We start from the raw sequence: 57,671 nt of genomic DNA on the forward strand, positions 1-57,671 counted from the left end.
CCTGATCAACCTGATCAGTGCCCTCTCTGCTTATTGCTTCTTCCCTAAAAAACCTTCTCTTAATATACAATTTGAAAAAAAACATGGACAATTATACCTGGTCGCTTAAACGATATTCACGTTACTTAATAAGATGCCAACTATTTTGCTAGTGAACCCAATTGGAAAGGTAGCTAAGGGACAGCTCATCTTATCAATTATAATTTTAATAATCGATGTTACAGTTCCGTTACTAAAAAATGAACTATGATGTCTTTTGAAAGTTTTCTAATATCGGATGAATCTCTACCTCAAATTTTGTTAAAAAGTACAGTTAAAGACATTTAATAATATACAGTATATTTAATCGACCCTGAGTTGTTTTGTCTGCTGGTACAAGGCCAGGCCTGAACATCACCTAATGCCAGGAAAAGAGGTTGTCCGATACTGGTAGCAATAGCATCTACCTGGGCCTGAATGTCATCTTCATATTGATCTAATCTGAGATTAGCATTTGAATCAACATAGTAGTTAAAGTTGAAATAATAATTTACCACACTACCTCCAAAATCAGGCGTAAAAGGATAGCGGGCACAGAGTCTGATAAAGTCATCTATGACGTCGTCAGCCATTACACTGCCACAATCTTGCAGGCTGTTTAGGGTACAGGAAATTCTTGCAAAACGGTTCGCTTTTCCGGTTAAACTGTCCAATGTGCCATTGAAAGCCAGCTCCTCCACATTAAAAGGTTTTACTGAGTTTTCAATCGCTAATTCCGGAGCAGAGATGTCAACAGACTCTTCCCAGCAGCTGAATAGGAACAAAAAGGCCAACGACAAGACTGAGCATAATAATGCAGCCTTTTTCATGCTAACTAATTACTTGGGTTTTAAAACTTCAAATTAGTGATTTTATATGCGGTTGATATTTTCCGATAATAGATTTAACACAAGTTTAAAATTGAAATTCGTAAACATCACTTAATGATAACGCTATTTTAATATTTAATTGTTTAAATAATTTATTGTCCTGTGTTTGTCAGGCATCGATTTTATTGTGACGCGCTACATCTGATAATAATTGATTTCATATTTATTATTACTAAAATTTAGTGTTATCTATTCAATGCCGAATAAAGAACCGCTGTCGGAATATTAAAGATTGAAACTGTAAGATTCAACATACGTTGTAATTCATCAACCAAACGGCGATCTTTGTGTTTTACAGAAAACACCACCATCCTATTGATGACAAAAGTTGAAGAGGCACGATTAAATGGTGCCGCAGACCTCACAGGTCATGAGTATATAGAGATACTGGGGGCCAGAGAACATAACCTGAAAAATGTAAACATTACCTTTCCGCGTAATAAGCTTGTGGTAATAACCGGTATCAGCGGGAGCGGTAAGTCTTCACTGGCATTTGACACGATTTACGCCGAGGGACAACGACGTTACATGGAGAGCTTTTCAGCCTATGCCAGGTCCTTTTTAGGGAACCTGGAGCGGCCGGATGTGGACAAGATCAATGGGTTGAGTCCGGTAATCTCCATTGAGCAAAAGACTACCTCTCGTAATCCGCGTTCCACAGTAGGTACGGTAACAGAGGTTTATGACTTCATGAGGTTGCTTTATGCCAGAGCTGGAGAAGCATATTCATATCTGTCCGGGGAGAAGATGATCCGACAGTCAGAAGATCAGATCTTAGATCATATACTTACCAACTTTGATCAACACAAATTAACGCTCCTGGCACCTGTAGTCAAAGGGCGTAAGGGACATTATCGCGAGCTGTTTCAGCAGATCAGAAAGACCGGCTATGCCAAAGTAAGGGTAAACGGCGAATTAATGGATCTCGTTCCTAAAATGCAGGTCGATCGTTACAAGACCCATGACATCGAGATCGTGGTAGACCGTATTGTGGTTAATCAAAAAGACCGGTATCGAATTAGCCAGTCCATAGGTGTTGCGCTAAAAGAAGGTAAAGGACTTATCATGTTGTTGGATGATACGGGTCAGGTACACCACTTTTCAAAGTATCTTATGGACCCTAAAACGGGCCTTTCTTATGATGAGCCTGCCCCAAATACGTTTTCTTTTAACTCGCCTTACGGAGCATGTCCAAAATGCAATGGCCTTGGACAGATCGAAGAGATCACCGAAGAGTCCATTATACCGGACCCGTCGCTAAGTATAAGTCGTGGTGGTATACTTCCATTGGGAGAATTTCGGGATATCTGGATATTCAAGAAGATAGAAGCAATCCTCAAGAAATATAAGGTAAATTTAACCACGCCCATTAAGAATATACCCCGGGAAGTACTCGATGTATTATTGAACGGTGATGCTGTGCCTGTAGCCGTTAAGTCTGTAAAATACCCCGGAACGGATTGGCAGACAAAATTTGAAGGGATCATCAAATTTCTTCAAAAGCAAAAAGAAGGTGGCTCTGAGAAAATTCAGAAGTGGGTAAATGATTTCACCGTTACCAAATCATGCCCTGAATGTGAGGGTACCAGGCTTAAGAAGGAGTCCCGACATTTTTTGATTGACAATAAAAACATTGCCGAACTGGCCACGCTGGATATTGTGTCTTTAGGGCAATGGTTTGAAGGACTGGAATCGAGACTTAATGAGAAACAGCAGCGTATTGGTGCTGAAATCCTTAAAGAGATACGTAAGAGAATTGGGTTTTTACTTGATGTTGGCCTTACCTATTTGCAACTGAACAGGCCATTAAGAACACTGTCAGGTGGAGAAGCACAACGTATACGATTAGCCACCCAGATCGGAACACAGCTTGTCGGGGTACTTTATATTTTGGATGAGCCTAGCATTGGTTTGCATCAAAGAGATAATGTTAAACTCATCAAAGCGCTGAAAGACCTTCGTGATTTAGGTAACTCAGTGATAGTAGTGGAACATGACAAGGACATGATGTTGGAATCCGATCATATCATAGACATCGGTCCGGGTGCGGGTAGGCATGGGGGACACATAGTAGCGGAAGGTGATCCTAAGGCGTTTCTGAAATTAGACAGTACTACCGCACAGTACCTGAAAGACACCAGGCAGATAGCTATACCTGCTAAACGACGAAAGGGTAAGGGCGAAAAATTAGCATTAAAAGGTGCTTCCGGCCATAACTTGAAAAAAGTGGATCTGGAAATACCATTGGGTACAATGACGTTGATAACAGGTGTGTCTGGTAGCGGTAAGTCCACACTTATACATGATACCTTGTTTCCTATTCTGAATCAACATTTTTATCGGTCCAGGAGAGAACCTATGTCTCATAAGAAATTACTCGGACTGGAATACCTGGATAAGGTTATAGAAGTGGATCAATCTCCTATAGGGCGTACACCGCGGTCAAACCCTGCTACGTATACAGGTGTATTTTCAGACATTCGTTCATTGTTTTCGGAGTTACCCGAAGCCAAGATCAGGGGCTATAAACCCGGACGCTTTTCATTCAATGTAAAAGGGGGGAGATGTGAAACCTGCGAAGGTGCGGGACTCCGGTTAATAGAAATGGATTTTCTTCCGGATGTGTATGTGCCTTGTGAAACCTGTAAGGGCAAACGTTACAACCGGGAAACGTTAGAAGTAAGGTTCAAGGGTAAATCCATTAGTGATGTGTTAGAAATGACAGTGGAAGAGGCTGTGACGTTTTTTGAGCACCAACCTAAGGTCGTTAGAAAAATCAAGACATTGCATGATGTAGGGCTGGATTACATCTCATTGGGCCAACATGCTACTACACTCTCGGGAGGTGAGGCACAACGGGTAAAACTAGCGACAGAACTCTCCAAAAAAGATACCGGAAAAACGATGTATATCCTGGATGAACCTACCACGGGGCTGCATTTCCAGGATATTCAACATTTACTGGATGTACTGAATCGTCTGGTAGATAAGGGGAACACAGTATTAGTAATAGAACATAACATGGACGTGATCAAAGTAGCAGATTATATCGTGGACCTGGGCCCAGAAGGAGGCGATGGTGGAGGCCAGATCATTGCAAAAGGAACTCCCGAAGAAGTTGCTAAAAATAAAAACAGTTATACAGCTGCGTTTTTAAAGGCAGAACTATCATAGGCGACTGGGTAGGCTATTCACACTTCATGATGTTAGTTTTAGTAAGCATGTTACCTTGGGAAAATATGTTTTGTCGTTTGATTTGTTTGCGAAAGATCTCCGGTCAATCGAAGAATGTAAAAATGCCGCTGTACAGCGGCATTTTTATCATCAACCAAAACCTTGAATTTATCAACTATGAATAAATTATTACAATAAGAATCGAAATCTTGCACAAAGAGTTCCCATCGGAGGATAAAAAGCGTGTATGTCATTTAAATGCTATCGCGGATATATATGAAATTTGGGCACTAACTTTCATGAAGCTAAAACGTTAGACCTATTAGAAATACGTAAAGTATATGATACCTATTCCTGAATCAAAACATCCAAGGATCATCATCATTGGAGGAGGATTTGCCGGTGTGAAACTGGTGAAAAAACTAAAAAACTTACCTGTACAGATCGTTCTGTTTGATAGAAATAATTACCACACCTTCCAGCCTCTGTTGTACCAGGTGGCTACTGCCGGTTTGGAGCCAGATTCTATCGCTGATCCTTTAAGAAAGCAACTTGAGCCCGTGAAAAACTTTTTTTTCCGGATGGCGGAAGTGTATTCAGTGGATGGAGCAAGTAACATGATCCATACGGAGATAGGCGTTTTGGACTACGATTATCTTGTAATAGCCACGGGATCAAGGACTAACTTCTTTGGCAATGAATCTATTATGCAGCACGCCTTTGCCTTAAAACAGATCCCACAGGCACTGGACCTTAGAAGTCATATTTTACAAAATTTTGAGGCAGCCACTATCACTGAAGATCCGTTAGAGAAAAAGTCACGGATGAATATTGTAATTGTAGGAGGTGGGCCTACCGGTGTTGAGGTAGCCGGAGCTTTGGGTGAATTGAAAAGGAGTATACTTCCTAAAGATTACCCTGAACTGGATTTTAGTAAAATGTCCATTATTCTTTTAGAGGGATCTTCGAGTTTGTTAGGAGGGATGTCTGATTTTGCCTCAGAAAAGGCGTTGAAATATCTTAAGAAGTTTCATGTAGATGTTTATTTGGATACGTTAGTGAAATCTTATGACGGTCATTCGGCTTTATTGAGTAATGGTGAGGAAATTAACACGCATACAGTGGTCTGGGCAGCCGGGGTAAAGGGAAATTACCCGGATGGTTTAAAGGAAAGTTCCCTGGAAAGGGACCGCATTGTGGTGGATCATTATAACCGGGTAGCAGAATATGACAATATCTTTGCTATAGGGGATATAGCTATGATGAAAAGTGAAGGGTATGAAAATGGTCATCCAATGCTGGCGCCAGTGGCTATACAGCAGGGGAATCATATGGCGATGAATTTAAAAAGACTATTAAAAGGTGAAGAACTAAAGCCTTTTAAATACTTTGATAAAGGATCCATGGCTACAGTGGGCAGAAACAAAGCCGTAGTGGATTTACCTGGCAAATCCAGCCTGGGAGGTTTCCCTGCCTGGGTCATCTGGATGTTCGTTCATCTTATTTCTATTATAGGCTTTAGAAACAAACTTATTGTATTTTTAAACTGGGTATGGAACTACTTTACCTATGATAAGGGTACGCGACTAATCATTCGAAAATTTATTCCTAAAAAACTCAGAAAAACCGAACCGGAACTTACCTAAATGAAAGGAGCTTTTTCACAATATTTAATAGGTGTTTTGTTAATTGCGTTTTCATTATACCAGGTTTTTCTGGATGAATACGTGGAATTTGCTATGTATCTATCGGCAGGCCTGGGTTTTGTAATGGCAGGGTTGATCAAAGACAATGTATTTGAAAAGCAACGTCGGCTTTTAACTATTCTCTCCTGGGGATGCATCTTTATTGCAGGCTTTCTATTGCTCTTTTTATTTCGGACAGATCAATGAAATAAACTGTTGGCAACTTCCATTGGTGTAATTGATCTTAGGTAGATTCAATTATTGTGTAATTTTAGTCCTTTGGAGGATAATCAGGTGAATAAAACGAAACTTTATTGGACACTGCAATTTGGAGGATGGCTAACATTTGCTCTGGGGCAGATCATTGTGTTTCAAACTACTAGCCGAACCCAAATTATTTTTTGGCTTCTGGAAGCAGCTGTTTTTCTGGTTTTCACACATCTTTTTAGAAATTTCATCATAAGAAGAAGGTGGCTGGATCTCAAGATGAACAAACTAATCCCGCAAATAATGCTTGCGGTGTTTATTTTAAGCTTTGTGGTATATGGGGCACGGCTACTGATTTCTATTCCATTGCGTATCTATGATCCTACCGTAGCCTGGAGTCCGGAAACAGTGTTTGGCCTGGCAGCTGTTTACGGCCTGATCTTCTTTATGTGGTCGGTGCTCTATTTTATCTATCACTATTTTGAGCGTTATAACCTCTCTTTACAACATGAAGCTGCTACCAACGAGATTGTTCTTAATAATCTTAAATCGCAGCTAAATCCGCATTTTATCTTTAATGCTCTGAATAGTATCAGGGCATTAGTGGATGAAAATCCTAAAAAATCAAAAAACGCTATTACACAGCTATCTAATATCCTTCGTAATTCATTAGCTTCTAACCGCGCCCGGCTGACTAAGTTTGAAGATGAACTGCAAACGGTAAAAGATTACCTGGGACTGGAAAGTATTCGCTATGAAGAGCGGTTGAAAACAGAATTTGATATTCATACAGATTCCTATAACTTTTTGGTACCTCCACTTATGCTTCAGACACTTGTGGAAAACGGTATCAAACATGGTATATCTAAATTGAAAGAAGGTGGCGCCATTGATATGAAGACATTTGTATATGATAACAGGCTCAAAATACAAATTAGAAACACAGGTGAGTTGGAAACCAATGGTGTGTTGAAAAAAGAAAAAGAAGGCCTGGGCCTCAGAAACACAGCTCAACGACTTAGCCTGCTATATGGTGAAGAGGCGACTTTTAAAATATTCAATGAATCTGAAAATGTAGTTTTAACTGAACTAGTAATTCCTAAACATAACTAAACTATGCGAACAATTATTGTAGACGATGAACGGCTGGCCAGAAAAGAACTCAATTCTCTGCTTGAAGAACATCCTGATATAGAGATTGTAGGAGAAGCGGCTAATGCAGATGAAGCATATGAATTAATCAATGACTTGCACCCTGATCTATTGTTTATGGACATTCAAATGCCCGGGAAGACAGGCTTTGAACTTCTTGAAATGCTCGATAACGTGCCTAAAGTGATTTTTACAACTGCCTATGATGAGTTCGCACTAAAGGCGTTTGAAGTAAATGCACTGGATTACTTGCTTAAACCTATCCAGCCGGAGCGACTGCGTGATAGCATTAGCAAGTTGCCCAAAGGTCAGAAAACTACAGAAAACATGACCGATAAACGGTTGACATTGGAAGACCAGGTTTTTGTTAAAGATGGTGATAAGTGTTGGTTCGTAAGTCTTTCTAATATTCGTCTGTTTGAATCGGATGGTAATTATATCAAAGTGTATTTTGATAGTAACCGTCCTATGATCCATAAATCTCTCAACGCCCTGGATGAAAAACTGGACGCGCGTCATTTTTTTCGCGCCAGCAGAAAGCATATTGTTAATTTAAGCTGGGTAGAAGGCATCGAACCATGGTTTAACGGAGGTTTGATGGTACGCCTGAAAGGAGGTGATAAAGTGGAGGTGAGCAGAAGACAAGCAGCCAAGTTTAAAGAAATGATGAGCTTATGATCCTTTTGATCTGCTTTTAAGAATTTCTATTAATTCTTCCTCTACGTTCCAATCACGTGCGAGTTTTAACATGGCCGTAGCTTCCAATTCTGTGACGTAACCTTTCAAACTATTAGCGTCCCATACCATTTCAATATGCATTACGCGCTTATCTTTAGGATAATCGCCGATCACATTGTTGAGGTATTCACGTGCACGTTCAAAAGAATTGAAATAGTCTTCGGCAATAAACGCCGCTGCCCATTCGAGTTCTTCTTGCCCGTTTAGTTCATCTGCCGTGGCTTTGAGGTCTTCACGTTCATTATCATCCAGCCCATGATAATGGTATATGACAGACTTCAATAGGAGGTAAGCCTTTTTTTCGTCGCTGGTCATATAGGTCAATATATCGTACAAAAGAATGAAATTTTATGTCAAATACTACATTTTACCAAGTTAAAAAGAACCGGTTTACTAGGACTGACATCAATTTCAAAACTCGCTATTTGTAAATTTAATAAATAATATCCGTCCTTAACCGAATTTTGAACATAGATCAGTTCCGTGATTGTAGATGCTTTATGCAGTAGATTTGGTAACCCCCAAAAGTTACGATGTGCCTTTAATGCACCACCATCCACTTCTTTATCTATTGAAGGCAGGTCTACCAATAAATGTTTGACACCATTTTTACTGATAATCTGCAATATTTCAGGGTCTAAATACGGTGGATTAGTGCCAGAATAATTTTTTGCAAGCTTGTCTTCTGCATTGGGGAGGGTGCGGATTATGACAGCCTCCGTTTTCTTCTGCCAGAGACTTAAGAAATCATCTACATGTATCACAAAATCTCCGTTGGACGTTTTTTGGGGTGCAATAGTTATCAATTGGGTCATAAAGTGGAACTGCCGGAGGCTTTTATTGATAGTTCCTTCCGGAGCATCAAAAATATGTCCGAAGCATTCAGTATGTGTTCCGTTACCGTGTGGTGCTATATGTACTCTTTTATGATTAACAACCCCTCCCTGAGCAATAGCTCCAACAAAATCACCTGAACGGATCACTTCAAAATGTACATCATCAGCAAAGTAGCAATTGGGATTTTGGTCTCCGTTATGAATAGGGATAGATATGTCTATAGGTTGTGACAGGTCTGCTTTAAACAATTCCTGATTAAATGTGAGCTGGATTTCCATTAAAAATCATTCAATAAACAGGTCGGAAGATATTTTATCAGCCAGTAATTTACCATTATTTGTTAAAACAAGATGACCATCAGTTACCAGTGCTTTTTTATGCTGTATGAGCATTTGGATATATTTTTTGTGTTTTTTTAGAAGATCGAATTGATAGTCCGATTGTAATTTGACCAGATCAGCCCCCCATGAGGTTCTTAGTGTAGTTAGCAGGTATTCATTGATTTTATCGGCACGTTCAAGGACTTCTATTTCAAAAGGCACCTGACCTTGATTTATGGCTTTCAGGTAACGGCCATTGCTTGCTATATTGAATTGCCTGCTTTCTCCATTATATGAATGAGCGCTAGGTCCTACACCAAGGTATTTTTCCTGTTTCCAATAGGCCGAATTGTGCCTGGAGCGATGGCCGGGTTTGCAAAAATTAGATATTTCATATTGCTCATACCCCTCTTTTTCCAGCATTTCTAACATCAGTTCAAATTGTCGTGCTCCTAGATCTTCATCTGGTGTTGGAAAGTTATTTTTTGCGAGCCTTCGGCCAAATACAGTTTTAGGTTCTATAGTAAGACTGTAAGCAGAAATGTGTTCAGGCATGTGAAAAAGTGCTTTCTCCAGGTCTTTTTTCCATTGTGCGTCACTTCTGCCAGGGATGCCATAGATAAGATCTATGCTCACATTGAAATTCATCTGCCTGGCAGCACTTATGCACGTTTCGGCTTGCTGAGCATTATGAGCACGGTTTAGCATAGTAAGTATCTCTTGATCAAAAGATTGAATGCCTATGCTCAGTCTGTTAATACCCTGTTTTTTGAATACCTGCAAATTCTTTTCCGGCAAGTCATCGGGATTGGCCTCTAATGTGATCTCTGCCTGTTCTGACACGGTATGAAGCTTAAAAATTTGAGTTGTCAGGCCTTTTAACTGAGTGCTCGTGAGCAGTGACGGTGTTCCTCCACCAAAATAGATCGTATTAATGATTTCTGAACCCAGGTAGTGTTGCTGGATGTTCAACTCTTTTTCAATAGCTTTTGTCATTTCTGTTTTTAACGATTGATTCACACTGAAATGAAAATCACAATAAAAACAGGCCTGTTTACAAAAAGGGATGTGAAGGTATATGCCGGCCAAGTGTTTATATTTAGAACGTAGTTTAAAATTAGGCCATTCTTTGAAAACACTCATTAGTATTATGATACAGATAGTGTTATGTGCGAATGTACATAGTCAGGATTGCTATATCCGTTTTTTGGGAGAGCCAACCGATGTAACTGCTTTCAAGAAGATGTTTTCAAAAGACCTGACATGTGATACCACCAGTAATCAACGTTTTCTATCGGGAGCAATGACCAGATTACATCAAAAAGGATATTTACTGGCATCTTATTCTATGACCGGCCGAAAAGATACGGTAGAGACTTATGTATACCTTGGCGAACGTTTTTCATGGGCATACCTGAATACTACTGATGTACCCGATCAAATACTTCGTAGGGCAGGATTTAAGTCAAAAGATTTTCAAAGTAGATCATTTGATCAGCAGCGGATCAAACGATTATTTAGAGGTTTGATCACAGAGAGTGAAAATGGTGGATTACCATTCTCGTCAACCTACCTTGACTCTATCCATTTTAGTGACGAGGGTATAGCTGCCAAATTGATTTATGATCCTGGACCGAGAATCACATTTGACAGCCTTAAATTTCAGCAAAATCTTAAAATCAAGAAAAAATGGTTAGCCTCTTATTTGCATATAGAAGAAGGCGCTGCTTTTTCTCAGAAAAAAGTAGCTGCGATTGAATCAAAGATCAACCAACTGGGCTTTATTGTCCTGAACGCTGCCCCTGGAATAACTTTTCAAAATAAGCAAGCTATAGTAGAACTGGATTTAATAACCCGTAAAACCAGTCGTGTAGACGGCATTCTTGGATTTCTTCCTAATGAGGAAGAGGAGGGTAAACTTCTGGTCACAGGTCAGTTCGACCTTTCGTTACGTAATTTGTTTAGCAGTGGTAAGGGGCTGGATATTGAGTGGCAGAGTTTAAAGGCCCGGTCTCAATTATTAGACATTATTTATTCACATCCAAACCTCTTTAGCTCGGCACTAAACTTTGATGGGTCCTTTAACTTGCTGAAAGAAGATACCATTTTTACCACCCGGCAGGGAGAATTGAACTTTACCTTTAAACCTTCTAAACATAGTTTTACGGTCTTTTCACAATTCCGATCATCTAATCTTTTAAGTACAACAGATTTTCAAGATATCAACAACTTGCCTGACTTATCTGATTTTAGCGTCGACTATTACGGATTAAAATATCAGTTCAATACCTTAAATGATGCGTTCTTACCGACTTCAGGTGTATCCGGGTTCCTTAATGCAGGAGTAGGTTCCAAGCGAATACGGATAAATGCTGACTTGCCGGAAGAGTTATACAGTAATGTTGATTTGAACTCCGTACAATACCTGGTGGAAACAGGCTTTAAAAGTTATTGGAGGTGGAGCAATCATCTTGTGTTTCATTATAATCTGAGTGCTGCAAAGGTGATCAATGACAGACTTTTTTTAAATGACCTGTTTCGGGTTGGCGGACTTACCTCATTGAGAGGATTCAATGAAAACTTTTTCTTTGCCTCTGACTATGTGTTATCCACTGCAGAATTTCAGTTTTATTTTCAATCCGACTCTTACTTTTTTGCATTTTATGATCAGTCATATCTCTATTACAATATTGAAAATAGTTTGTTTGAAGATTATCCGATGGGTATTGGTTTAGGCTTGAATTTAGCGACTTCCTCGGGTTTAGTTAGTCTTGCTTATGGTCTTGGAAAGGCAGAAAATCAGCCACTTAGTTTAAGTCTTTCTAAATTTCACTTCGGTTATATTGCTAAATTCTGATAAATTGCGGCCAAACGTTTGTTTAGTGATAAAAACGCTTTCTTTCATTCTATCATTTTTTGTGCTTCAGTCCCTTGCCATAGGTGCTATTGATACCGTTCAGGTAAAGGACTTATCGGATGAATGGGTATATTATGATTCCTGGGAAGGGGTATATATGCCCTTGGTGGAAAATGGAATTTTTCAGGGAAATACGATCCATTTTGAATGTGAGAAGAAAGAATTTTTAGACTATTATTTACGCGTCATTAGCCCCGGAGAAGTTACAGTTTTTATTAATAACCGGTTGATTTATGGAATAAGCAATGATACCTTATTCATGTCTGTAAACGAAATCAAGCGGAAAGTGGGATATCCGGCTACTATAACTTTATATGCACCTAACATAGTGCCTTCTACCATTTCTACAGACATTGTACGGCTTTCAAATGAATCTCTGGATCAACTGGCAGACGTTCCGCTTACTTTTAAGAGGGAAGTGTCTTCATTTCCTGATTTTTTTACAACGGCAATCATATTGCTTTTGGCCTGTGCAGCAGTTTTATACAATTATTTTCCAAGAGTATTTGCAGAGTTTTTCAAAGCCAGCAAAGCTTTTTCCTTTAGGGAAACCGATGAAAACCTATTGAAAAGTAAGCCGGTTTCTCAGATCAATCTTTTCTTTTATTTATTCTTTAGCCTGCTGGCTGCACTTGTCATTTTATCATTGACCCATCTAGGTCAGTTTACCTCTTCAAGCTCCGGTTTATTTTTTTTTGAAAGCTATAGTAATGGTATTTGGGAATGGTTCAAGCTAATGCTTATCATTTTTGTTTGGTTGGTGGTAAAATTTATTTTAGTTAGTAACACCAGCTGGCTTTTTCAACTTGGCGGTTTTGTTAACAATCACTTTTACAACTACATACGAATAAATTTTATCATGTTAATTGGCGTTCTATTAGCCATTGTTATATTTTATTTCACATATGAAACTCCCAACACAAGCCATTATCGCAGCGTTTTTTTCTTTGGGTATGCATTGATGGGATTACAGGTAGTAATGGTCAGTCTTAAATTATTGACGGTAAGTAGCTTTAAAAAAGTTCATTTATTTTCCTACCTTTGCACCACTGAATTGGTGCCGTTCGGGATACTCCTGAGTTTAGGTCTCAATCAGCCATACTGAGGGAAACAAATAGTTGAGCCAAGTAATGACAGATCAAGTGAAAGACAGGATGCGTTCAGTAAAAAGTATCCTGGTTTCTCAGCCAAAACCGAGTAATGAAAACTCACCTTATTTCAAGCTGGAAGAGAAGTACAGTCTTAAAGTCGATTTCAGGCCCTTTATACAGGTCGATCCTGTATCTATAAAGGAGTTTAGAAAACAAAAGATAGACATATTAAAGCATACAGCCATTATTTTTACAAGTAGAAACGCTGTAGATCATTTCTTTAATATATGTACAGAACTGAAGATAGAAATGCCGGCTGATATGAAGTACTTCTGTATTTCGGAGCAAACATCAAATTATCTTCAGAAGTATATTATTATCAGGAAGCGTAAGATATTTACCGGCCATAGAACGGCCACTGATTTGCTTGAGATATTGAAGAAGCATAAGAATGAAAAGTATCTTTTTCCATGTTCTGATATACGGAAAGATGATATTCCTAATTTTCTTCAGACAAATGATTTCAATTATTCCGAAGCAATAATATATAGAACAGTAGCCAGTGATCTGTCTGATCTGGAAAATGTGTATTATGATATTCTTGCCTTTTTCAGTCCGTCAGGTATTAATTCCCTGTTAAGGAATTTTCCTGATTTTAAGCAAAACAATACGCGCATAGCAGCTTTTGGACCAACTACCGCCAAAGCAGTTCGGGAAGCTGGGTTGTTTTTAGATATTGAAGCGCCGCTACCTAATGCCCCTTCTATGACAGGAGCAATTGAATTATATATCAAAAAAGCGAACGGTTTAAAGTAGTTTTTTTAAAAATCTTACGTGTAAGTTTACCTTTTTCGTAATTTAGGTTTGAATCTATTGTCAAAAAAGCATTATCTTTAAGACTGCTTTCGACCGTAGCTTATGCATAAGTCATTTTTTTACACATGTATCGGGGTCTTATTTTTTTGTTTTTCAGCCCGAGCTCAGCAAGATGCGCCTTTTACGTATCATATGAAGAATATGCTGTTCTATCACCCTGGTTTTTCAGGTACTGAAGGAATTACGCAAATTACGGCGCTATATCGTAATCAGTGGGCAGGATATCAACCTACATTTGATGATGGGGGAGCGCCCACTACTCAGCTAATAAGTGTAACAACACCTGTTTACAGATTGAGAAGTGGTTTTGGTGCATTTATAGTCAACGATACTCAAGGGCCACAAAGTAATCTTCAGGTACAGGCTTCTTACGCTTATCACTTAGGTATAAAAAATTCTAAATTAAGTTTTGGGATCCGCGCGGGTGTTTTCTCTCAGTCATTTGATTTTGATCTGTACCGGGCCATTAATCCTGAAGACCCTGTAATTCAAACAGGCAAAGACTCACAGATAAGACCGGATATGGCATTGGGTCTTTTTTTTAGATCAGAAAAATATTATGTTGGAGCCAGTTTCAATCATATTTTAAAGTCTGAGTTTGACTTTGGAATAGATGAAGTTAGAAACGCCCTGGAAAATCATGCCTATTTGACAATAGGTTATGTTCACACCGTTAATTTTGATGTTAAATTGGAACCCTCAATTTTAATCCAATCTGACTTTAATGAATATAGTTTTGCTGTTGGAGGGTTGGCCTATTATAAAGATCAGATGTGGGGAGGGCTCACTTTCAGGCAGTCGGATGATGTCAATGTATTGTTGGGATACAATTTTTTGAAAGATAAGTCGTTGAGTTTTGGCTACTCATTCGGTTATGTAGTTCAAGATCAGGATGCTAAACAGCCTACAACTCACGAAGTATTAGTGAGTTATCAGCTGCCGGTTAACCCTGGAAGTGGTAAAAAAGTAGTAAGAAGTCCTAGATTTAGACATTAAAAAGAAATTGTTTTGCATTTAACTATAAAATAGCCAATTTGAGCGCAATTAATCTGGTTGTACGTTGGCTTACAGCTTTTAAACAGATTTTAAATAGATTTTTTATATATTTCCATTTTTAAAATTCAAAAACTCTAGTTGGCTTTAGCTTATCCTGTAGGTTAAAGATTAAAGAAAAAGTGTTATGCGTAAAGTTATTCGAAGATTCTCCTACCTATTGTTGATGTTATCTTCAGCGATATTAGGGGGTTGTGGACTCCTAGGCCTTGGAGCTGCTGGAGGAGGTGACCAGGGAGAATTGATTGGTGTTCCCGGAAGAGAGGGTTGGACTATGGTGCAGCCTTACGGTATGGTACCCATTCCTGCCGGTACTTTTCATATGGGGCAAGCTGATGAAGATCCTGCTTCGACTCAGATAAATTTCAATAAACAGGTGACAATCGGCCAGTTCTACATGGACGAAACTGAAATAACTAATAATGAATATCGTCAATTCATTGATCATTTATTGGAAGATTCAATAAGTGTCCTCGGTGAGGATAAAATAATGACCGAGTTTTACCCTGACACAACCGTATGGGTAAAAGATTTTGCCCACCACATGGGAGACCCGGTTATGGACTATTACTACTGGCATCCAGGTTATGATGATTATCCTGTAGTGGGCATCAATTGGGAGGCTGCTGTTTATTTCAGTGAATGGAGGACTTCTTATTGGGCTGATTTCAGGAGAAGCGTTGGAGAAGTTCCTATGCCTTCATTCCGCTTGCCAAATGAAGCGGAATGGGAGTATGCAGCCAGAGGAGGAAGAGATATGGCCAAGTATCCATGGGGTAATCCATATGTGCGTAACTCAAAAGGATGTATGCTGGCTAATTTCAAACCTGGACGAGGTAATTTTTATGATGACGGATTTGCATACACCTCTCCGGTAGCATCTTATTTTGCCAATGATTATGGATTGTACGATATGGCTGGGAATGTATCCGAATGGTGTTTGGATGATTTTAGCCCGGTTTCTGTTCCAACAGTTTGGGATTTAAACCCACAATTCATTGATCCTCGTACTGACCCTAATAGTAAAAGTTATGATCCAAATATCTTCCCTAAAAAAGTTATTAGAGGAGGAAGTTGGAAAGATGTGGCTTATTTTCTTGAAACGGGAACGCGAACCTATGAGTATAAAGACTCCACAAGAGCTTACATCGGTTTTCGGAATGCTATGACCCACTTGGGAAGATCTTCAGGCACAGAATTTTAAATTTGATTTATAACTTTAAATAAATTAGAATTACAAACATTAAACTAAATCCTTAAGACAATGAGTAGAAAAAAAGGCGGATTTGCAGAACTTCTGTTTAGAACCATAATGCCAAAGGTTTATGGTATTGGAGCTGCAGTAGTAATTATAGGTGCTATGTTCAAAATTCTTCATTTGGAAGGTGCCAATCAAATGCTTATGATCGGACTGACCGTTGAAGCTATTATTTTCTTTTTAAGTGCCTTTGAACCTGCTCACTCAGAGCCAGATTGGTCAAAAGTTTATCCTGAATTATCAGATGATTTTGATGGTGCAAGCGCACCAAGGATCTCTAATAAGCCGGGAGGTGCTTCACCTATCCAGCAGATGGATAAAATGATGGAAAAAGCTAAGATAGGCCCTGAACTAATTGATAGTCTTGGTAAAGGAATGAGAAATATGGCTGAATCAGCATCAAAAATGTCAAACCTGGCAGATGCTGCAGTAGCCACAAATGATTACGCCAACAATGTAAAGACCGCCTCAAAATCATTGTCGGATATGAATAAGTCTTACGCTACAACCGCCGAAGCGATGGGCTCTATGGCCGATGCCACTAAAGATTCTAAAGAATATCATTCTCAGGTGCAGAATGTTACTAAGAATTTAAGTGCATTGAACGCCGTCTATGAAATGGAGCTAAAAGATGCAGACAGTCATGTAAAAGCGATGAACAAATTTTACACGAATATGGCTGGTGCATTAGAAGGGATGACTAAGGCAGGTGAGAAAACTAAAACGTTTGCTGACGAATTAGATAAGCTCACAGGTAATCTGACTTCTCTTAACAGGGTATACGGAAGTATGCTGACTGCTATGAGAGGTGGAGGTAGCAATCCTGGTCAAGGTGGACAAGGATAAGAATTTAATATGATTTATTCGTAAATGAAAATATTCTAATATGGCTGGAGGAAAAGAAACCCCACGGCAGAAGATGATCGGGATGATGTATCTCGTACTAACAGCGCTACTTGCGCTACAGGTTAGTAACGCGGTACTCGAGAAGTTCGTCTTCATCGATAAAGCCCTGAATACGCAAGCCAGAGTGGTTGAGAAGCAAAATAGTAAACTTATTGCCGGGATAGAGGCGGAAGTTTCTAAAAAGGGTAAAAGAGACGCAGATATGAAGGCCTTAAATAAGGCCAAAGATGTCCGGAATTCGACGATTGAATTAATGGATTACCTGGGTAAGACACGCGAAACTATGGCGGAAATTACCGGAGGGTATGACGAAAATGAGCAGTTAGTAGGAGCCAAAGACTATGATATAGTGGGTAACTATATGGTTCAAAAGCCTAATGGTAAGGAACTACAGGACAAGTTAAATGCTTATGCACAAAAGCTATCAAAATTAACTGGTGGTGACTTTGAGCCATTAGCGAAAGATGCTGATCAGTTGGATATAGCAAAGAATGATCCTAATCAAAAGAATAAGTCTTTTGCGGAATATTACTTTGGCAATACGCCTACAGCTGCTGGTATGGCTACCATTAGCCACCTGGAAACGGAGGTATTAAATTATGAAGCTCGTGCATTGGGCAATCTGGCCAGTGAGGTGGGAGCTAAGGACGTTGAATTCGACAAAGTGGTTCCTTTGGTAAGACCAGCATCTAACACAGTTGCTTCAGGAGGTAAATTTGAAGCCCAGTTATTTATAACTGCCGCTGCTTCCGGTACCAACCCGGTGTTTATGTATAACAATAAGACAATACCAACCGAAACGACAGAGAATGGTATTAAATATGGTAAGATAGAATTTACAGCGTCGGCGTCCAAGTATGATCCTAAAACTCTGACTGCACCGGCAAGTTTTGAAGCGGAAATTGAGCTAAATGATTCTACATACAAGATCAAACATGATTATTTCGTAGTTAAACCTGTTATACAGGTTCGCTCTGCTGCATTGTCCGCACTTTACATGAATTGCGGTAATGAATTGGATATTCAGGTTCCGGCTTTAGGTACTGCTTATAATCCTTCATTTTCTTCTAAAGAAGCTTCCGTAGTGAAAGGCAATAGAACCGGACTGGTAACCGTTATACCAAAAGGCAGAAGTAAAGTTAAGTTAAGAGTTAGCAATGCAGGTAGCGCATTAGGTACTGAAACATTCGATGTGAAAAAGGTGCCTGCCCCTTTAATCGAGATAACAGCCAGAGGTAAGAAGGTTGATTACGAAAAGGGGGTTGCTTCAGCATCACTCACAACTTTGAAAGTAAGTGCAAAAGCGGAAGAGAACTTTCAAAGAGAAGTGCCTAATGATGCGCGATACAGAGTAAGAAAAATAAGTGTAAAACTGGCCAGATCAGGTCGGCAGATCAAAGCACAGGACTTCAGTTCAGAAAACGTCGATCTAAGGTCATGGAGAAGTTTGTATCGAAAAGGTGATAACTTAATTGTTAAGATAGAAAGAGTAACGAGAAGGACGTATCAGGGAGAGAGCGAAAGATCGGTTCCTGCCACGACCATCTACAGTATTCCAATTAATTAAGGAAGTGAGTAATGGCTAATGTAAGGAAATTTGTTTTAGTTGTCTTAGTAGTGATAATCGCTGCACCGGCATTTGCTCAGTTGAGTGAGCTGGATCAGTATAACCCTAATTCTATTGAACCCATTGCTCGGTATGAGCACCTTTTCAAAAGAAGGGTGTGGCGTACAATAGATCTTAAGGAGAAGCAAAATAAGGGCTTCTTTGCAAGAGGCGGTGAGATCACGCTATTTATGTTGAATGCGATTAATTCAGGAGAATTATCGGATATCTATGTAAATGATTCTTTAACAACCAAAATGTCCAAGGATGAATTCCTGAAAAGATTGGTTTATCAGGAAGGATTGGAAATTGAAGCTTGGGAAGCTGGTATCGAATATTATGAAGGAGACCAGGTTTCTTACAACGGGACTGTTTACTCGGCTATATTTGACGAAGTAACTTCCATTCCTTCTGAGACACCTGATGATTGGGAAGAAACACCTGGTGTGGGTTCAGCAGTGTTGTTTTTGCCTCGACAGATCAGTAAGTTGAGGATTATGGAGGATGTGATTTTTGACAAAAGAAGATCCAGACTTTATCATAAGATCCAATCTATTCAACTGTTGATCCCTGGATCAGAAACGCTTGATCAGGTTGAGTTACCATTGGCTGTTTTCAAATACAAAGATTTACATAAGCTATTCAAGGAAAATCCTGCTACTGCCATTTGGATAAATCGTTATAACATAGCAGAGAATAAGAACTTTGCAGATGCTTTCCAATTAAGACTCTTTAGGGCTTCTTTGTTCAAGTTTAATAACCCTGAAGATAACCCTATCATCGATATGTATAAGAACCGAATAGAGGCGGTAATGGCTTCTGAGTGGTGGGAAATGGAGTTAATGGAAAAAGAGCATAACCTGTGGGAATTCTAGTGTAAAAGAAAAAATATTAGACGAACTACAACAGTTTATAATACTTAAAAGGGGGATTTTATCCTCCTTTTTTATTTTTCAGATGATCAAAGATCAATTGTGCTTTAGTTTGACCCACAGTATTGATCAGTTCCTCAATGCTGGCCTGTTTTACTTTGGCAATGGATTTGAACTTTTGTAGGAGTTGGTCGGCTGTTGTAACGCCTATCCCCTGGATCTCTTCCAGTTCCGTTTTGAATGTGTTACTACTGCGTTTCGTTCTATGAAATGTAATGGCAAAACGATGTGCTTCATCCCTGATCCTTTGGAGCAGCATAAGAGAAGAGGATTTTTTATGAATGTGTAACGGGTAGGTATCTTCGGGGTAATATATTTCCTCGAGTCTTTTTGCAATACCTATTATAGGTATTCTGCCATAAAGAGATAACTCTTTTAATGCCTCACAGGCGCTACTTAGCTGACCTTTGCCTCCATCAATGACGATCAGTTTGGGAAGCGCCAGATTTTCCTCTAGTAGTCGCTTATACCTTCTTCCAACAATTTCTTTCATAGAAGCAAAATCATCGGGTCCGACGACGGTTTTAATATTATAATGTCGGTATTCTTTTTTGGCAGCTTTACCATCCTTGAAACAGACCATTGAAGCAACAGGGTTAGTTCCTTGCAGGTTACTGTTGTCAAAGCACTCGATGTGATCTGGTATTTGCGTTAGCTTTAGATCAGATTGAAGTTGAATGAGTATTTCATTCTTTTGTTTTTTTGGTGCGGCATGTGATATCCTGTCTTTCTTATATTCTAAGGCATTTTTCAAAGATAATGCCACTAGCTTTTTCTTGTCACCAATCTTAGGAACCATTACTTCCAATTCTTCGTCAAGGTCGAACTTTATGTTGGAGAAGATAATAGCATTGTCACTATCATGTCTGTTCCTAAGCTCAAAAGCTACGTAGCTTAATACGTCCTGATCGGACTCATCACCCTGCTTTTTTACTTCTACTGTTCGGGCCAGTATAATGGCCCCATTTTTAATTCTCAGATAGTTGATAATAACTAATCTGGAATCGTCTGCAGCAATGGTAAACACATCGACATCCGTGAGTTTTGGATTAACAATGGTTGATTTGATTTGGAATTTAGTAAGCAGATCGAGTTTTTCTTTATAGCGCTGTGCTAATTCAAACTCCATGTTGGTAGCCGCTGATTTCATATGATCAGTGAAATGACGTGATACAACAGAGAGATTTCCTTTAAGGATATCCCTGGCTTGCTCTATTTCACCTAAATAGTCTGCTTCTTGTTGCAGGTTTTCACAAGGTCCCAGGCAATTGCCAATATGATATTCCAGGCAGATCTTGAATTTTCCGTTGAGTATATTTTTTTCAGAAAGATTGAGCTTGCATGTCCGGATAGTGTATAACTTTCTAATAAGATCCAACACACTTTTCATGGCAACTACGCTGGTATAAGGTCCAAAATATTCTCCATTGGAGGGGTCATATTTACGTGTTGATATTATCCTTGGAAAGCGCTCTTTAAGGATACATATGTAAGGGAAGGTTTTATCATCTTTTAAGAGAATGTTATACTTGGGTTGATTCGCTTTTATTAAGTTATTTTCTAACAGTAACGCGTCAAATTCGCTGTTAGCGATGGCAAATTCTATTTGTTCGATTTCCTCGACTAATTTGCGTGTCTTGCGATTAACATTATAGGTTTTAGTAAAATAGCTCGCTACTCTCTTTTTGATATTTTTTGCCTTGCCGACATATATGAGTGTGTCCGTTTTATCAAAAAACTTGTATATGCCAGGGTCAGAGGGTAGATGACTTCTCTGATCGATAGCAAAACGCGAACCTTTCATGTGAGCGTTTTCTATTGATGATCGTTCGGGTCCCAGGCTGGCTGTGTTACTACAGTGCTGTCAGACAGATCTTCTGTTTTGTATTTACTGCAATCAAGCACTACATCTATACCTTTAATCGGGGTTTGAAATCTGCCTTTCTCATAACCAAGTGCTTCATCTGCATATATATTGGTCATGTATTTGCTCCAGATCGGTCTTGCAGTACGTCCACCTTGTCCGTCATACCATCGTTCAAAATGTATACTTCGTTCATCACCTCCTACCCAGATGCCTGTTACCAGATCCTTTGTTACTCCCATATACCAGCCATCGCTGGCATTATTAGTGGTTCCCGTTTTACCTCCTATGTCATTATCCAACTTTAGGTCGATAGGGAGGCCTCTTGAAGTGCCGCCTTCTTCTTCTACTCCACCTTTTAACATATATAACATTTTATAGGCTGTTTGTTCACTGATAGCTTGCCGGGTTTCCGGTACCCAGGTAGCGATGACATTACCATTCTTATCTTCTATTCTACTGATGAAATAAGGGCGTGTGTATATCCCAAGGTTGGCAAACGTGCCATAAGCACCAACGAGTTCAAAAACGGATACATCGTTTACCCCTAAGGCTAGCGAAGGGACAGCTTCCAGGTTACTTTCAATCCCGACTCGCTTTGCGAAGTTGACAACGTTTTCGGGTTTTACTTCTTTCATCAGGTGCGCCGTGATCGTATTAACCGACCTGGCCATGCCCTGGCGTATCGTCATCTTTTCGCCTGTTCCATAGGTGCCGTCTGAATTGGGTGGTGACCACGTGCCCCCTGGCACAGGTATGGTCACCATACCATCTACCACTTCGTAACATGGAGGATAACCTTGCTCAATAGCCGTTCCATAAACGAAGGATTTGAAGGTTGAGCCTGGTTGCCTCTTCCCTTGTCTTACATGATCATATTTGAAATACTTGTGATTAATACCTCCTACCCATGCTTTGATGTGGCCGGTACGTGGATCCATAGACATCATACCAGTGTGAAGAAAATGCTTGTAGTATTTTATTGAATCCAGCGGACTCATTACAGTATCTTTCTCTCCTTCCCAACTGAAAATCTTCATAGGTTTTGCGAGGTTCATTATAATTTTAATAGAATCTGATTCCCTGCCATATTTCTCTACCAGTTTTCGATAGTGCGGTGTTCTTTTAAAGCTTGTATACAGGAAGTTATTGATAACCTGCCCTTCTTCGTTGCGCCATGGTTCCCTGCCTTTCCAGCTTTCATTAAATCTTTTTTGCAACTCTGACATATGGTCTACCACAGCTTTTTCTGCATATTCCTGCATTCGACTGTCGATAGTGGTATAAATCTTTAAACCATCCTCCCATAAATCATAGTCGTTCTCTTTGCACCATGACATGAGCGTACCTTTGATCACACTTCTAAAATAAGTGGCTAACCCTGTGTTTTGATTTGTTACTTCATAATTTGAAAGGTCGATCGGGAGCTCCTTCAATGAATCAACGTCAATAATATCAACATTACCAAAGCGATGGAGTTTGTTCAGGACCTCATTCCTTTTTGTTAAAGACCGATCATAGTTTATGATCGGATTAAAAGCTGTATTTCCCTGGAGCAGGCCAATCAGGACCGCGGACTCCTGGTAATTTAAGCTATCAGTGGCCTTTCCAAAGTAAGTCTCTGCGGCAGATTTTATGCCAAAAGCGTTGTTGCCAAAGGGTACTGTATTCAGGTACATGGCTATGATTTCCTTCTTAGTAAAATTACTTTCCAGTTGTACTGAAATTATCCATTCTTTGGTTTTAATGATCAGTTGCCGGAGGCCTGGTACACTGAGTAGCTTACCATCAGTCTCAGTCATTCCTTTGAAAAGGTTTTCCGCCAGTTGCATAGTTATGGTACTCCCCCCTCCGGCGTAATTGAAAGTTAATACACCTTTGGCAGCTCTAAGTAATCCAATAAAATCAATTCCGGAATGCTGATAAAACCTATGATCCTCTGAAGACAGCAATGTGGTAACGAGTTCATCTGAAAGCTCTTCATAGCTGGCTTGTAGCCTGTTATAACGATAATATCGGCCGAGAGAAACCCCATCCGCAGAGATCAATTCAGAAGATAAGTCATTTTCTGGATTTTCCAGCGCTTTAAGGCTTGGCATCCCGCCGTAAAGTCCAAATACATTATTGCTTACAGTATACACGTATACAGGTACCAGGATGAGGGCGCAAAAAATAAAAGCCCACAAAACCTTCGTACCAATTTTAAACCATTTACTGCGTTGGTTCAATTTATCTTTAAGACCCATTGGTATAGTTCTTTTCAAAAAATTTCAGGTAGGATTCGGGATCCTTACTATCGTAAAAAATATTGAAGTTACTCTTCGTTAATACAAATTTAAAGAATTTTGAATTTAAACCGTTTTCAGTTATCGGGTCTGCATCCATATATTTCTTGTAGTAACCAAATGCTGAAGCTTTATCTTCAAAATCCTGCACCATTACCATTACATACTTATCATTTAGGATTAATGAACTTGTACGTAAGTTCTGTTCTTTAAAGTTCTCGTTATTGTAACCTTCAATTTTTCGACTTATATCATCGATCAATTTTTTATCCGCTTCAAAAATGAGTACGAAATAGTGATTTTCTTCGAAGTACTTAATGTATTCCGTGCCAATAATTCTACGCTGCCTTTCCTGGTAAGATCGTGAGGATTCCAGCAATTCGCTGGCATATGGCGTAATGTCTGCATCAGGGTTTTTTTCAACAAATTCAGTGAGTTGATATTGATAAAGGTTGATATCATCTGTTTTTCCAGTGATCAATATCTGTAATAACCTTAGCCTGGGCGAGAACACAGTTTCCGGATAATCTTTTAATCCGGAGTCTAAAATCAGCAATGCGGAATCATATTGCTCTTCTTCAAAAGCTTTGTATGCCTTTTTGTAAAGCTTTTTAAGTAATTCATTTGATGCTGTACTTTCTTCCGTATAATTCGGGTTTATCACAAGTTTAGCATATGTGCTGTTAGGATACTTTTCAACCAATAGACTTTCATAGGCATGGTATTTTTCATCGTTCAGGTCTTTATATATCAGATAAAGTTGATAGAGAACCTCGGGTTCGTATTCTGTGTCCGGAAAGCGATTTAACAAAGACTCAAAGGCTTCAATAGCATTTTCATTTTCTTCCAGGTTATACTTATAAATATTTCCGATCTTGTAAAGCGCATTTTCTATCAGGTTCAATGCAGCTTGTTGCGCTTCCTCTGTAAAGGGGATCTGACTGAACATAACATCGGCAGCTGAAGTAGCATTTTCTGCAGGAGCGCCGTTTTCACCAGAGGCGACGGGACCAGATCCAGGTGTGGCAGTAGACTCAGTTTGTTGTTCTTCTTTTTGTATGGATTCTTTGTCAGAGCGACGCCAATTGTCTTCTAACGGGCGGTCTCCCCAAATTCTTTTGAATTCTGATTGACCTAAGGCGACTGCTGAAGCATTTCCAAAGTACCATCCCACACTGCTGATTCCTGTGGCGTCATTGAATGCGCTGGCCCTGGCTCTTCGTTCCTGCTTCCGGATCTTTTGTTCTGCTAACCTTTTTTGTAGTGCTTCTTCTTCCAGTATGCGATCAATCGTTTCCCTTATTTCCACACTATCCAACTGGGCCAGCGCTAACAGACTATCTTGTTCCTGGATAGTATTTAATTGCTCAACAAAATCCGCAAGAATTTCCTGTCGGGCTTTAATTTTATCATAATTCTCGTAATCTTCCGGAAGTGATGTGACCGTGCTATCATAATAAGCCTTAGCGAGTTCATATTTGCTCAGACTGTCATAATAAATGATGCCAAGTTTCAAATAAGATTGTCCCTTTTGCCTCGGTTTGGAGCCAGGCTCAAGTAAGGAGGCTTTATAATGCTCTATCGCCTTATCAAGGTTGTTTTGCTTCATTTCGAATTCACCCATTTCATAATAAATGCGATCCTTAAATTCCCGGTTCTTTTTATCACTAAGAAGTTTTTCGAAAAGTCTTCGTGTAGCGCGAACATCTTTCGTTTTTCCTATTTCTGCTACCTGGGCCATATTCAGCCTCGCATAGAAATCAAGTTCATAGGCAGGATTACTTGCAATACATTTTTTGTAGTAATTAAATGCTTCCGCTCCAAAACCCAACTTCTGATATATCTGTCCTATAATAAAATAAATGCGTCCCTTGCCATCCTTTTTCTTTAAAAGTGGAGCAGCCTTCACCAGGTTCTCTAACTCTTTATCCAGATTGCCAATTTGCTCGTAATAATAAGCACGGTTAAGGTGTAGGTATTTTTCATTGGACCTGTTCAGATCTTCTTTTTTCAAAAAATCAGAAACGTTGACGGCATTATTGTACTCTTCGTACTCTGTAAAAGTCCGCAGCAGATGAATAAGCGCACGATGTCGTTCATCGTCACTTTCTCCTTTTATATTAACGTATTTAAAGGTTTCGATAGCATTAACGAAATCCAGACTATAGTAGCGGGCGAGGCCCACTAATATATAGCTGTCATCTACCCATCTGCTGTTTTTATGCCTTTCTATGGCAATTGAAGCCTTCTTTATGACTTCTTCAGTCTGCTCTTTGTAAGATTCGGCGAGTGCCGAATCCACTTTTGGGTAGATCTTTAAAATACGGTCATAATCATTATCCCTGTTGTCCTCCAGGATCTTTTCTATTTCACGTATGCTTTCCTTAGCATAGAAGTAAGCATTATATCGGGCAGTAGTGTTATGGTAGGTTTTACTGATAACATTTTTACGTTCGGCCGAACAGGCTGATAAAAAAAGACCGGCAATGAAAAAGATGAAAAGTTCGGAAAAGCGCATATCAGGGCCTTTTCGGCGTGATTTATTGATAATATCTACCAAACGTAAAAAACAATGTAATTAATACAATAATAGTTTATTATATCTATTTTTGGGCATGTAATGAATAATTCTATCACGCATTGAGGGCAAGAAAAACACTTTCCAGTTGGTTGGTCAACAGATACCTTCTTATCATTCGAAATGAAGAAAATTTTGCAGAAAAGTCTACCCTCAGCTTCACGTATGCGAAGGTAATACTTTTAGCGGTTACAGTATTCATAATTCTCATGTTACTATGTCTTCTCCTGGTGAAGACCTTACTGGCTCAATGGTTTGATCCCAGGCATGCACAAATTGAGGCAAACAAGCGATTTTATGAATTGACCGTCAGGGTGGATTCTCTTGCCGATGAGATAGAGAAGAAAGACCGTTTTATCAGAAATTTTCAACGGGTCTTAAGTGGTGATACAACCGATGCCTATGAAGCATACGAAGGTGGTACAATGAATAATGGGAGTGTCCTAAACAGTGATATTGATGTAACACGGTTATCTCCGGTGGACTCTCAGTTCAGACAGGAATTTGAGCAGACAGACCTGTCCTTACTGCGTTTTGCCTCTAAGGGCTATGACGACTTACAGGATATATTCTTTTTTTCCCCGATCAACGGATTTGTATCCGCTCCATATCATGTTCAGGAAGGCCATTTTGGGGTGGATATTGTTGCCAAAAAGAATGAGCCTGTGAAATCAGTGGCAGATGGCACAGTGGTGATGGCCTCATGGACCCAGGACTCAGGGTATGTTATTGCTATTCAGCATCGTGGTAATGTGATCTCCGTTTATAAACACAATGCTGAATTGTTAAAAGAAGTTGGTAACTTTGTGAATGCTGGGGAGATAATTTCTATTATCGGCAACACCGGTGATCTCACCGATGGCCCTCATTTACATTTTGAGCTGTGGTATAACGGCAATTCGGTTAACCCCGAAGAATTTGTAACTTTTTAAACTGAAAACCTTAAGAACATGTTTGCATCTAAAGAAGATCACAAAGTAGCCGAAGAAATAAGCAATTCAAGCAATATTATTGGTAAAGGTACCGTGCTTGACGGCAATATTGAGACCTACGGCAATATTCGTATAGAAGGTCGTGTGTTAGGTGACATTAAAACCAAATCAAAAATTGTATTAGGGCAATCTTCTAAAGTTGAGGGCAACGTATTGGCTCAAAATGCTGAGGTTGAAGGTGAATTAAAAGGTAATATCAGAATTACGGATGTATTGATCTTAAAGCCTACCGCTGTCATCCATGGGGATATAGTTACGAACAAACTAATCGTTGAATCCGGAGCAGCCTTTAATGGTGGTTGTAAAATGGGAGTGACCGATAAAGAGATTAAAATTGGAGGTAATCCTCAATCTAACGGAGCAAGTGTTAAAAGAGAAGTCAAAGCAGTATAACTCTTTTCTAAAATATTCAGGGCTAGGTATACAACTTACTTTAACCCTGGGTGCATTTGGAGCATTCGGATATTGGCTCGATACAAAACTAGAACTACGCTTCCCCATTTTTTTATTGTCTTTTGTGATACTTGCATTGATAGGGTCTATCTACTTACTTTATCGCAGCCTTCCTAAATAATCGATTATCATCAAGCGTTCAGCCATAAAATTCCTCCTGTTATCTTTGCTTTTAATAATAGTTTATATGGGGGTGTATTACCTGATTAATTTAATTTACCCACTGTCCACCTTAACCTATGTAGTGCTGATCTTACTGGTGCTATTATTGGTAACTTTCTTAGCCTATATACTGCAATTAGTAATTCTGGATAAGTTCCCTGATTATTTTGTCCATGTGATTATCAGTGCCATTGTAATCCGCCTGATTGTTTTTGGGATATTTAACTTTATTCTTATTTACCTGGATAGGGAATTAGCCGTTGACAATGTGATCATTTTTTTTGCTGCTTACCTGGGTTTTACCCTTCTCGAGCTGGTAGTTTTATTTCGTAAAATAATCCTAGTCAAACCACCTCAGAACTGATCCAAATTAAGTTTTAAAATATTTTTTTTAGAAGCTTTAATAACTACTTTTGCACTCAATTTGAAAATCCCTTATATAAGCTAAGATAAATGATTGCAAGTCAGTTCAAACGTGCCATTCTGGCCAGTTTCTTTATCATTCTATTTTTTGTAACGGCTTTTTCAAATGCCCGGGCTTCTTCCGGAGAAGGGGAGGCATTTAATGCAAGTGAAGTGATTTTGCACCACGTCGTGGACGATCATGTCTGGCACTTCTTTGACGGTCATTACGGTACGCTTTATTTACCGGTTATTGTCTATTCTGAACAACATGGGTTGGAAGTATTTTCTTCCGGTAATTTTTATAATGACGATCATAAGGTGGTTCCCTATGGTAATTACACTCTCGTAGATGGTCATATTCACCTTGCTGCGGACCCTGAGGCTTTTGTTCTGGATATTTCTATATCGAAAACAGTGCTTATGCTTTTTATTAATGCGGCATTATTGATCATTATTTTTATGGCAGTAGGAAAAGCTTATAAAAAGGATGCGAAAAAAGCCCCGAAAGGAATGCAGTCACTTTTTGAACCCATCATTCTGTTTATTCGGGATGAGGTGGCTAAGCCGAATATTGGTTCCAATTACGAGAAATTTCTCCCTTTTCTGCTAACAATGTTTTTCTTTATTCTGTTTGGGAATTTGCTAGGCCTTTTACCTGGGGCAGCGAACCTTACCGGAAACATAGCAGTGACGTTGGTACTTGCTGTATTTACATTTATAGTAACTAACATAAATGGGAACAAGCACTATTGGAAACATATCTTCTGGACTCCTGGTGTACCGCTTCCCTTAAAATTTATTATTGTACCTGTTGAGATCCTGGGAATATTTACAAAGCCATTCTCACTGACTGTGCGACTTTTTGTGGCTATTACAGCCGGGCACATTGTGATGTTGGCTTTAATCAGCCTGGTATTCATATTTAGCAGTTATTATGTAGGGATAGGATCTACCATTATTGTATTATTCATCAATTTGATTGAGTTATTAGTGGCGGCTATTCAGGCATATGTTTTTACGATGTTCTCTGCCCTGTATATAGGGTTGGCCACGGAGGACCATCATTGATCACAGAACTTTTGTTTAATTATAATTATATAAACCTATGTTATTACAAATTTTATTAGAAGCTACTTTGGGCGTTATGGGCGCAGGTATCGGTGCTGGTTTAGTTGCAATAGGCGCTGGATTAGGTATCGGTAGAATTGGTGGTTCTGCCATGGAAGCAATGGCAAGACAGCCGGAGGCCGCTGGTAAAGTTCAGGGAGCGATGTTGATCATCGCAGCTTTGATAGAGGTTGCTGCTCTTTTTGGGCTTGTGATCTGTCTATTGATCGCTTTGAATTAACAAAAGTTAAGAGCTTATGCCTGGCGCTAGGCCGGTATAAGCTCTTTATTAAATAGGTAAACCGATTGAATATATATGTACGCTAATAGTTTATTAACACCCGGAACAGGCCTCATTATATGGCAGGCCATCATTTTCCTACTTTTGGTGATCTTGTTAAAAAAGCTGGCGTGGAAACCCATAGTCCAGTCACTGAAGATCAGGGAAGAGTCCATCCAGGAAGCATTAGACTCAGCTGAAAAAGCTAAAGACGAAATGGCTGCGCTTCAATCTGATAACAAAAAATTACTGGAAGAAGCAAGGCAGGAAAGAGAGGTTATATTGAAGGAAGCGAGAGATGTAGCAAATAATCTCAAAGAAGAAGCCAAGCAAGATGCTGTTAAGCAGGCCGAAAAAATGATCGAAGATGCTAAAAATGCCATCAATACTGAAAAGCAGGCAGCATTAGCCGAGGTTAAAACCCAAGTGGCGGAACTGTCACTACAAATCACTGAAAAATTATTGCGTCAGGAATTGAAGGACGAAAAAGCCCAGAAGGCGTTAATTGAAGATTTTATTAAAGACGTAAAGGTTAACTGATTATGTCTGATTTCAGAGTTGCTTCACGTTACGCAAAATCCTTACTGGAACTGGCTGCTGAAAAAGGTAAACTGGAAGAGGTTCACCAGGATATGCTGTTATTTGCCCAGGTATGTGATCAGAATCGTGATTTTAAGCTAATGCTTAAAAATCCGATTGTGAAACATGATAAGAAAAGAGCTATCCTGCATGAAATTTTTAAGAAAAATGTCAACGTACTTACGCTGTCTATTTTCGATATTATCACTAAGAAGAACAGAGAAGCGATTCTTCCTTCTATAGCAAAAGAATTTCACGAACAATACAATGCTCTTAAAGGTGTGGGAGTAGCTACGGTTACTACAGCAATACCTCTCGACAAGAAGCTTAAAGGCGAGATCGAAACATTGGTGAAGAAGATCTCCTCCAAGGATAAGGTGAATATCCAGGAAAAAGTAGATGAAGAAATAATAGGAGGTTATATCCTGAAAATTGGTGATCGCCAGATTGACGATTCACTAAAAAGTAAACTTAAAGCGTTAGGGCTGAAATTCAGTCATAATCCATACATCAAAGAATTTTAAAAGAATAAGAAATGTCGAACGTTAGACCAGACGAAGTTTCAGCAATATTGCGAGAACAGCTTTCCGGAGCAAAAACGGAAGCTGAGCTAGAAGAAGTAGGTACCGTTTTAGAAGTAGGTGATGGTGTAGCCAGGATCTACGGGCTTTCAAAAGCGCAATCCGGTGAGTTGCTGGAGTTTGAAAATGGGTTAAGAGCACTTGTACTGAACCTTGAAGAAGATAATGTTGGGGCCGTTTTACTTGGTGAATCTCAAGGTATTAAAGAAGGTGATACAGTAAAAAGAACGGGAGCCATTGCTTCTATCAAGGTAGGAGAAGGAATGGTGGGACGTGTAGTAGACACACTTGGTGATCCGATTGATGGAAAAGGACCGCTTCAGGGTGAGACCTTTGAAATGCCACTAGAACGAAAGGCACCTGGTGTAATATACAGGCAGCCGGTAAGTGAGCCGCTTCAAACGGGTATCAAAGCTATCGATTCTATGATTCCAATCGGTCGTGGTCAGCGTGAGTTAATTATTGGTGACAGGCAGACGGGTAAAACTGCTGTAGCATTGGATACCATTATTAATCAAAAAGAATTTTATGATAGAGGAGAGCCTGTTTTCTGCATATATGTAGCAGTAGGTCAAAAGGCTTCTACTGTAGCCGGAGTGGTGGCATCTCTTGAGAGAGCAGGAGCGATGGATTACACTGTGGTTGTTTCTGCATCTGCTGCAGACCCTGCACCAATGCAGTTTTTTGCACCTTTCACGGGAGCTTCTATAGGAGAATATTTCAGAGATACCGGGCGTCCCGCACTTGTAATATATGATGACCTTTCGAAACAGGCGGTGGCCTATAGAGAGGTTTCTCTTTTACTTAGAAGACCTCCAGGCCGTGAAGCTTATCCGGGAGATGTGTTTTATCTTCACTCAAGATTATTGGAAAGAGCAGCAAAAGTCAATGACAATGAGAATATAGCACAAAGTATGAATGATCTGCCCCCTTCATTGAAAGGAAAAGTAAAAGGAGGTGGATCGCTTACCGCATTGCCTATTATCGAGACTCAGGCGGGCGACGTTTCAGCTTATATTCCTACTAATGTGATTTCTATTACAGACGGACAGATCTTCCTGGAAACGAACCTATTCAACTCCGGTATTCGGCCGGCCATTAACGTAGGTATTTCGGTTTCACGTGTGGGAGGTAATGCGCAGATTAAATCGATGAAAAAAGTAGCAGGTACACTTAAACTGGATCAGGCGCAATTCCGTGAGCTGGAAGCATTTGCAAAATTTGGTTCAGACCTGGATGCTGCCACTAAATTGACCATTGAACGAGGAAGGAGAAATCTTGAAATATTGAAACAAGCGCAGTATTCTCCTGTGCCGGTAGAAGAGCAAGTGGCTATTATTTACGTGTCCACCAAGGGAATGATGGATAATGTGCCTGTAGATAGGGTGAAGGAATTCGAACAAAACTTCCTGGATACTTTGAAAAGCAAGCACCAGGGAGTCCTGGATACACTTAAGGCAGGCAAGCTGGAAGATAGTGCTACGGAAACGTTAGCTTCAGTGGCCAAAGATCTAACAAAACAGTACGCTTGATAAAGACGCTTGTAAAGGTTCGCGAAACGTTTAATTAATAAAGGAACAAGGTAATGCCGAGTTTAAAAGAGGTAAAAAGCAGGATACAGTCGGTAACATCCACTCAACAGATCACTAAAGCCATGAAAATGGTGGCAGCAGCTAAGTTGAGAAGAGCGCAGGATAATATCACAGAGATGAGACCCTACGCACAGAAGTTGTCTTCATTACTTCAAAACCTTTATGGTCAGAGCGAAGGCGAAAGTGCAGGATATTCCGAGGCACGCCCTGTAAACAATGTCCTGCTCATAGTGGTGACTTCTGATAAAGGACTGTGTGGTGCATTTAATAGTAATGTATTCAAAGCAGCCAGAAAACATATTGAGGATAACTATGCTTCTGAATCTTCGGCTGGTGGTATTACCATCTTACCTATTGGTAAAAAAGCGTTCGAATATTACACGAAACGTAATTTTAATGTAGTTGGAGATTATTGGAACCAGTTCATGCCTGTATCTTTTGATAACAGTCGTAAGGCATCTGAGTTTGCGATGAAAAGCTTCCTGGATAAAAAATATGATCGGGTAGATCTCATCTATAATGAATTTAAAAATGTAGCTACTCAGATTATGAGAGTGGAACAATTTTTACCTGTGTTGCCCCCGGAAGAAAGTACTAATGGAGGTCTTGATAGGGATTATATCTTTCAACCGTCAAAAAATGAGATTGTAGAAGAGTTAATTCCTAAAACATTAAAAATACAGGTTTATAAAGCAATTTTAGACTCGAATGCTGCGGAGCACGGCGCAAGAATGACCGCTATGGATCAGGCGACCGACAATGCCGGAGAGCTTCTTAAGGAGTTAAAATTAACGTATAACCGAACGCGTCAGGCCGCTATAACCAAAGAAATCCTCGAGATAGTAGGTGGGGCAGAGGCTTTAGGTTAAACAATAGCCATACACTAAATATTGACATTGAAGCCTGCATTTTGCAGGCTTTTCTTTTTTGTGCATTTTATGGAGCCATTAGCCAGGCCATTTGAATTAAATAAATTAGGAAGATAGCTATCAGGCACAAGTCTATATTACCGTTTATGAAAACCTACCAATATGTTAATATACTTAGCATTGATGTGGTGGGAGGAGCAGTTATATGTTCTTTGGCGCTAGCTCATCTCTTCAGTGTGCAAATGCCTTTGGAGGTTCCGTTGGTTTTGGGGTTAACGGTCTGGGTGATCTATACCTTCGATCGGTTAATGGATGTAAAAAAAAGTACACAAATACTTTATAGCGCAAGGCATGATTTTCATAACAGGTATTTTCGGCTTTTGGCTACAGGAGTTGTTTTAGCATTGTTACTTGTCCTATTACTTTTGTTTCGTTTGCCCGAAGTTACCATAGTATGGGGAGCAATAGTGGGATGTAGTGTGCTCATTTACTTTTTTATGTTACATATGCTTCATATCAAATGGCTTTTGCATAAAGAACTAATGATATCAATCATTTATTCAGCAGGTCTTTTTATTGGACCTCTAAGCCTTTATGAGGGGCCGTTAATCGAAGGGCATTTCGTTCTTTTCCTGCATTTTGTATCCATAGCTTTGCTCAACTTATTAATATTCTCACTTTATGATGTTGATTTTGATCTAGCCGCGGGTTTTCCTTCGATAGTTGTTATTGTAGGAGAGGCGAGGACACACATACTTATTCAGGTCTTACTATTTACGGCGGTTGGGTTTTTATTACTGGCAGGATTACTTATGCCCGTGCCTATCACATTGATGGTAATACTTGGTGCAATGTGGTTGGTACTACTCTTCATATATCTGCTTAGGACCCATACGGCCTTAAGTCATTATTATCGATGGTTTGGAGATGGCATATTCCTTTTTCCACTTCTTTATATTATCTAAGTGAGGTCTGGTGATTTTGATTTTGTAGCTCCTTTTTATGATTTACTTGCTAGAATAGTATTTGGAGATGCATTAAAAAGATCACAGTGCTATTTTTTAAATGCAATTAAGGAAGGGGATGCGGTCCTCATAATAGGTGGTGGAACGGGAGGTATTTTGATGGGTCTGGATCGATTAAATGTACCTGTGAACGTGACATATGTGGAACACTCGGCCAAAATGTTAAAAATTTCTAAGCAGCACCAGTTAAAACATATTGAAGTGAAGTTTATTCACGGCACGGAAGCGAATATACCAAAGGCAAGTTATGATGTGGTCATTACAGCATTTTTTCTGGATGTCTTTAATGCGCAAAAATTACCCGTTATCATGGACCAGATACATCAGAATCTTACTTTTTCCGGGCGATGGCTACAAACTGATTTTGTAAAGACTTCGAAAGTATGGCAGCGCATTATGATCCGGGCGATGTATTTATTTTTTCGTTTAGCTACTGGAATGGAAGGTCGACGTTTGCTGAACTTTGATGAATATTTTGATAACCTTGGATATAAAAAAATTACCTTCAAACATTTCTATTATGGAATGGTTCGCACGACACTATACCAGGCCGGATAAGCGGCTTAGCAGGTTATTTTTTAATTTGCAGTTTGAATGTACAAGTATATTATGAAAAGAGTTTTTGCTATCGTAGGGTTGCTAATGGTAATGATGTCATGTGAACGCGGTAAAGTTGAGGATACACCGCAGGTAGAAATAAAACCCATTATGCCTGAAAAAGTACTTAATGTTGCTTTTCTTATAGTAGATGGTGTATATAACTCAGAATTGGTGGCGCCAATGGATATCCTGCATCACACGGTTTTTCATACGGAAAAGGGTATGAAAGTGTTCACCGTGGCACCTACCAAAGACCCTATTACTTCGTTTGAAGGGCTGAGAATACTTCCTGATTATTCTTATCTCCACGATGTATTACCACAAATTAATGTTTTAATAGTACCGAGTGCTGAGAATAGTATGGGTAAGGACTTGGAAAATCGAGAACTTATCCGTTTTGTCAAAAGCACGGGTACCTCGGTAGATTACGTTATGTCGTTATGTGATGGCGCTTTTGTATTGGCCCAAGCCGACCTGGTCGATGGAAAAGAATCCACTACATTTCCATCTGATATTCAGAAATATAAAGACGTATTCCCACATTTAAAAGTTCATGAGGGAGTCAGCTTTGTCCATGATGGAAAGCTGATCACTTCAGTAGGTGGAGCTAAATCCTATGACCCTGCTCTTTACCTTTCCGAGCTATTATATGGTAAAAAAGCGGTGGAGGGTTTAGGAAAGGGTTTGGTCATAGACTGGAAATTAAGTGATGTAGATTATGTGAAAATTCAATGATCCAGGGCTTTGGTAATTATCTGGACTTCATTGTGAAGGGTTCTGTGAACCGGACATTTATCCGCGATCTCAATTAAGCGTTGTCTTTGTTCTTCTGTTAAGTCCCCTTTTAACTCTATCTCTCTTTGGATGCGATCTATTTTAGACGTACTACTTTCACAATTTTTGCAGTCTTCGGCATGGACCTTATCATGTTCAAGGTGTACACTTATTTCATCCAAAGGAATACCCTTTTTGTCCGCGTACATGCGAAGCGTTATACTCGTGCAACTACCTAATGCAGACAAAAGAAGGTCGTAAGGTGTTGGGCCTAAGTCCTTGCCCCCAATTGACTTTGGTTCATCAGCGATGAAATAATGTTTACCTGCTTTTACCTCTGTGGTGTAACCATCGTCACCCGTCCGTACCAGTACTTGCTTATCTGTTTCGAGTTGTTTGTTCTCTTTTACTTGTACGTACCGGCTGACCCACGCAGCTATTACATGGCCAACGTATGTGGAATCCGATTTATTGATCAGTAAATGATCCGCTTTATCCAGGGTGATAAAACTTTTAGGATGTTTGGCACCTTCAAAAATTTTTCGGGCGTTTTCTACACCTACTATTCCATCTTGTGGGGAGTGTAAAACTAACAGGGCCTTATTTAGTTTACTCAAAATTTGACTAAGGTCGTTCTCCTCAAGGTCGTTGATAAACTGTTCTTTGACCTTAAAAGGCCTGCCCCCGATGGATACAGTTGCTTCCCCTTTAGCTTTGATCTCTTCAATACCTCCGCTGAACAGGTGTTTAACATGAAGCGGGTCAGCCGGTGCGCCTATTGTGACTACCGCCTTTATGTTTTTCATTGCGCCCGCTGAAGCCAATACGGCTGCGCCTCCCAGTGAGTGACCGATGATAATGCTTGGAGCCTCATAGTTTGTTTCCAGAAAATGGTAAGCTGATTGTAAGTCCTTAATATTAGAAGAGAAATTGGTATCTGAAAAGTCCCCTTCACTGTCACCAAGGCCTGTAAAATCAAACCTTAGTACCGCTAAATTCTGTGTGGTCAGCGCCCGGCTAATATTAATTACTGCTGATAGGTTTTTGGAACAAGTGAAGCAGTGCGCAAAAATAGCGTAAGCAGCCGGACGATTACCAACCGGCATTTCCAGGCTTGCGGATAGATTTTCACCATTTTTGTTAGAAAATATAACTTTTTTGGAATTCATTTCTTTAGAATTTTGAGCAAATTATTAAATTCATGGCAACACCCCTACCAGGAGTAAAGTAAAGTTTTTTCAATAGAACTCTTCTTGCTGTCTTTTTAATTCCCCGATAAACAGAAAGTGTATCTGTTTATCCATTTTTAGGTTAAATTGCTAATCACTTTTTGCTGAATGAATGTAGACATAAATGATTTTTCCTTTCAGATGAGCAATGAGCCAGCCTTTGTTGTGAATGAAAGCCTGGAGGTCGTAACTTGGAATACAGCCATGGAAAATATCACCCACTACCCTCATGAACAAGCTGTGGGAAGAACGCTCTCATCCATTCCTAACAAGTTTTTTGATGAAGATTTTGTGGCTAAAGTAACACGTGCCTTAAATGGCAAAGGAGGTGTCACTACATATCCTTTATCTTTTGACGGCTTTCAACGATTTATATGTTCTTACACTCCCATACTTTCTAAGTCAACATCAAAATTCAAATGTATGGTATTATTCCATCCATTAGAAGAAGATATAGTTGATGATGAATACAGCCGCTACAAGCCTATCGTCAGAGAGTCTCCTATTCCTACTGCCATATATCGCCCTGACGGTACACCAAAGTATTTTAATCGTACCTATAGAAACATCTGGGGTGCTTCAGGTGATACAGGTAAATTAATGTTGAAAAGTAAGTATAACATTCTGTGTGATGAACAGTTTGAAGAACTGGGACTCATGCCCTTTATAGAAAAGGGTTTTCGTGGAGAAACATCCAGCATACCACCTGTTAGCTATAACCCCAGTCGTACGGCAGCATTGGCTGAATTTGGTTTGGATGTAACTAAACATATAAAAGGTCATATTTTCCCTGTTAAAAACCGATTTGGAGTCATTGAAGAAGTGGCGTTGGTCCTTTTAGATATCACCTTTCAAATGCAGGCTGAAGAAATCCTTACGGACAATCATCTTAAGTTTCAGATGCTTACTATGGGTCTTCCGGGAGTTATATACGAATATGAGTTCAAAAATGAGAAACCTTACTTTAAATATATCAGTCAGGGATGTAACGAAATGTTTGGATACTCCCCTGAAGAAATATTGAGTCGGCCGAAGATCATGCACGATATGGTACATCCTGATGATGTGTTAAATTTTAATATTACTTCCGATGATGCGGCCAGAAATGGTAGCCAATGGGAATGGCAAGGCCGTTTTTTGGTGGAAGGTAAAACAAAATGGATTGAAGGCAGGTCTAATACAGCCGGTAGTGATAAGAATATCAGGTATGGTATGTTGCTGGATGTAACAGAGCGGAAACTGGCAGAACAGCAGTCCCGTCATAATGACAGGCTGTTTACTCAACTCTTTAAAAATTCACCCTTCGGCATTGTTTTATTAGACCATAATTATAATGTAATCCAGTTGAACCAAGGGTTTACAGATATCTTTGGTTATTCACACGATGATATTGTGGGTAAAGAATTAAATAAAATCATAGTGCCTGAAGGGTACGAGGAGCAGGCGCTGGATGTGAATTTGATGACTGCTAAGGATGAAGTATGTGTTATTGAATCCTTCAGGAAACACCGAAACGGGACACTAGTTCCCGTGATTATCTACGGAGTATCTGTTTCATTAAATAATGAGACAATTGGTATCTATGGCATTTACGTAAACATCACAGACCTTAAGCATGTAGAACAGGAACTGCAAATAAGAAATGAAGAACTGGATAACTTTGTTTACAAAGTGTCTCACGATCTAAGAGCGCCACTCTCCTCTATTTTGGGACTGATAAACGTGACCAGAATAGAGTCTTCACAAGAAGAGCTTAGAAGGTACATTAATCTGATTGAAAACAGGATCCAGCAGCTTGATAGCTTTATTAATGATGTACTAAGCCACTCCAAGAACCTGAAATTGGAGTTGGAAGCATCAAAAATTGATTTTGAAAGGATCATTTACGGATGTTTTCAAGACTTAAGTTATATGCCCTGGATGGAAAAGGTACATAGGGAAATCAACATTGAACCCAATGATTTCTATAGTGATCAGTGGCGAATAAGTGAGATTTTCAGAAACCTGATTTCCAATGCTGTCAAGTATCTTGATCCCAAAAAGGATCAGCCGATCATCAGAATTGATGTCCAATCAAAGGATTCTGATCTTATACTAACCATCGAAGACAATGGTATTGGTATTGCAGATGCTACATTACCTAAAATATTTGACATGTTTTACAGAGCGACGGCACATTCCGAAGGCTCAGGTATAGGTTTGTATATTGTGAGAAATGCAATAGATAAGTTAGGTGGAAGAATAGATATTTCCAGTATACTTGGAGAGGGTACTACTTTTAAAATAGTACTTCCCAATATGAAATAATCGAATATTTTAGCCCATAAAACAACCAATGGGTAAGCTAAAATAGATATAACGCGTATCATTGCGCAACATGAAAATTCTGGAAGTAAATAGCGAAAAGTTGATCCGGGAGTTTATCAAACTACCGGTAAGACTTTATAAAAACGAAGCTAACTGGATACGGCCGTTGGATAAAGACATAGAGTCCGTATTTGATACTAAGAAAAATAAAGCCTTCAGACATGGTGAGTGTGTCAGATGGCTCCTTCAAAACGATGCCGGGCGTACCATAGGTCGTATTGCGGCCTTTATCAATAAAAAAACCATCAATAAGGACAATGATCAACCCACGGGAGGTGTAGGGTTCTTTGAATGTGAGAAGGATAAAGATGCCGCATTCAAACTTTTTGATACTGCTAAGGAGTGGCTCACAGCCAGGGGAATTGAAGCGATGGATGGACCAGTAAATTTTGGAGAGCGGGATAAGTGGTGGGGGCTTTTAGTAGATGGTTTTGACATTGAACCTAACTACAACTGTAATTATAATTTTCTATATTATCAGGAGCTTTTTGAGGCTTATGGTTTTCAGACCTATTTTAAACAGTTCACATTTGGCCGTAAGGTAAGAGCCCCTTTTTCTGCTAAGCTTATGGAAAAAGGAGAGAATATTTTACAGGGGAATACTGCTTACAACTTCCGCCATATGGAAAAAAGTAAGTTGGATGAATATACGGAGCATTTCAGGATTGTGTATAACAAGGCCTGGGCCAGGCATAAGGGAGTAGCCCAAATGTCAAGTTTACAAGCCAAAAACATCATGAAGCAGATGAAGCCCATTCTGGACGAGAAAATCGTCTGGTTTGGCTATTATCATGATGAGCCTATTGCCTTTTACATTAATCTGCCAGAGGTGAATCAAATATTTAAATACGTCAATGGTAAAATGGATCTTATTGGTAAGCTTAAATTTCTATGGCATAAATGGAGAAAGAGCTGTAATAAAATGTTAGGGCTTGTATTTGGCATAGCTCCGGAACATCAGGGCAAAGGAGTGGAGGGGGCCCTGGTATTGGCCACTGCTCAGATGGTGCAAAAAGACTATCCTCGTTATGATGATCTTGAAATGAACTGGATAGGAGATTTTAACCCTAAGATGATCCGTGTAGTGGAACAAGTTGGAGGAGATATCGTAAAAACCCATATCACTTACAGGAAGCTATTTGATGAAACTAAACCATTCAAAAGAGCTCCTATGCAATAGCATATGGATTTTTTAAATTATAGAATAAAGTTTCTTCTAAAGAATTTATTCAGAGGTCTACTAATTCTGGCACTGATCGTTATTCTGTATATACTATTGCAGTTATATACCCCATTTGACGGATTCATTGATTATGTAGGTAAATGGCCTTTTGCTGTATACCTGGTGTTTATTATTTCAGAAGTCGTTCTTGGAATTATTCCACCGGAGCTTTTTATGATATGGTCAATTAAACATGGTATCTTCAATACCTATTTCTTAAATATTTTATTACTTTCCGGCATTTCCTTTTTTGCCGGAGTGACTGGGTATTTTATTGGGAGGCATGCTGTTAAAATTAAGTGGATGCAGCAATTTCTTGAAAAATATGTTCTAAGGTATAAAAACCTGCTTAAAAGGTTTGGAGGGATTCTCATAGTAATAGGAGCTGTTACACCTATACCTTTTTCAGCTATCTGTATGGTGGTAGGTGCCACGAATTACAAATTCAGCAAATTCCTGTTGATTGCGTGCTCCAGGTTTATACGTTTTGCAGCTTATTCGGCAGTAATTCTACAAGCAAATATTTGACGCGCGAAAGAATTTATCCCTGTCAGTAAATGGTTCGCTTGGATAGCTGTTGGTAACCATTACCTTTGCGACTTGTTAACAATTTTCGATGGAATCAATTAAAGGAAAAACGGGGGTTTTACTGATAAATTTAGGGACGCCAGACAGCCCTTCCGTAAGTGATGTACGTTCATACCTCTCAGAGTTTTTGAACGACCCAAGGGTCATAGACATCCCAAAGCTTTTAAGGTTAATGCTGGTTAATTTGATTATCGTGCCTTTTCGCGCACCAAAATCAGCGAAGGTTTATAAAGAATTGTGGACAGATCAAGGTTCTCCTTTACTCCACTATAGCAAACGCGCAAGTGACCTTTTGGCTGAAGAACTGTCAGATGAATATGAAGTGTTTTTGGCCATGCGTTATAAAAACCCCAATATCCGCGCGGTAATGGAGGAGATGCAAAAGAAGAATTTTCAAAAGATCATTGTACTCACCATGTTTCCACAGTATGCCTCAGCTACCACAGGCTCGGCGTACGAATTAGTGATGGATGAGCTTAAAAAATGGTGGGTGATCCCTGAAATAAAATTTGCAGGACAATACTATGATCATCCGGACCTGATCGCAGCTATTGTCGATAGGGCTTCAAAATACACGTTAACAGATTACGATCATATTCTTTTTTCTTATCACGGATTGCCAGAGCGGCATGTGGATAAAGTATATGATGATGGATTGTGTACGGATCGTGATTGTGAGCATGAAATAACGGAAGAAAATAAATATTGTTATAAGGCCACCTGTTATGCTACTACGCGGTTGATCGCCAAAAAATTAGGGTTAAAGGATGCAGATTATACCGTGTGCTTTCAGTCCAGGTTGGACAAAAAATGGTTAGAGCCTTTTTCAGATAAGGTGGTGGAACAGAAAGGTAAGGAAGGGGCCAAAAAACTACTGGTATTTTCCCCTGCATTTACAGCAGACTGCCTGGAAACGATTATCGAAATAGGGGATGAATATCAAGAGATTTTCGAAGAAAATGGTGGTGAAAAAATTCAATTGGTAGAAAGCCTGAATGATCACCCACTTTGGATCTCATGCTTAAAAGACTTGGTGCTGAAGGCCTAGCCTGGTATCACGGTACGTTAATGTGAAGGCTTTTTATACCTCTACTTTGTAGAATTCTGCTAGTGTTTCGACAGCGTAATCTATATCTTCCTCGGTATTATATTTACTAAATGAAAAACGTACCGCCCCACGATCAGGGTTGGTTTCCAATGCAGAAAGTACGTGAGAAGCTGTACTGGCACCGCTTGAACATGCACTTCCTCCTGATGCCGATATGCCGTTAATGTCTAATGTAAATAATAACATGTCATTGTCACTGGATTCTGGTAAACAGACGTTGAGTACAGTGTAAAGGCTTTTCGCAGCATTGGTAGAGTCACCCGAGTTTGACACGTTGATTTCCAAAAAGTGTCCATACGTTCAATAAGCAATGATTTCGGGGTGATTTCGGAAATTTTGTATATCGAAAACCCACTTGACATTTGAAGTATAATCTTATCTCTTTGTAGGGTAGAGATAGATTATATGCCCAGTATGATTATCGATAAAAANACTGGCACCGCTTGAACATGCACTTCCTCCTGATGCCGATATGCCGTTAATGTCTAATGTAAATAATAACATGTCATTGTCACTGGATTCTGGTAAACAGACGTTGAGTACAGTGTAAAGGCTTTTCGCAGCATTGGTAGAGTCACCATTAAAGCCAATTTCCGGAATACTTTCCGTTAGCTTTGTGATCATCCGGTCCTTAAGACCCTGGATATACTTCTGATGTTCCTCCATGTCTCGGTAAGCAATTTCAAATGCTTTTGCGGTACCGATGATCCCATAAACATTTTCCGTACCTCCCCGCATGTCGCGCTCCTGTGCACCTCCATGTATGAAAGGAACAATAGAATTACCTTTTTTGACATACATGAACCCTGCACCTTTGGGGCCATGAAATTTATGTGCCGCAGCTGTGACACAGTGTACTTTCATGTCTCTCAGGTTGTGGCGATAGTGCCCCATAGTTTGCACGGTATCCGAGTGAAAAACAGCGTTATAATGTTGACATAAACCACCGATCAAATCAAGGTCATTAATATTACCTATCTCGTTATTAGCGTGCATTAGAGATACCAAAGACCTGGGATTCTTTTTTAACAATTCTTCCAGGTGGTAGGGAATGATGTGGCCTTTTTCATCCAGATCTACAAAGCTCAATTTTACTTTCCCGGAACGTTCAAGGTTTTCTAATGTATGAAGTACGGCGTGATGTTCGATTCTGGAAGAAATGACATGAGTCAAACCATGTGTTTCTACACTGCAAATAATGAGTGCATTATCCGCTTCTGTTCCCCCCGAGGTGAAAAATATTTCACCGGGAGTAACATTAAGGAGTTCAGCAACAGATTTGCGGGCATATTCAATGGCTGATCTTACCTGCCTGCCATGGGAATGGGTAGAAGAAGGGTTTCCGTAATGTTCCTTAAAAAAGGGAATCATGGCCTCGAAAACCTCAGGGTCGATAGCCGTGGTAGCTGCATTATCTAAATAGATATTCTTTTTATTCATGCCTTTTCGCTGATGATCTCTTTAATGTCGGCAATGATCTTATTTGCCAGATGCTCTGCGGTAGCTTCTGATTCAGATTCTGAATAAATACGAATAATAGGTTCGGTATTAGATTTACGCAGATGTACCCACTCATTGTCAAAAGTAATTTTCACACCATCAATGGTATTAACATTTTCTTTTGAGTACTTATGTTTGATTTCTGTCAGAATACCGTCCACGTCAATATCGGGTGTAAGCTCAATCTTTTTCTTGGAAATGTGATAGTTAGGGTACTTAGCCCTGAGCTGAGAAACGCTTAAACCAGATTGAGCAAGATGTGTTAAGAATAAGGCTATTCCTACTAAAGCATCACGACCGTAATGTAATTCGGGATAAATCACCCCACCATTCCCTTCACCACCTATAACGGCATTAGTAGCTTTCATTTCATTGACAACATTTACCTCGCCTACGGCAGCTGAGGTATAAGATCCCCCGCGCTTTTCAGCGACTACTTTGAGAGCTATGGATGAGGAAAGGTTGGACACGGTGTTTCCGTTATGATGAGAAAGTATGTAGTCTGCTACTGCCACTAATGTATATTCTTCACCGAAAGGAGCACCGTTTTCCTGTATCAATGCCAATCTGTCAACATCAGGGTCTACTACAATCCCCAGGTCATACTTACCTTTTTCAATTTCAGAACAAATACCGGTCAGGTTTTCTGGTAGAGGCTCGGGATTATGTGCAAAGTGTCCTGTGGGAGATGAGTTAAGCTTTTTTACCTCTTCGATGCCCAATGCTTCCAATAATTTGGGAAGTACAACACCTCCCGATGAATTAACACCGTCTATCACTACCTTAAATTTGCTTTTATGAATGGCATCCACATCCACCAGAGGTAGCTTTTTTATGAGTTCGATGTGCTTATCAATATAAGTATCGTTTTCAGTATAGGTGCCGAGATGAAGTACTTCTGAAAAGTCAAAGCTTGCTTTTTCGGCAATTTCTAATACCTCTGCACCGTCATCCCCTGAAATAAATTCGCCACTTTCATTGAGTAATTTTAGTGCATTCCACTGTACAGGGTTATGACTTGCTGTTAATATGATGCCACCAGCTGCTTTTTCCAGGGGTACAGCTATTTCTACGGTGGGGGTGGTTGAGAGCCCCAAATCCACAACATCTATGCCTAAACCTATAAGTGTATTGGAGACCAGGTCACTTACCATTTTTCCGGATATCCTGGCATCTCTGCCAATGACAATCTTTTTTTTCTCTGACCTGCTTTTTGTCCAGGTGCCAAAGGCAGCAGCGAATTTGACGATATCAATCGGGGTAAGTCCTTCGCCAACATTACCACCAATGGTGCCGCGTATTCCTGATATAGATTTAATTAAGGTCAATGCTTTAAAAAATTAAGTTATTGTAAAGTTAAGAAAAACAGCGTATCAGTGCCACCTCAGTCGGCCTGAAAAAGACGAGGCAGGCTCGTTTAATATAATTATATAGCGCTGATAATGTGCTTTAGGGCACTAAGAAAATTTAGACATGACTTTATTTACTTCTGATTCCGGATTACCACATTCTGAGTTTTCACCCACTTTCTTTCCGCAGTAACCACAGGTAGCGCCTTCTTTATTGAGGTAAGGGCTTTGCGATGCGCACGTACCCTTAAATTGGCCGTTTTTTACAAAGATGAGTCTAACCGACATTAACCCAAAAAACAATGCTATTAATCCAATCCCTAAAAGTAAAGTAGCCATCTTCTAAATAATTTTTCACAAATTTAACTAATCAAGGATAAAACACCGACCAGGACGTCAAAGTTTCTCTTAAATAAGCTGACTGCAAATGAATGAAGTAAAATCAATCCCGGATACGAATCGAAAAGCCAAACTGGAAGCTTTTGACCGCTTGCTTACCATTATGGACGAGCTCAGGGAAAACTGCCCCTGGGATAAAAAGCAGACTATGGAATCATTACGTCATTTGACAATAGAGGAGACTTATGAACTGAGCGATGCCATTATTGAGGCAGATTATGAGGAGATCAAGAAAGAGCTTGGAGATTTAATGCTACATAATGTTTTTTATGCTCGTATAGCTTCTGAGAAAGAGTATTTTGATACGTCGGATGTGTTAAATGCAGTATGTGATAAGCTGGTAGAACGTCATCCTCATATTTATGGTGATGTAGATGCCAAAGATGAAGAGGCTGTGAAAAGGAATTGGGAGAGAATAAAACTAAAGGAAAATGGCAGAACTAATGCATCTGTGTTAGGGGGAGTTCCCAGATCTTTACCTGCTTTGGTTAAAGCGATGCGCATCCAGGAAAAGGCACGTGGAGTAGGGTTTGACTGGGAGAAAAAAGAGCAGGTTTGGGAGAAGGTAGAGGAAGAAATGAAGGAATTCAAGCAGGAATTCAACGTGGAAAAAGAAGCCCATTTTGATAAAGAAAAAGTGCAATCAGAATTTGGTGACCTCTTGTTTTCACTGATCAACTATGCCCGTTTTCTGGATATCAACCCTGAAGAGGCCCTTGAGCGCACAAATAAAAAATTCATTAAAAGATTTCAATATCTCGAATCCGAATCCGAAAAGGACGGAAAATCCATTGCTGACATGTCCCTGGCAGAGATGGATGTTTATTGGGAAAAGGCCAAGTCACTCCTTTAAGCTAATTTTAATCCATTATTCTTTAGATACGTCACCAGAAACTTCAGCTTGTGGAAGACCCAAAAACTCTTTTATTATTACTATCGGGATTTGTTATTGTAGCCATTGGTGCTAATCAAATAGCCAGGCAATTTCAGAAGATCAAACTTCCGATTATTACAGGCCTGTTGATCATTGGGATACTATCAGGCCCCTTTTTCATAGGGCTTATACCAAATATATCAAGAGAGAGCCTTTATTTTATAAATGACATTTCATTGGCATTTATTGCCTTTGCCGCTGCGGCAGAGCTATACCTGAAGGACCTGAGGGATAGGTTGAAAAGTATAAAGTGGATGACTTTTGGGCAGCTCGTTGTCACCTTTGTTATGAGCTCTATTATGGTCTTTGTACTGTCCGACTACATTCATTTTATGGACGGCATGGATACCAAGAGTAAAGTAGCCGTATCCATACTGGTAGCCACAATTTTTGTAGCCCGATCACCTGCTTCGGCCATTGCTGTAATCAACGAAATGAGGGCCAAAGGTCCATTTACACAAACGGCTATGGGGGTTACCGTGTTGAAGGATTTTCTTGTCATTGTATTATTTGCCATCAATATGTCATTGGCTAATGTGCTTGTGAAAGATACAGCCCTTGATTTTTGGTTTCTGATAATTCTTATTCTTGAGCTCACGGCATCATTTTTACTTGGAATTCTGTTAGGGCGAATATTAACATTGATCTTATCCTTTAAGATTCACAATTATGCCAAGACCTTCTACATACTTGGAATCGGCTACCTCGTTTATTTACTCTATTATTTCATTAAAGATTATTCAAATGAATTGACGGGTAAAGAGTTTTTGATAGAACCACTTTTGATATGTATAATAGGTAGCTTTTTTGTTACAAATTATTCCAAATACCGATATGAATTCATCAGGATCATTGAAGATGTAGGCCCGGGTATTTATGTGGCATTTTTCACACTTACCGGTGCTACCATGTCATTGGATCTGTTATTAAAAGTCTGGCCGATAGCGTTGGTTTTTTTTGGTATTCGATTGATCAGTATGATTATAGGTGCATTTGTAGGAGGCTCTCTGGCCGGGGACCCACCCTTGTTCAATCGAATAGGATGGATGCCTTACATTACACAGGCGGGCGTAGGGTTAGGGCTTGCCACTATCGTAGCCAATGCCTTCCCTGAATGGGGATTGGAGATGTCTACCTTGATAATAGCGGTGATAGTATTGAACCAGATTGTAGGGCCACCATTGTTTAAGTGGTCGATCAATATAGTAGGTGAAGGACGTGAGCGGCATGAGGTCCCGGACTTTGACGGTATTCGTGACGCTATTATTATAGGCCTGGAAAGCCAGTCCGTAGCGCTTGCACGCCAATTGAATGAGCATGGATGGGTAGCAAAAATTGCCACGCGAAAGCAGTTAATAGATAAATCCGAGTATCCCAACTGTACTATTCAAACTATGCCTGACCTTTCATTACAATCGCTGGAGACTATGGATGCTTCAAAGGCAGAGGCCATTGTGCTTATGCTCACGGATGAAGAAAACCTTGAGTTATGTGAAACTATCTACCAACATATTGGAACTAAAGATGTTGTAGTTCGATTGAATCACCACTACAATTTCGAAAAATTTCATAAGTTAGGAGCGTTAGTCGTAGACCCATCTACAGCCATTGTTAGTCTTATGGACCATTTTGTAAGATCTCCACAAGCTACATCGCTTTTGCTGGGGATGCAGGAAGGCCAGGATACGATCGATTTGGAGGTGCTCAACCCGAATTTGCACGGTTTGCCATTACGTGAGATCAAATTTCCGGCTGACATAATCATTTTGTCCATAAGAAGGCGCGGTCAGATGATTATATCACACGGTTATACTCGTCTTCGTAAGGGTGATTGGGTCACCATGGTAGGTTCAAATGAAAGCTTGGAAAAAATGACATTACTATTCGATAAAAATACGTCTTGATATTGTCATGTCTATAGAGCGCTTTTTTTTGATTGAAAGTATAAGTCATACAATTACGGCTCCTGAACGTCAGCGAGTAACGATGGCAGGACTATTCACATTATTGGGGGTTATAGTGTGTATAGGATATATTCTGTGGGAGTTGCATTCCGGTAATTTTATCTACATTCCATTTTACTTAATTATTCTCTTTTCAGCCCTTGTTTCACTCTTTTTGATGAGAACAGGACGAATAGTGTTAGGTAAATTCGTTTTTGTGATACCTGTTGTTACTGTTTTGTTTGTGATGCTGACCGTAGAGAAGTATGCCACCGGATTGCATGTTTTTTTTATTGTATTCTGTGTTTATGCATTGGCGGTATTCGGATATAAAAAACGATATTACGCTTTCTCAATTTGCGGATATGTTATTCTGTTGCTTGTAGTACATCACATCTTTGATCCTCAGTTTATAGCTCCTATCTCCTTTTCGGAAGAATATATTAAATCGACCTTTATTGTTAATAACATCGTTGGGCTGATATGTTCAATGCTCATAGTATTTTATTTAATGAAGATCAATTATGATTTCAATAACCGTCTAAAGTTGGCTACAAAAGAGCTTCATGAAAGCCGAAGTCGTTTTGACCTGGCGATCAAAGGGTCAGATGCAGGGATTTGGGATTGGAATAGTAACAATGGACAAATACAGGTTTCGGCTCTGCTGGCAGAGTTGTTAGAATATGACCCTGAGGACCTAAGTCACCTTACCATAGATATGTTATGGGACAATTTGCATCCAGATGATTTTCCTAAATTTAAGAGAAGGATGCGCAACCATCTCAAAAACAGGGAACCGTTCCGATTGGAATGTAGGTTAAGGTCCAGATGGGGAGAGTACATATGGGTACTGGGTACGGGACAGGCCGAGTGGGATGAAAGTGGAAAGGCTCATCGAATGGTGGGCACCATATTGAATATTAATGAAAGAAAACACGCCGAAAAACGGATCCAGGAACAGAACGATTTACTTGAAAAAACAAATGCTGAATTAGATCGGTTTGTCTACAGCACTTCCCATGATTTAAAGGCACCGCTTAGCTCTATATTAGGATTAATCCATATAGCAGAGCTTGCCCATGATGATCAGGAAATACGAGATTGTTTCGTCATGATGAAACAACGTGTTCATACGCTCAATTCGTTTATAGAAGATATCATTGATTACTCCCGAAATTCAAGACTGACTACAAAACCCAAGAAAATAGAACTAAATGAGCTGATAGACGATATAACAGCCAATCTCGAGTATTTTGACCAACGGAATTCAATAAGGATCGTAAAGCATTTCGCCAGGGATTTTCATATGGTGATAGACGAAGGTAGGTTAAAGATCGTCCTGAACAATCTGATCAATAATGCGATTAAATACCACGACCTAAAAAAGTCAGATCCCTACATATGTATCAAGGCAACTAAAAACGACCTGATGACGGAGATAAGGGTGGAAGATAATGGAATGGGCATAACTGCGGATTTAATAGGACGGGTATTCGATATGTTTTTTAGAGCTACCGAAAAATCCGAGGGATCTGGTTTAGGACTTTATATTGCCCGGGAAATGGTTAAAAAAATTGGGGGCGACCTTGAAGTTGTCTCTAGTTTGGGAGAAGGTGCTACCTTTATTTTAAAGCTTCCCACAGAAGAGGTCAGCAAATCCAAACATGACATAGCATAACGTACAAATTCCACTATCTTTGCGCGCTATGGCTAATCAAGACGATAATTTATTAAAGAAAATCGTAGCCCATGCCAAGGAGTATGGGTTTGTGTTTCCATCCAGTGAGATATACGATGGCTTGGGTGCCGCCTATGATTACGGTCAGTATGGCTCTGAGTTAAAGAATAATATCAAGAACTTTTGGTGGAAAGCCATGGTTCAAATGCATGAAAATATTGTGGGTATTGACGCTGCTATTTTTATGCACCCCACCACCTGGAAAGCTTCCGGGCATGTTGATGCATTTAACGACCCTTTAATTGATAATAAAGACTCGAAAAAAAGATATCGTGCTGATGTTTTGATTGAAGAATACATAGCCAAAATAGAGGGTAAAATCAAAAAAGAAGTACAAAAAGCTGCCAAACGCTTTGGTGATAGCTTTGATGAAACACAATTTCTGGCTACAAACGGGAGGGTGATAGAATACAATGCGCAGATTAAATCCATCAATGATCGGATGAAATCAGCGATGGAAACAGAACAGTTGAATGAGTTGAAAACGCTCATCGAAGATCTGGGCATTGCTTGTCCGGTATCCGGGTCCAAAAACTGGACCGAAGTGCGTCAGTTCAATCTTATGTTTTCTACTGAATTGGGTTCACTGGCAGAAGGAGCTAATACTATATATTTACGCCCTGAAACCGCACAAGGTATTTTCGTCAACTTTCTGAATGTACAAAAGACGGGAAGAATGAAAATCCCGTTTGGTATAGCTCAGATAGGTAAGGCGTTTAGGAATGAAATTATTGCCCGGCAATTTATCTTCCGTATGCGTGAGTTTGAACAGATGGAGATGCAGTTTTTTGTCAAACCAGGGGAAGAAATGAAATGGTATGACCATTGGAAGGAAAAACGTATCCAATGGCACAAAATATTAGGTCTGGGAGAAGATAACTACCGTTTTCATGATCATCTTAACCTGGCACACTATGCCAATGCCGCTTGTGACATAGAGTTTAACTTCCCTATGGGGTTTAAAGAGCTGGAAGGTATACATAGTCGTACAGATTTTGACCTTAAAGCTCATGAAGAACACTCGGGAAAGAAGTTACAGTTTTTTGACCCACAGGAAAATCAGAATTATGTGCCCTATGTGATTGAAACATCCATAGGTCTGGATCGAATGTTCCTGGCAATAATGTCTGCATCGTATAAGAATGAAACCCTGGAAGATGGGAGTGAACGCGTGGTCCTTAAGATACCTCCTGCACTTGCACCGGTAAAAGTAGCCGTGCTTCCGTTGGTCAAGAAAGATGGCCTTTCAGAAAAAGCAAGGGAGATCTTAGAGACGCTTAAATTTCATTTTAACTGCCAATACGATGAGAAAGATGCAATAGGCAGAAGGTATAGAAGGCAAGACGCTATAGGTACACCATACTGTGTTACTATAGATCATGATACCCTTCAAGACCATTCGGTAACACTTAGGGACAGAGATACGACTAAGCAGGAAAGAATACCGATAAGCGAGCTTACAAATAGAATAGAAGGACTGGTATCCATCAATACGTTACTCCAGAAATTATAGATGTTCGGGTACGTCTTACTTGCCCTACTATTGATAGGACTGGTAATTGCAGTTGTAAAATTGTTTTATGACGTTTTCGTAATTGTATATGAACAAGTTTTGGCCTGGTTAATGAGCAATAAACCTATTGCCAACGAGCATCTTTCCATTTTAAAAAAGTATAGCGCTTATTACAACTTGCTTTCTGATTTTAATAAAAAGCAATTCGAAAAACGGGTGCAACACTTCATGTATTCCAAAAAATTCATTCCCCGGGGATTTGAAATAGTTACGGATGAAATGAGAGTGTTGATCTCATCATCAGCCATTCAACTGGTTTTTGGATTACCTGGTGTTTATCTGGCTAATTTTGATAAGATATTGGTTTATCTTGATTCGTACTATTCTCATATCGGTAAACGTTATCACCAGGGAGAAGTTAATCCCCGTGCCGGTGTCATCATACTTTCCTGGAATAGTTTTGTGAAAGGGTATGCGGATCTGAAAGATTCCCTTAATCTGGGTATTCATGAGATGGCCCATGCCATTCACTTCGAAAATAGGATAAAAAATAAGGATTATGACTTCTTAGACTTTGAAGCACTTGAAATATTGAACGAGATCACAAGACGCGAGATACCTAAAATAAGAGAGGGCAATGGTCATTTTTTGCGGAATTATGCAGGGACTAATCAATACGAATTTTTTGCAGTGGCGCTGGAATATTTCTTTGAGAATCCACAGGAACTTTATGAGGCTATCCCGGATTTGTATATTACTTTGAAAAATTTGCTTAATCAGGATCCTATAAAACTATATAAATTGGCATCGTGAACTGGGAACAACTACTATCCGACCAGCGCCTTGGGGAAAAGCGACAAGGCATAGAAAAAGGGCGTAGTGCTTTTGAGCAAGACTATGACCGTATTATTTTCTCTCATCCTTTCCGTAGGCTTCAGGATAAAACGCAAGTACATCCATTGCCGGAAGATGATTTTGTTCATACCAGGCTTACCCATAGCCTGGAAGTATCTAGTGTTGGACGATCACTGGGAAAAAAAGTAGGCCAGGTAGTGCTGGAACGTCATCCGGTGTTAGCATCCGGCTATTCGGTTCACGATTTTGGCGCTATTGTGGCTGCAGCTTCATTAACACATGATATCGGGAACCCGCCGTTTGGACATTCCGGTGAAGATGCTATCTCTGAATTTTTTATTTCAGGTCCCGGAAAAGAATATAAAAAGCATGTTAATGAACTTGAGTGGGCGGATCTAACACATTTCGAAGGTAATGCCCAGGGATTTAGGATATTAAACAAAGAGCGATACCAGGGGTTGAAGCTGACCTTTGCTACATTAGCTGCATTTAGTAAATACCCAAGGCAGTCTATCATAAAAGAACAGATAAAATCCAGGTGTAGTCAGAAGAAATATGGTTTTTTTCAAAGCGAACGACAGATCTTTGAGACCATAGCAGACCAACTTGGACTTAACAAACATGAGAATTACTCATGGTGCAGGCATCCGTTGGCATTTTTAGTGGAAGCTGCAGATGATATTTGCTATCATTTGATAGACCTGGAGGACGGTTGTCGGATGGGCTTGGTTAGTTATGAAGATGCGGTAGAATTATTTGCTGGCATCCTTGGAGATAAATTCAGGCCGGAGAAGCTCAAAAAAATGGATAGTGTAAATGAACAAATAGGTACGCTACGTGCTATTGCCATTGGAGAGCTGGTGCAACAATGTACAACGCACTTTCTGGATAAAGAATATGATTTACTTCAGGGTGGTTTTGACAGGGCTCTTACCGATAGCATACCCGCAGCTAATACGTTGCAGGAAGTCATTGCTCTTTCAGTAGAAAAGATATATCGTTCCAGGCAGGTCATTGAAACTGAGATTGCAGGCTTTGAAGTATTGCCGGGTCTTCTTGATACTTTGGTGGAGGCGGTTATAGCGCAAAATATAAACGAAAAAGGGCTTAAACGGCATAAAGCAGCACTCCGATTACTCCCTTCAGAAACGCTAAAGGACATCGAGACACAAAAAGGAAATACTTATGCGGTTATCATGAATTGTGTGGACTTTGTATCAGGTTTGACAGACAGGCATGCTATCTCATTGTATCGAAAAATTAAAGGTATTTCTCTTCCTAATTCTTAGTAGATTTTAAAGCCTGGAACTATGATTACAACGTCAATGTGTTCATCTCATACCCATTATACATTCAGGGTAAAATCATTACCTTTGTGGATTAATTTCACCCATGTGGACTAAACTCTCCCATATAATTATAAAAAACCGTCTGTTACTCGTCTTACTACTGGCGGGGATCACTGCATTCATGGGCTATAAAGCTCAGGACGTGGAGATGAGCTTTAACTTCAGCAGTACCGTACCTACGGATGACCCTGATATGGTCGTTTTCCAGGCTTTCAAAGAACTTTTTGGAGAAGATGGTAATCTTATGGCCATTGGGTTAAAGGATAGCAGTGTTTACACGAAAGAGAAATTTGACCAACTCAGGGAGCTTAGCCTACGCATTAGCGAAATAAAAGGGGTAAATAATGTCCTTTCTCTCCCACTGATCAAAAGGTTAAAAAAAGATACGGTAGAAGGTAAGTTTGTGTTTGAACCCGTTTTTACGTCCACCCCCTCGACAAAGCAAGAATTTGATAGTCTATTACAGGTAGCGCTGGACCAGCGGTTTTACACAGGTCGCCTGGTCAATGAAAATAATGGAGCTACCGTTTTACTCATTTTTATCAATAAGAAAGTACTTAATTCGGTAGATCGACTTCGTCTTACGCAAGACATCCAGGATGTAGGGGCAGTCTTTGAGGAAGCCATGCAAATTAAGCTGCATTATGCGGGATTACCTTTTGTAAGGTCAGTAGTTTCCGGTGGAGTAAAAAAAGAAATGCAGATATTCCTGATTCTTTCTGTAGTAGTGACTGGTCTGATACTTTTTCTGTTCTTCCGTACCTGGGATGCTGTGGTATTCCCACTTACCATTATTGGTGTAGTAGTGGTATGGGTGTTGGGCTCACTGGTATTATTTGGATACAAAATAACGCTACTTACAGGGCTGATACCTCCGGTGATTGTAGTTATAGGTATTCCTAACAGTGTTTATCTGCTCAATAAATACCATCAGGAGTTTGAAAGCCATGGTAACAAAATGATGGCGATCAGCAGAGTGGTAAGGAAGATCGGGTTGGTAACTCTGATCACTAATTTCACCACAGCTATAGGCTTTCTCGTACTTGCTACCACAGATATCGTAATCCTTAAAGAGTTTGGTATCATAGCAGGTATTAATATCATGGCCACTTTTGTAGTGAGTATTGTACTCATACCGGCTGTTTTTTCATGGCTGCCATCACCAGGTGGTCAACAATTGAAACACCTGCGCTTCAAAATACTTGATACAGCGCTTACCTGGATGGACTTACTCGTACACAGGCACCGTATTTTCATTTATACCTTTACGGGTCTGTTAATAGCGATATCCGTCATCGGTATGTACAAGATTGAAACAGTAGCCTACATGGTGGATGATATCCCGGCCGATAGTGATGTTAAAAAGGACCTGGATTTTTTTGAGGACCATTTTAGCGGGATCATGCCATTGGAGATCGTAGTAGATACTGACAAAAGGAGAGGTGCCATAGATGTAAAAAACCTGAGAAAACTCGATCAATTTGAAAAGTTTTTGACAGAACAAAGAGATATCTCTGAACCGGTTTCCCTGGTGAGTTTTGTCAAAGCTGCCAGGCAGGCCTATTATGGGAATAATCCCGAAAGGTATCAGATACCTAATAAGCGAGAGAGTAATTTTATCCTCCGTTATATGAGAAATCAGACGGACAGTTCTGGGCTGTTCAATTCTTTTGTTGACTCCACCATGCAGAAGATGCGTCTTTCCATGCAAGTGGCCGATGTAGGTTCTCACAAAATGGATTCACTTATTAACCAGGTGATTCAACCCAAAATTGATACATTATTTGGAGAAAGTAATCTTTCATTGAGTATTACCGGTACTACGCCACTATTTGTAAAGGGGAATAAATTCTTAATAGAAAACCTTCAATTTAGCCTTTTACTCGCTTTTATTATTATTTCTGTCATCATGTCAGTGCTGTTTGCAAATTTCAGAATGATCGTGATCTCACTGGTTCCTAATATAATTCCACTCATTATTACTGCAGGTATCATGGGATTTGCCGGAATTCACCTCAAACCCAGTACTGCACTCATTTTCAGCATAGTATTTGGGATCTCTGTGGATGACTCAATCCATTTTCTGGCGAAATACCGCCAGGAACTCTTTGCCAACCGTTTTTTTGTGCCTTTGGCAGTAAGCAAGAGTTTGCGAGAGACCGGTGCAAGTATGATGTATACATCTATCATACTTTTTGCTGGCTTTGTGATCTTTGCCGGCTCAAGTTTTGGCGGTACGGTGGCGCTGGGAATTTTGACTTCCATTACACTGTTAATAGCCATGATCACTAACCTGATCTTATTGCCATCACTATTAATGACATTTGATGATGGCAAGCGCCGGGAAGACATGCACCCATTGATCGAACATTATGACGATGGTTTTTATATAGAGGATGAAGATGAGGAGATAGATCTTACGCAAATTCGCGTGGCACCTGATCCGGAAGATGTAACCGGTGAAGTTAATTCATAAAAGATAGAAGAGTAGAAGCCAGATGAATGGCAATTTATATACATAAGGAGGTATACGAGTAGCGATGAAATACAAAGAGTACAAAGGGCTCAATTACGCAGAGGTAGCTAAGAACGTGCTTAGTTTTTGGGAGGAACATAAGATTTTTGAAAAGTCAGTAGATACAAGGGAAGGACAACCAACCTTCACTTTTTATGAAGGGCCTCCGTCGGCTAACGGTACCCCGGGTATTCATCATGTAATGGCCCGTGCAGTCAAAGATATTTTTTGCAGGTATAAAACACTCAAAGGCTTCCAGGTAAAAAGGAAAGGCGGATGGGATACCCATGGCCTGCCTGTGGAGCTTCAGGTAGAAAAAGAACTCGGTATTACCAAAGAAGATATAGGGGAAAAGATCTCGGTAGAAGAGTATAATCAAAGATGTCGGGAAACGGTAATGAAATTTAAGGACCAGTGGGATGACCTTACCTTGAAGATGGGATATTGGGTAGACCTGGATGATCCTTATGTGACCTTTGACCGTGATTATGTAGAGTCGTTATGGCAACTGTTAAAGCAGCTCTTTGATAAGGGTTTATTATATAAAGGGTATACGATACAACCCTATTCGCCTGCGGCAGGTACCGGGTTAAGTTCTCATGAACTTAACCAGCCAGGCACTTATCATGATGTGAAAGACACTACTATCACGGCCCAGTTCAAGAGAAAAGATAGTACCAACGAGTTTTTCCTGGCCTGGACCACTACACCCTGGACGTTGGCAGGAAACAGTGCATTAGCTGTTGGAGAGAAGATAGATTACGTCAGAGTAAAAACATTTAATGCATATACATTTGAGGAGATCCGGGTGATCCTTGCGAAAGACAGACTGGGTTCTTACTTCAATGAAAAATCTGCTAAAGCCAATTTTACAGAATACAAAGAAGGCGATAAGATCATCCCTTATCAGGTAATTGATGAAATAAAAGGGGCAGATCTGGTAGGGGTCGAATATGAACAATTACTGCCCTATGTAAAACCGGATGGCCCGGCCTTTAAGGTGATTCCCGGTGATTTTGTCAGTACTGAGGATGGCACAGGTATTGTGCATATTTCGCCCACTTTTGGTGCCGATGACCAGCGCGTTGCTCAACAGGCAGGTATTGTTCCTATCCTGGTAAAAGATGAGGAGGGCAATGATATGCCTATTGTTGACAAGCAGGGCAGGTATGTGAAAGAGATCACAGACTTTGCCGGGATGTATGTGAAAAACGAATACTACGCGAGTGAGGATGCTCCTGAAAAGTCACTGGATG

50 protein-coding genes (1 of these 50 running past the window's edge) are annotated in these 57,671 nt (G+C 39.8%); 38 read left to right on the forward strand and 12 right to left on the reverse strand.

The window, feature by feature from the left end; all coding sequences use genetic code 11:
- Nucleotides 1-323: 323 nt before the first annotated feature.
- Complete coding sequence (locus FNH22_RS20015; protein ID WP_143400219.1) at nt 324-848, reverse strand: hypothetical protein; 525 nt, start codon at nt 846-848, stop codon at nt 324-326.
- A 378-nt stretch (nt 849-1,226) separates the two neighbouring features.
- Between FNH22_RS20015 and uvrA the strand changes: the two genes are divergently transcribed.
- The 5 genes from uvrA (at nt 1,227) to FNH22_RS20040 (ending at nt 7,804) form a co-directional block, all read left to right on the forward strand.
- Nucleotides 1,227-4,082, forward strand: a complete 2,856-nt coding sequence (uvrA, locus tag FNH22_RS20020) for an excinuclease ABC subunit UvrA (protein WP_143400220.1) — start codon at nt 1,227-1,229, stop codon at nt 4,080-4,082.
- Between the two features lie 341 nt (nt 4,083-4,423).
- Nucleotides 4,424-5,728, forward strand: a complete 1,305-nt coding sequence (locus FNH22_RS20025) for an NAD(P)/FAD-dependent oxidoreductase (protein ID WP_143400221.1) — start codon at nt 4,424-4,426, stop codon at nt 5,726-5,728.
- A complete protein-coding gene (locus tag FNH22_RS20030) occupies nt 5,729-5,974 on the forward strand; it encodes a hypothetical protein (protein ID WP_143400222.1) in 246 nt (81 codons plus the stop codon). It abuts the gene before it with no gap.
- Between the two features lie 87 nt (nt 5,975-6,061).
- The gene (locus FNH22_RS20035; RefSeq protein WP_255518110.1) at nt 6,062-7,087 is read left to right on the forward strand and encodes a sensor histidine kinase; all 1,026 of its coding nucleotides are present in this window, start codon (nt 6,062-6,064) and stop codon (nt 7,085-7,087) included.
- 3 nt (nt 7,088-7,090) lie between these two features.
- Nucleotides 7,091-7,804 (forward strand): LytTR family DNA-binding domain-containing protein, encoded by a 714-nt coding sequence (locus FNH22_RS20040; RefSeq protein WP_143400223.1) that lies wholly within the window; start codon nt 7,091-7,093, stop codon nt 7,802-7,804.
- Here the strand turns inward: FNH22_RS20040 and FNH22_RS20045 are convergent.
- The 3 genes from FNH22_RS20045 to hemW are packed head-to-tail and all read right to left on the reverse strand — an operon-like array spanning nt 7,799 to nt 10,164.
- Nucleotides 7,799-8,200: a hypothetical protein gene (locus FNH22_RS20045; RefSeq protein ID WP_370513190.1), complete on the reverse strand. Its 402-nt coding sequence runs from the start codon at nt 8,198-8,200 to the stop codon at nt 7,799-7,801. The two genes, FNH22_RS20040 and FNH22_RS20045, sit on opposite strands and share 6 nt — an antisense overlap.
- 17 nt (nt 8,201-8,217) lie before the next feature.
- Nucleotides 8,218-8,979 (reverse strand): cyclase family protein, encoded by a 762-nt coding sequence (locus FNH22_RS20050; RefSeq protein WP_143400224.1) that lies wholly within the window; start codon nt 8,977-8,979, stop codon nt 8,218-8,220.
- Between the two features lie 6 nt (nt 8,980-8,985).
- Nucleotides 8,986-10,164 carry a radical SAM family heme chaperone HemW gene (gene hemW / locus FNH22_RS20055; protein WP_143400225.1) on the reverse strand — a complete coding sequence of 393 codons (1,179 nt, stop codon included), beginning with the start codon at nt 10,162-10,164 and terminating at the stop codon, nt 8,986-8,988.
- Here hemW and FNH22_RS20060 point away from each other — a divergent pair.
- The 8 genes from FNH22_RS20060 (at nt 10,151) to gldN (ending at nt 19,603) form a co-directional block, all read left to right on the forward strand.
- A complete protein-coding gene (locus FNH22_RS20060) occupies nt 10,151-11,878 on the forward strand; it encodes a hypothetical protein (RefSeq protein ID WP_143400226.1) in 1,728 nt (575 codons plus the stop codon). The two genes, hemW and FNH22_RS20060, sit on opposite strands and share 14 nt — an antisense overlap.
- Nucleotides 11,879-11,903: 25 nt before the next feature.
- Nucleotides 11,904-13,043 carry a DUF4271 domain-containing protein gene (locus tag FNH22_RS20065; RefSeq protein ID WP_143400227.1) on the forward strand — a complete coding sequence of 380 codons (1,140 nt, stop codon included), beginning with the start codon at nt 11,904-11,906 and terminating at the stop codon, nt 13,041-13,043.
- Between the two features lie 25 nt (nt 13,044-13,068).
- Nucleotides 13,069-13,845, forward strand: a complete 777-nt coding sequence (locus FNH22_RS20070; RefSeq protein WP_143400228.1) for a uroporphyrinogen-III synthase — start codon at nt 13,069-13,071, stop codon at nt 13,843-13,845.
- A 102-nt stretch (nt 13,846-13,947) separates the two neighbouring features.
- A complete protein-coding gene (locus FNH22_RS20075) occupies nt 13,948-14,901 on the forward strand; it encodes a type IX secretion system membrane protein PorP/SprF (protein WP_143400229.1) in 954 nt (317 codons plus the stop codon).
- Between the two features lie 184 nt (nt 14,902-15,085).
- Nucleotides 15,086-16,162 carry an SUMF1/EgtB/PvdO family nonheme iron enzyme gene (locus FNH22_RS20080; protein WP_143400230.1) on the forward strand — a complete coding sequence of 359 codons (1,077 nt, stop codon included), beginning with the start codon at nt 15,086-15,088 and terminating at the stop codon, nt 16,160-16,162.
- Between the two features lie 60 nt (nt 16,163-16,222).
- Complete coding sequence (gene gldL, locus FNH22_RS20085; protein WP_143400231.1) at nt 16,223-17,062, forward strand: gliding motility protein GldL; 840 nt, start codon at nt 16,223-16,225, stop codon at nt 17,060-17,062.
- Nucleotides 17,063-17,102: 40 nt separating this feature from the next.
- Nucleotides 17,103-18,689, forward strand: coding sequence for a gliding motility protein GldM (gldM, locus tag FNH22_RS20090; RefSeq protein WP_143400232.1), 1,587 nt, complete (start codon nt 17,103-17,105; stop codon nt 18,687-18,689).
- Nucleotides 18,690-18,700: 11 nt separating this feature from the next.
- Nucleotides 18,701-19,603, forward strand: a complete 903-nt coding sequence (gene gldN, locus FNH22_RS20095) for a gliding motility protein GldN (RefSeq protein ID WP_143400233.1) — start codon at nt 18,701-18,703, stop codon at nt 19,601-19,603.
- A gap of 58 nt (nt 19,604-19,661) precedes the next feature.
- Here the strand turns inward: gldN and uvrC are convergent, their stop codons facing one another.
- From uvrC to FNH22_RS20110, 3 genes are read right to left on the reverse strand one after another with little or no spacing between them, the layout of a single operon-like run.
- Complete coding sequence (gene uvrC / locus FNH22_RS20100; RefSeq protein ID WP_143400234.1) at nt 19,662-21,464, reverse strand: excinuclease ABC subunit UvrC; 1,803 nt, start codon at nt 21,462-21,464, stop codon at nt 19,662-19,664.
- An 11-nt stretch (nt 21,465-21,475) separates the two neighbouring features.
- Entirely contained in the window at nt 21,476-23,788 is a 2,313-nt protein-coding gene (locus FNH22_RS20105; protein WP_255518112.1) for a transglycosylase domain-containing protein, read from the reverse strand.
- Nucleotides 23,760-26,327 carry a tetratricopeptide repeat protein gene (locus FNH22_RS20110; RefSeq protein WP_143400235.1) on the reverse strand — a complete coding sequence of 856 codons (2,568 nt, stop codon included), beginning with the start codon at nt 26,325-26,327 and terminating at the stop codon, nt 23,760-23,762. Before FNH22_RS20110 ends, FNH22_RS20105 begins: the two co-directional genes overlap by 29 nt.
- 122 nt (nt 26,328-26,449) lie before the next feature.
- Here FNH22_RS20110 and FNH22_RS20115 point away from each other — a divergent pair, with 122 nt between their 5' ends.
- The 13 genes from FNH22_RS20115 to FNH22_RS20175 all read left to right on the forward strand — a co-directional run bounded on the left by FNH22_RS20115 (nt 26,450) and on the right by FNH22_RS20175 (nt 35,767).
- Nucleotides 26,450-27,319 carry a M23 family metallopeptidase gene (locus FNH22_RS20115; protein ID WP_255518113.1) on the forward strand — a complete coding sequence of 290 codons (870 nt, stop codon included), beginning with the start codon at nt 26,450-26,452 and terminating at the stop codon, nt 27,317-27,319.
- Between the two features lie 18 nt (nt 27,320-27,337).
- The gene (locus tag FNH22_RS20120; RefSeq protein WP_143400236.1) at nt 27,338-27,772 is read left to right on the forward strand and encodes a polymer-forming cytoskeletal protein; all 435 of its coding nucleotides are present in this window, start codon (nt 27,338-27,340) and stop codon (nt 27,770-27,772) included.
- Nucleotides 27,744-27,953: an AtpZ/AtpI family protein gene (locus tag FNH22_RS32965; protein ID WP_185154325.1), complete on the forward strand. Its 210-nt coding sequence runs from the start codon at nt 27,744-27,746 to the stop codon at nt 27,951-27,953. The genes FNH22_RS20120 and FNH22_RS32965 overlap by 29 nt, the downstream gene beginning before the upstream one ends.
- A gap of 45 nt (nt 27,954-27,998) precedes the next feature.
- Nucleotides 27,999-28,358, forward strand: a complete 360-nt coding sequence (locus FNH22_RS20130; RefSeq protein ID WP_143400237.1) for a hypothetical protein — start codon at nt 27,999-28,001, stop codon at nt 28,356-28,358.
- 89 nt (nt 28,359-28,447) lie between these two features.
- Entirely contained in the window at nt 28,448-29,467 is a 1,020-nt protein-coding gene (gene atpB / locus FNH22_RS20135) for a F0F1 ATP synthase subunit A (RefSeq protein WP_143400238.1), read from the forward strand.
- Between the two features lie 37 nt (nt 29,468-29,504).
- Nucleotides 29,505-29,747 (forward strand): ATP synthase F0 subunit C, encoded by a 243-nt coding sequence (atpE, locus tag FNH22_RS20140; protein WP_143400239.1) that lies wholly within the window; start codon nt 29,505-29,507, stop codon nt 29,745-29,747.
- Between the two features lie 75 nt (nt 29,748-29,822).
- Nucleotides 29,823-30,326: a F0F1 ATP synthase subunit B gene (gene atpF, locus FNH22_RS20145; RefSeq protein WP_143400240.1), complete on the forward strand. Its 504-nt coding sequence runs from the start codon at nt 29,823-29,825 to the stop codon at nt 30,324-30,326.
- A gap of 2 nt (nt 30,327-30,328) precedes the next feature.
- Nucleotides 30,329-30,889, forward strand: a complete 561-nt coding sequence (atpH, locus tag FNH22_RS20150; protein WP_143400241.1) for an ATP synthase F1 subunit delta — start codon at nt 30,329-30,331, stop codon at nt 30,887-30,889.
- Nucleotides 30,890-30,900: 11 nt separating this feature from the next.
- Complete coding sequence (atpA, locus tag FNH22_RS20155) at nt 30,901-32,478, forward strand: F0F1 ATP synthase subunit alpha (RefSeq protein WP_143400242.1); 1,578 nt, start codon at nt 30,901-30,903, stop codon at nt 32,476-32,478.
- Between the two features lie 53 nt (nt 32,479-32,531).
- Nucleotides 32,532-33,407 (forward strand): ATP synthase F1 subunit gamma, encoded by an 876-nt coding sequence (gene atpG, locus FNH22_RS20160; protein WP_143400243.1) that lies wholly within the window; start codon nt 32,532-32,534, stop codon nt 33,405-33,407.
- A gap of 146 nt (nt 33,408-33,553) precedes the next feature.
- A complete protein-coding gene (locus FNH22_RS20165) occupies nt 33,554-34,372 on the forward strand; it encodes a hypothetical protein (RefSeq protein WP_143400244.1) in 819 nt (272 codons plus the stop codon).
- Complete coding sequence (locus tag FNH22_RS20170; RefSeq protein ID WP_143400245.1) at nt 34,373-34,990, forward strand: class I SAM-dependent methyltransferase; 618 nt, start codon at nt 34,373-34,375, stop codon at nt 34,988-34,990. It abuts the gene before it with no gap.
- 51 nt (nt 34,991-35,041) lie between these two features.
- The gene (locus FNH22_RS20175) at nt 35,042-35,767 is read left to right on the forward strand and encodes a DJ-1/PfpI family protein (protein WP_143400246.1); all 726 of its coding nucleotides are present in this window, start codon (nt 35,042-35,044) and stop codon (nt 35,765-35,767) included.
- On the opposite strand, the gene FNH22_RS20180 is transcribed toward FNH22_RS20175, so the two are convergent.
- Nucleotides 35,761-36,975: a bifunctional alpha/beta hydrolase/OsmC family protein gene (locus FNH22_RS20180; protein ID WP_143400247.1), complete on the reverse strand. Its 1,215-nt coding sequence runs from the start codon at nt 36,973-36,975 to the stop codon at nt 35,761-35,763. The two genes, FNH22_RS20175 and FNH22_RS20180, sit on opposite strands and share 7 nt — an antisense overlap.
- Nucleotides 36,976-37,143: 168 nt before the next feature.
- Here FNH22_RS20180 and FNH22_RS20185 point away from each other — a divergent pair, with 168 nt between their 5' ends.
- The 4 genes from FNH22_RS20185 (at nt 37,144) to hemH (ending at nt 42,260) form a co-directional block, all read left to right on the forward strand.
- Nucleotides 37,144-39,342, forward strand: coding sequence for a PAS domain S-box protein (locus FNH22_RS20185; protein WP_143400248.1), 2,199 nt, complete (start codon nt 37,144-37,146; stop codon nt 39,340-39,342).
- A gap of 70 nt (nt 39,343-39,412) precedes the next feature.
- A complete protein-coding gene (locus FNH22_RS20190) occupies nt 39,413-40,582 on the forward strand; it encodes a hypothetical protein (RefSeq protein WP_143400249.1) in 1,170 nt (389 codons plus the stop codon).
- Between the two features lie 3 nt (nt 40,583-40,585).
- A complete protein-coding gene (locus FNH22_RS20195) occupies nt 40,586-41,152 on the forward strand; it encodes a YqaA family protein (RefSeq protein ID WP_143400250.1) in 567 nt (188 codons plus the stop codon).
- 88 nt (nt 41,153-41,240) lie between these two features.
- The gene (gene hemH / locus FNH22_RS20200; protein ID WP_143400251.1) at nt 41,241-42,260 is read left to right on the forward strand and encodes a ferrochelatase; all 1,020 of its coding nucleotides are present in this window, start codon (nt 41,241-41,243) and stop codon (nt 42,258-42,260) included.
- 33 nt (nt 42,261-42,293) lie between these two features.
- Here the strand turns inward: hemH and FNH22_RS20205 are convergent, their stop codons facing one another.
- The 4 genes from FNH22_RS20205 to FNH22_RS20220 all read right to left on the reverse strand — a co-directional run bounded on the left by FNH22_RS20205 (nt 42,294) and on the right by FNH22_RS20220 (nt 45,508).
- Nucleotides 42,294-42,605 carry an aminotransferase class V-fold PLP-dependent enzyme gene (locus FNH22_RS20205; protein WP_143400252.1) on the reverse strand — a complete coding sequence of 104 codons (312 nt, stop codon included), beginning with the start codon at nt 42,603-42,605 and terminating at the stop codon, nt 42,294-42,296.
- Between the two features lie 90 nt (nt 42,606-42,695).
- Complete coding sequence (locus FNH22_RS20210; protein ID WP_143400253.1) at nt 42,696-43,760, reverse strand: cysteine desulfurase family protein; 1,065 nt, start codon at nt 43,758-43,760, stop codon at nt 42,696-42,698.
- On the reverse strand, nt 43,757-45,148 hold the full coding sequence (gene glmM / locus FNH22_RS20215) for a phosphoglucosamine mutase (protein WP_143400254.1): 1,392 nt from the start codon (nt 45,146-45,148) through the stop codon (nt 43,757-43,759). Before glmM ends, FNH22_RS20210 begins: the two co-directional genes overlap by 4 nt.
- A 129-nt stretch (nt 45,149-45,277) precedes the next feature.
- A complete protein-coding gene (locus FNH22_RS20220) occupies nt 45,278-45,508 on the reverse strand; it encodes a hypothetical protein (protein WP_143400255.1) in 231 nt (76 codons plus the stop codon).
- 88 nt (nt 45,509-45,596) lie between these two features.
- Between FNH22_RS20220 and mazG the strand changes: the two genes are divergently transcribed.
- The 8 genes from mazG to ileS all read left to right on the forward strand — a co-directional run.
- On the forward strand, nt 45,597-46,421 hold the full coding sequence (gene mazG / locus FNH22_RS20225) for a nucleoside triphosphate pyrophosphohydrolase (protein ID WP_143400256.1): 825 nt from the start codon (nt 45,597-45,599) through the stop codon (nt 46,419-46,421).
- A gap of 50 nt (nt 46,422-46,471) precedes the next feature.
- Nucleotides 46,472-48,406, forward strand: a complete 1,935-nt coding sequence (locus tag FNH22_RS20230; RefSeq protein WP_143400257.1) for a cation:proton antiporter — start codon at nt 46,472-46,474, stop codon at nt 48,404-48,406.
- Between the two features lie 7 nt (nt 48,407-48,413).
- Complete coding sequence (locus tag FNH22_RS20235; RefSeq protein ID WP_143400258.1) at nt 48,414-50,123, forward strand: ATP-binding protein; 1,710 nt, start codon at nt 48,414-48,416, stop codon at nt 50,121-50,123.
- Nucleotides 50,124-50,151: 28 nt separating this feature from the next.
- On the forward strand, nt 50,152-51,696 hold the full coding sequence (locus FNH22_RS20240; RefSeq protein WP_143400259.1) for a glycine--tRNA ligase: 1,545 nt from the start codon (nt 50,152-50,154) through the stop codon (nt 51,694-51,696).
- Nucleotides 51,697-51,807: 111 nt separating this feature from the next.
- Nucleotides 51,808-52,509: a zinc-dependent peptidase gene (locus FNH22_RS20245; RefSeq protein ID WP_143400260.1), complete on the forward strand. Its 702-nt coding sequence runs from the start codon at nt 51,808-51,810 to the stop codon at nt 52,507-52,509.
- Nucleotides 52,506-53,840, forward strand: a complete 1,335-nt coding sequence (locus FNH22_RS20250; RefSeq protein ID WP_143400261.1) for a deoxyguanosinetriphosphate triphosphohydrolase — start codon at nt 52,506-52,508, stop codon at nt 53,838-53,840. The genes FNH22_RS20245 and FNH22_RS20250 overlap by 4 nt, the downstream gene beginning before the upstream one ends.
- A 103-nt stretch (nt 53,841-53,943) precedes the next feature.
- Nucleotides 53,944-56,376, forward strand: coding sequence for an RND family transporter (locus tag FNH22_RS20255; RefSeq protein WP_143400262.1), 2,433 nt, complete (start codon nt 53,944-53,946; stop codon nt 56,374-56,376).
- Between the two features lie 64 nt (nt 56,377-56,440).
- A protein-coding gene (gene ileS, locus FNH22_RS20260) for an isoleucine--tRNA ligase (protein WP_143400263.1) crosses the window boundary here: on the forward strand, nt 56,441-57,671 show its beginning. It continues 2,069 nt past the right edge of the window; 1,231 of the gene's 3,300 nt are visible here — the first part of the coding sequence; the start codon lies at nt 56,441-56,443; its stop codon lies off the right edge, out of view.

The organism is Fulvivirga sp. M361 (assembly GCF_007097395.1).
In the GTDB taxonomy this organism is placed as follows: domain Bacteria; phylum Bacteroidota; class Bacteroidia; order Cytophagales; family Cyclobacteriaceae; genus Fulvivirga.

Excerpts from the sequence above, each read along its gene's own strand:
- FNH22_RS20015 (WP_143400219.1), bottom strand. The coding sequence starts at position 848 with ATGAAAAAGGCTGCATTATTATGCTCAGTCTTGTCGTTGGCCTTTTTG.
- uvrA (WP_143400220.1), top strand. The coding sequence starts at position 1,227 with ATGACAAAAGTTGAAGAGGCACGATTAAATGGTGCCGCAGACCTCACA.
- FNH22_RS20025 (WP_143400221.1), top strand. The coding sequence starts at position 4,424 with ATGATACCTATTCCTGAATCAAAACATCCAAGGATCATCATCATTGGA.
- FNH22_RS20030 (WP_143400222.1), top strand. The coding sequence starts at position 5,729 with ATGAAAGGAGCTTTTTCACAATATTTAATAGGTGTTTTGTTAATTGCG.
- FNH22_RS20040 (WP_143400223.1), top strand. The coding sequence starts at position 7,091 with ATGCGAACAATTATTGTAGACGATGAACGGCTGGCCAGAAAAGAACTC.
- FNH22_RS20050 (WP_143400224.1), bottom strand. The coding sequence starts at position 8,979 with ATGGAAATCCAGCTCACATTTAATCAGGAATTGTTTAAAGCAGACCTG.
- hemW (WP_143400225.1), bottom strand. The coding sequence starts at position 10,164 with ATGAGTGTTTTCAAAGAATGGCCTAATTTTAAACTACGTTCTAAATAT.
- FNH22_RS20070 (WP_143400228.1), top strand. The coding sequence starts at position 13,069 with ATGACAGATCAAGTGAAAGACAGGATGCGTTCAGTAAAAAGTATCCTG.
- FNH22_RS20075 (WP_143400229.1), top strand. The coding sequence starts at position 13,948 with ATGCATAAGTCATTTTTTTACACATGTATCGGGGTCTTATTTTTTTGT.
- FNH22_RS20080 (WP_143400230.1), top strand. The coding sequence starts at position 15,086 with ATGCGTAAAGTTATTCGAAGATTCTCCTACCTATTGTTGATGTTATCT.
- gldL (WP_143400231.1), top strand. The coding sequence starts at position 16,223 with ATGAGTAGAAAAAAAGGCGGATTTGCAGAACTTCTGTTTAGAACCATA.
- gldM (WP_143400232.1), top strand. The coding sequence starts at position 17,103 with ATGGCTGGAGGAAAAGAAACCCCACGGCAGAAGATGATCGGGATGATG.
- gldN (WP_143400233.1), top strand. The coding sequence starts at position 18,701 with ATGGCTAATGTAAGGAAATTTGTTTTAGTTGTCTTAGTAGTGATAATC.
- uvrC (WP_143400234.1), bottom strand. The coding sequence starts at position 21,464 with ATGAAAGGTTCGCGTTTTGCTATCGATCAGAGAAGTCATCTACCCTCT.
- FNH22_RS20110 (WP_143400235.1), bottom strand. The coding sequence starts at position 26,327 with ATGCGCTTTTCCGAACTTTTCATCTTTTTCATTGCCGGTCTTTTTTTA.
- FNH22_RS20120 (WP_143400236.1), top strand. The coding sequence starts at position 27,338 with ATGTTTGCATCTAAAGAAGATCACAAAGTAGCCGAAGAAATAAGCAAT.
- atpB (WP_143400238.1), top strand. The coding sequence starts at position 28,448 with ATGATTGCAAGTCAGTTCAAACGTGCCATTCTGGCCAGTTTCTTTATC.
- atpE (WP_143400239.1), top strand. The coding sequence starts at position 29,505 with ATGTTATTACAAATTTTATTAGAAGCTACTTTGGGCGTTATGGGCGCA.
- atpF (WP_143400240.1), top strand. The coding sequence starts at position 29,823 with ATGTACGCTAATAGTTTATTAACACCCGGAACAGGCCTCATTATATGG.
- atpH (WP_143400241.1), top strand. The coding sequence starts at position 30,329 with ATGTCTGATTTCAGAGTTGCTTCACGTTACGCAAAATCCTTACTGGAA.
- atpA (WP_143400242.1), top strand. The coding sequence starts at position 30,901 with ATGTCGAACGTTAGACCAGACGAAGTTTCAGCAATATTGCGAGAACAG.
- atpG (WP_143400243.1), top strand. The coding sequence starts at position 32,532 with ATGCCGAGTTTAAAAGAGGTAAAAAGCAGGATACAGTCGGTAACATCC.
- FNH22_RS20165 (WP_143400244.1), top strand. The coding sequence starts at position 33,554 with ATGAAAACCTACCAATATGTTAATATACTTAGCATTGATGTGGTGGGA.
- FNH22_RS20175 (WP_143400246.1), top strand. The coding sequence starts at position 35,042 with ATGAAAAGAGTTTTTGCTATCGTAGGGTTGCTAATGGTAATGATGTCA.
- FNH22_RS20180 (WP_143400247.1), bottom strand. The coding sequence starts at position 36,975 with ATGAATTCCAAAAAAGTTATATTTTCTAACAAAAATGGTGAAAATCTA.
- FNH22_RS20185 (WP_143400248.1), top strand. The coding sequence starts at position 37,144 with ATGAATGTAGACATAAATGATTTTTCCTTTCAGATGAGCAATGAGCCA.
- FNH22_RS20190 (WP_143400249.1), top strand. The coding sequence starts at position 39,413 with ATGAAAATTCTGGAAGTAAATAGCGAAAAGTTGATCCGGGAGTTTATC.
- FNH22_RS20195 (WP_143400250.1), top strand. The coding sequence starts at position 40,586 with ATGGATTTTTTAAATTATAGAATAAAGTTTCTTCTAAAGAATTTATTC.
- hemH (WP_143400251.1), top strand. The coding sequence starts at position 41,241 with ATGGAATCAATTAAAGGAAAAACGGGGGTTTTACTGATAAATTTAGGG.
- FNH22_RS20220 (WP_143400255.1), bottom strand. The coding sequence starts at position 45,508 with ATGGCTACTTTACTTTTAGGGATTGGATTAATAGCATTGTTTTTTGGG.
- mazG (WP_143400256.1), top strand. The coding sequence starts at position 45,597 with ATGAATGAAGTAAAATCAATCCCGGATACGAATCGAAAAGCCAAACTG.
- FNH22_RS20235 (WP_143400258.1), top strand. The coding sequence starts at position 48,414 with ATGTCTATAGAGCGCTTTTTTTTGATTGAAAGTATAAGTCATACAATT.
- FNH22_RS20240 (WP_143400259.1), top strand. The coding sequence starts at position 50,152 with ATGGCTAATCAAGACGATAATTTATTAAAGAAAATCGTAGCCCATGCC.
- FNH22_RS20245 (WP_143400260.1), top strand. The coding sequence starts at position 51,808 with ATGAGCAATAAACCTATTGCCAACGAGCATCTTTCCATTTTAAAAAAG.
- FNH22_RS20255 (WP_143400262.1), top strand. The coding sequence starts at position 53,944 with ATGTGGACTAAACTCTCCCATATAATTATAAAAAACCGTCTGTTACTC.